58 protein-coding genes, 4 tRNA genes and 1 pseudogene are annotated in these 49833 nt (G+C 55.8%); 54 read left to right on the top strand and 9 right to left on the bottom strand.

Annotated features, from left to right (window positions below; translation table 11 throughout):
* Positions 1–213 precede the first annotated feature (213 nt).
* From birA to bfr, 50 genes are all read left to right on the top strand, one after another.
* A complete protein-coding gene (gene birA / locus GVL50_RS20825; RefSeq protein ID WP_159814929.1) occupies positions 214–1167 on the top strand; it encodes a bifunctional biotin--[acetyl-CoA-carboxylase] ligase/biotin operon repressor BirA in 954 nt (317 codons plus the stop codon).
* Entirely contained in the window at positions 1157–1906 is a 750-nt protein-coding gene (locus tag GVL50_RS20820; RefSeq protein ID WP_159814928.1) for a pantothenate kinase, read from the top strand. Before birA ends, GVL50_RS20820 begins: the two co-directional genes overlap by 11 nt.
* 7 nt (positions 1907–1913) lie before the next feature.
* The gene (locus GVL50_RS20815) at positions 1914–2351 is read left to right on the top strand and encodes a hypothetical protein (RefSeq protein ID WP_159814927.1); all 438 of its coding nucleotides are present in this window, start codon (positions 1914–1916) and stop codon (positions 2349–2351) included.
* Between the two features lie 143 nt (positions 2352–2494).
* Positions 2495–2579 (top strand) — tRNA-Tyr (locus tag GVL50_RS20810).
* 25 nt (positions 2580–2604) lie between these two features.
* Positions 2605–2678 (top strand) — tRNA-Gly (locus tag GVL50_RS20805).
* A gap of 26 nt (positions 2679–2704) precedes the next feature.
* Positions 2705–2780 (top strand) — tRNA-Thr (locus GVL50_RS20800).
* Positions 2781–2864: 84 nt separating this feature from the next.
* A complete protein-coding gene (gene tuf / locus GVL50_RS20795; protein ID WP_053124324.1) occupies positions 2865–4058 on the top strand; it encodes an elongation factor Tu in 1194 nt (397 codons plus the stop codon).
* Positions 4059–4111: 53 nt separating this feature from the next.
* Positions 4112–4187, top strand: a tRNA-Trp gene (locus GVL50_RS20790).
* 45 nt (positions 4188–4232) lie between these two features.
* Positions 4233–4601 (top strand): preprotein translocase subunit SecE, encoded by a 369-nt coding sequence (gene secE, locus GVL50_RS20785; RefSeq protein WP_008081915.1) that lies wholly within the window; start codon positions 4233–4235, stop codon positions 4599–4601.
* Between the two features lie 9 nt (positions 4602–4610).
* Positions 4611–5144 (top strand): transcription termination/antitermination protein NusG, encoded by a 534-nt coding sequence (nusG, locus tag GVL50_RS20780; RefSeq protein ID WP_007916492.1) that lies wholly within the window; start codon positions 4611–4613, stop codon positions 5142–5144.
* Between the two features lie 117 nt (positions 5145–5261).
* On the top strand, positions 5262–5693 hold the full coding sequence (rplK, locus tag GVL50_RS20775; protein WP_003228756.1) for a 50S ribosomal protein L11: 432 nt from the start codon (positions 5262–5264) through the stop codon (positions 5691–5693).
* Positions 5693–6388, top strand: coding sequence for a 50S ribosomal protein L1 (gene rplA / locus GVL50_RS20770; protein WP_053124322.1), 696 nt, complete (start codon positions 5693–5695; stop codon positions 6386–6388). Before rplK ends, rplA begins: the two co-directional genes overlap by 1 nt.
* Before the next feature lie 196 nt (positions 6389–6584).
* Positions 6585–7085 (top strand): 50S ribosomal protein L10, encoded by a 501-nt coding sequence (gene rplJ, locus GVL50_RS20765; RefSeq protein WP_053124320.1) that lies wholly within the window; start codon positions 6585–6587, stop codon positions 7083–7085.
* A gap of 79 nt (positions 7086–7164) precedes the next feature.
* Positions 7165–7530 carry a 50S ribosomal protein L7/L12 gene (rplL, locus tag GVL50_RS20760; protein ID WP_053124318.1) on the top strand — a complete coding sequence of 122 codons (366 nt, stop codon included), beginning with the start codon at positions 7165–7167 and terminating at the stop codon, positions 7528–7530.
* A gap of 221 nt (positions 7531–7751) precedes the next feature.
* Positions 7752–11825 carry a DNA-directed RNA polymerase subunit beta gene (rpoB, locus tag GVL50_RS20755; protein ID WP_008081909.1) on the top strand — a complete coding sequence of 1358 codons (4074 nt, stop codon included), beginning with the start codon at positions 7752–7754 and terminating at the stop codon, positions 11823–11825.
* A 64-nt stretch (positions 11826–11889) separates the two neighbouring features.
* Complete coding sequence (rpoC, locus tag GVL50_RS20750) at positions 11890–16089, top strand: DNA-directed RNA polymerase subunit beta' (RefSeq protein ID WP_053124316.1); 4200 nt, start codon at positions 11890–11892, stop codon at positions 16087–16089.
* Positions 16090–16305: 216 nt separating this feature from the next.
* On the top strand, positions 16306–16677 hold the full coding sequence (rpsL, locus tag GVL50_RS20745; protein WP_003186084.1) for a 30S ribosomal protein S12: 372 nt from the start codon (positions 16306–16308) through the stop codon (positions 16675–16677).
* A 107-nt stretch (positions 16678–16784) separates the two neighbouring features.
* Positions 16785–17258 (top strand): 30S ribosomal protein S7, encoded by a 474-nt coding sequence (gene rpsG / locus GVL50_RS20740; RefSeq protein ID WP_007916467.1) that lies wholly within the window; start codon positions 16785–16787, stop codon positions 17256–17258.
* A 30-nt stretch (positions 17259–17288) separates the two neighbouring features.
* Positions 17289–19394 (top strand): elongation factor G, encoded by a 2106-nt coding sequence (gene fusA / locus GVL50_RS20735; RefSeq protein WP_053124314.1) that lies wholly within the window; start codon positions 17289–17291, stop codon positions 19392–19394.
* A gap of 31 nt (positions 19395–19425) precedes the next feature.
* Positions 19426–20619, top strand: a complete 1194-nt coding sequence (gene tuf / locus GVL50_RS20730; protein ID WP_007918472.1) for an elongation factor Tu — start codon at positions 19426–19428, stop codon at positions 20617–20619.
* A gap of 159 nt (positions 20620–20778) precedes the next feature.
* Positions 20779–21090 (top strand): 30S ribosomal protein S10, encoded by a 312-nt coding sequence (gene rpsJ, locus GVL50_RS20725; RefSeq protein WP_003186070.1) that lies wholly within the window; start codon positions 20779–20781, stop codon positions 21088–21090.
* Between the two features lie 80 nt (positions 21091–21170).
* A complete protein-coding gene (rplC, locus tag GVL50_RS20720) occupies positions 21171–21806 on the top strand; it encodes a 50S ribosomal protein L3 (protein ID WP_003228738.1) in 636 nt (211 codons plus the stop codon).
* Between the two features lie 12 nt (positions 21807–21818).
* On the top strand, positions 21819–22421 hold the full coding sequence (gene rplD, locus GVL50_RS20715) for a 50S ribosomal protein L4 (protein WP_007918468.1): 603 nt from the start codon (positions 21819–21821) through the stop codon (positions 22419–22421).
* Complete coding sequence (rplW, locus tag GVL50_RS20710) at positions 22418–22717, top strand: 50S ribosomal protein L23 (protein ID WP_002555488.1); 300 nt, start codon at positions 22418–22420, stop codon at positions 22715–22717. Before rplD ends, rplW begins: the two co-directional genes overlap by 4 nt.
* Before the next feature lie 14 nt (positions 22718–22731).
* Positions 22732–23556, top strand: a complete 825-nt coding sequence (gene rplB, locus GVL50_RS20705) for a 50S ribosomal protein L2 (RefSeq protein WP_003228734.1) — start codon at positions 22732–22734, stop codon at positions 23554–23556.
* 16 nt (positions 23557–23572) lie between these two features.
* Positions 23573–23848 carry a 30S ribosomal protein S19 gene (gene rpsS, locus GVL50_RS20700; protein ID WP_003228731.1) on the top strand — a complete coding sequence of 92 codons (276 nt, stop codon included), beginning with the start codon at positions 23573–23575 and terminating at the stop codon, positions 23846–23848.
* A gap of 11 nt (positions 23849–23859) precedes the next feature.
* Complete coding sequence (rplV, locus tag GVL50_RS20695) at positions 23860–24192, top strand: 50S ribosomal protein L22 (RefSeq protein WP_003103908.1); 333 nt, start codon at positions 23860–23862, stop codon at positions 24190–24192.
* Between the two features lie 13 nt (positions 24193–24205).
* Positions 24206–24892 (top strand): 30S ribosomal protein S3, encoded by a 687-nt coding sequence (gene rpsC, locus GVL50_RS20690; RefSeq protein ID WP_003176422.1) that lies wholly within the window; start codon positions 24206–24208, stop codon positions 24890–24892.
* A 12-nt stretch (positions 24893–24904) separates the two neighbouring features.
* A complete protein-coding gene (gene rplP / locus GVL50_RS20685; RefSeq protein WP_007896757.1) occupies positions 24905–25318 on the top strand; it encodes a 50S ribosomal protein L16 in 414 nt (137 codons plus the stop codon).
* Positions 25318–25509: a 50S ribosomal protein L29 gene (gene rpmC / locus GVL50_RS20680; RefSeq protein ID WP_002555481.1), complete on the top strand. Its 192-nt coding sequence runs from the start codon at positions 25318–25320 to the stop codon at positions 25507–25509. Before rplP ends, rpmC begins: the two co-directional genes overlap by 1 nt.
* A 2-nt stretch (positions 25510–25511) precedes the next feature.
* Complete coding sequence (gene rpsQ, locus GVL50_RS20675) at positions 25512–25778, top strand: 30S ribosomal protein S17 (protein ID WP_003176419.1); 267 nt, start codon at positions 25512–25514, stop codon at positions 25776–25778.
* Positions 25779–25801: 23 nt separating this feature from the next.
* Complete coding sequence (gene rplN / locus GVL50_RS20670; RefSeq protein ID WP_002555479.1) at positions 25802–26170, top strand: 50S ribosomal protein L14; 369 nt, start codon at positions 25802–25804, stop codon at positions 26168–26170.
* A gap of 11 nt (positions 26171–26181) precedes the next feature.
* Positions 26182–26496, top strand: a complete 315-nt coding sequence (gene rplX / locus GVL50_RS20665) for a 50S ribosomal protein L24 (protein ID WP_008081905.1) — start codon at positions 26182–26184, stop codon at positions 26494–26496.
* A gap of 20 nt (positions 26497–26516) precedes the next feature.
* Positions 26517–27056, top strand: a complete 540-nt coding sequence (gene rplE / locus GVL50_RS20660; protein ID WP_003176415.1) for a 50S ribosomal protein L5 — start codon at positions 26517–26519, stop codon at positions 27054–27056.
* A gap of 13 nt (positions 27057–27069) precedes the next feature.
* Entirely contained in the window at positions 27070–27375 is a 306-nt protein-coding gene (rpsN, locus tag GVL50_RS20655; protein WP_003228726.1) for a 30S ribosomal protein S14, read from the top strand.
* 209 nt (positions 27376–27584) lie between these two features.
* Positions 27585–27977, top strand: a complete 393-nt coding sequence (rpsH, locus tag GVL50_RS20650) for a 30S ribosomal protein S8 (protein WP_007918458.1) — start codon at positions 27585–27587, stop codon at positions 27975–27977.
* Between the two features lie 12 nt (positions 27978–27989).
* Positions 27990–28523 (top strand): 50S ribosomal protein L6, encoded by a 534-nt coding sequence (gene rplF / locus GVL50_RS20645; RefSeq protein ID WP_003176412.1) that lies wholly within the window; start codon positions 27990–27992, stop codon positions 28521–28523.
* A gap of 10 nt (positions 28524–28533) precedes the next feature.
* Complete coding sequence (gene rplR / locus GVL50_RS20640) at positions 28534–28884, top strand: 50S ribosomal protein L18 (RefSeq protein WP_003186037.1); 351 nt, start codon at positions 28534–28536, stop codon at positions 28882–28884.
* Between the two features lie 3 nt (positions 28885–28887).
* A complete protein-coding gene (gene rpsE, locus GVL50_RS20635; RefSeq protein ID WP_007943782.1) occupies positions 28888–29388 on the top strand; it encodes a 30S ribosomal protein S5 in 501 nt (166 codons plus the stop codon).
* Between the two features lie 2 nt (positions 29389–29390).
* The gene (gene rpmD, locus GVL50_RS20630; protein WP_003176408.1) at positions 29391–29567 is read left to right on the top strand and encodes a 50S ribosomal protein L30; all 177 of its coding nucleotides are present in this window, start codon (positions 29391–29393) and stop codon (positions 29565–29567) included.
* Between the two features lie 3 nt (positions 29568–29570).
* Positions 29571–30008, top strand: coding sequence for a 50S ribosomal protein L15 (gene rplO, locus GVL50_RS20625; protein ID WP_042561340.1), 438 nt, complete (start codon positions 29571–29573; stop codon positions 30006–30008).
* The gene (gene secY, locus GVL50_RS20620; RefSeq protein WP_003228718.1) at positions 30009–31337 is read left to right on the top strand and encodes a preprotein translocase subunit SecY; all 1329 of its coding nucleotides are present in this window, start codon (positions 30009–30011) and stop codon (positions 31335–31337) included. It abuts the gene before it with no gap.
* Positions 31338–31365: 28 nt separating this feature from the next.
* On the top strand, positions 31366–31482 hold the full coding sequence (gene rpmJ / locus GVL50_RS20615) for a 50S ribosomal protein L36 (RefSeq protein WP_002555468.1): 117 nt from the start codon (positions 31366–31368) through the stop codon (positions 31480–31482).
* Positions 31483–31611: 129 nt separating this feature from the next.
* On the top strand, positions 31612–31968 hold the full coding sequence (gene rpsM, locus GVL50_RS20610) for a 30S ribosomal protein S13 (RefSeq protein ID WP_003186020.1): 357 nt from the start codon (positions 31612–31614) through the stop codon (positions 31966–31968).
* 30 nt (positions 31969–31998) lie between these two features.
* Complete coding sequence (gene rpsK, locus GVL50_RS20605) at positions 31999–32388, top strand: 30S ribosomal protein S11 (protein ID WP_002555466.1); 390 nt, start codon at positions 31999–32001, stop codon at positions 32386–32388.
* An 18-nt stretch (positions 32389–32406) separates the two neighbouring features.
* The gene (gene rpsD, locus GVL50_RS20600) at positions 32407–33027 is read left to right on the top strand and encodes a 30S ribosomal protein S4 (protein ID WP_003176404.1); all 621 of its coding nucleotides are present in this window, start codon (positions 32407–32409) and stop codon (positions 33025–33027) included.
* 22 nt (positions 33028–33049) lie between these two features.
* Entirely contained in the window at positions 33050–34051 is a 1002-nt protein-coding gene (gene rpoA / locus GVL50_RS20595) for a DNA-directed RNA polymerase subunit alpha (protein WP_003186012.1), read from the top strand.
* A gap of 42 nt (positions 34052–34093) precedes the next feature.
* Positions 34094–34480 (top strand): 50S ribosomal protein L17, encoded by a 387-nt coding sequence (gene rplQ, locus GVL50_RS20590; RefSeq protein WP_007918448.1) that lies wholly within the window; start codon positions 34094–34096, stop codon positions 34478–34480.
* Positions 34481–34721: 241 nt separating this feature from the next.
* Positions 34722–36176, top strand: a complete 1455-nt coding sequence (locus GVL50_RS20585; RefSeq protein ID WP_159814926.1) for a catalase — start codon at positions 34722–34724, stop codon at positions 36174–36176.
* A 149-nt stretch (positions 36177–36325) separates the two neighbouring features.
* Positions 36326–36793 (top strand): bacterioferritin, encoded by a 468-nt coding sequence (bfr, locus tag GVL50_RS20580; protein WP_053124309.1) that lies wholly within the window; start codon positions 36326–36328, stop codon positions 36791–36793.
* Positions 36794–36858: 65 nt separating this feature from the next.
* On the opposite strand, the gene uvrA is transcribed toward bfr, so the two are convergent.
* Entirely contained in the window at positions 36859–39693 is a 2835-nt protein-coding gene (gene uvrA / locus GVL50_RS20575; RefSeq protein ID WP_008081903.1) for an excinuclease ABC subunit UvrA, read from the bottom strand.
* A 191-nt stretch (positions 39694–39884) separates the two neighbouring features.
* On the opposite strand from uvrA, the gene GVL50_RS20570 reads away from it, so the two are divergent.
* The 3 genes from GVL50_RS20570 to GVL50_RS20560 all read left to right on the top strand — a co-directional run bounded on the left by GVL50_RS20570 (position 39885) and on the right by GVL50_RS20560 (position 43288).
* Complete coding sequence (locus tag GVL50_RS20570) at positions 39885–41282, top strand: MFS transporter (RefSeq protein WP_053124304.1); 1398 nt, start codon at positions 39885–39887, stop codon at positions 41280–41282.
* A gap of 9 nt (positions 41283–41291) precedes the next feature.
* Entirely contained in the window at positions 41292–41816 is a 525-nt protein-coding gene (locus GVL50_RS20565; RefSeq protein WP_008081898.1) for a single-stranded DNA-binding protein, read from the top strand.
* 266 nt (positions 41817–42082) lie between these two features.
* Positions 42083–43288 (top strand): acyltransferase, encoded by a 1206-nt coding sequence (locus GVL50_RS20560; protein WP_082341493.1) that lies wholly within the window; start codon positions 42083–42085, stop codon positions 43286–43288.
* A gap of 69 nt (positions 43289–43357) precedes the next feature.
* On the opposite strand, the gene GVL50_RS20555 is transcribed toward GVL50_RS20560, so the two are convergent.
* The 7 genes from GVL50_RS20555 to GVL50_RS20525 all read right to left on the bottom strand — a co-directional run bounded on the left by GVL50_RS20555 (position 43358) and on the right by GVL50_RS20525 (position 48580).
* Complete coding sequence (locus tag GVL50_RS20555; RefSeq protein ID WP_159814925.1) at positions 43358–44515, bottom strand: glutathionylspermidine synthase family protein; 1158 nt, start codon at positions 44513–44515, stop codon at positions 43358–43360.
* 2 nt (positions 44516–44517) lie between these two features.
* Positions 44518–45201, bottom strand: a complete 684-nt coding sequence (locus GVL50_RS20550) for a DUF1190 domain-containing protein (RefSeq protein ID WP_053124299.1) — start codon at positions 45199–45201, stop codon at positions 44518–44520.
* Positions 45202–45218: 17 nt separating this feature from the next.
* Positions 45219–45644, bottom strand: a complete 426-nt coding sequence (locus GVL50_RS20545; protein ID WP_053124298.1) for a DUF350 domain-containing protein — start codon at positions 45642–45644, stop codon at positions 45219–45221.
* A 15-nt stretch (positions 45645–45659) separates the two neighbouring features.
* Entirely contained in the window at positions 45660–46310 is a 651-nt protein-coding gene (locus GVL50_RS20540; protein WP_053124297.1) for a DUF2491 family protein, read from the bottom strand.
* A 176-nt stretch (positions 46311–46486) separates the two neighbouring features.
* Positions 46487–47185 (bottom strand): PspA/IM30 family protein, encoded by a 699-nt coding sequence (locus tag GVL50_RS20535; protein ID WP_159814924.1) that lies wholly within the window; start codon positions 47183–47185, stop codon positions 46487–46489.
* A 17-nt stretch (positions 47186–47202) separates the two neighbouring features.
* The gene (locus GVL50_RS20530) at positions 47203–47784 is read right to left on the bottom strand and encodes a YjfI family protein (RefSeq protein ID WP_246542012.1); all 582 of its coding nucleotides are present in this window, start codon (positions 47782–47784) and stop codon (positions 47203–47205) included.
* A 241-nt stretch (positions 47785–48025) separates the two neighbouring features.
* Positions 48026–48580, bottom strand: coding sequence for a cysteine hydrolase family protein (locus GVL50_RS20525; RefSeq protein ID WP_159814923.1), 555 nt, complete (start codon positions 48578–48580; stop codon positions 48026–48028).
* 100 nt (positions 48581–48680) lie between these two features.
* On the opposite strand from GVL50_RS20525, the gene GVL50_RS20520 reads away from it, so the two are divergent.
* Complete coding sequence (locus GVL50_RS20520) at positions 48681–49682, top strand: GlxA family transcriptional regulator (RefSeq protein ID WP_159814922.1); 1002 nt, start codon at positions 48681–48683, stop codon at positions 49680–49682.
* A 33-nt stretch (positions 49683–49715) separates the two neighbouring features.
* Here the strand turns inward: GVL50_RS20520 and GVL50_RS29130 are convergent.
* Positions 49716–49833 (bottom strand): annotated as a pseudogene (locus GVL50_RS29130) (IS110 family transposase); the annotation flags it as partial.

Here is a 49833-nt window from a genome sequence, read left to right as displayed (position 1 = left end):
CATCCCGAACTCAGCAGTGAAACGATGCATCGCCGATGGTAGTGTGGGGTTTCCCCATGTGAGAGTAGGTCATCGTCAAGATTAAATTCCGAAACCCCAATTGCGAAAGCAGTTGGGGTTTTGTTTTGCCCTCAGGAAATGCATGTGCTTGATTTCTATGCAACGGCCCGGGGCATAGCTATTATTCGGGCCTCATTGTGAGGCGAGACCTGCATGTTGACGTTGTTGAACCTTCTGAAGGATGGGCGATTCCATTCTGGTCAGGATCTGGGGGCGGCCCTGGGGATTAGTCGAAGTGCAGTATGGAAGCAGCTTCAGCATCTTGAGGCTGAACTCGGGCTGTCCATCCATAAAGTTCGCGGGCGCGGGTATCGATTGGCGACGCCTCTGATGTTGCTTGATCCTCTCAAAATAGCGGAAATGGCGCCAGACTGGCCGGTTGCAGTATTCGACTCCATTGACTCGACAAATGCCGAGGCATTGCGCGCGATCGGTCAGGGCCGATCGGCGCCTTTTCTCGTGCTTGCTGAACGGCAGGTGTCTGGGCGCGGACGGAGAGGGCGCAAGTGGGTGAGTCCATTTGCTGACAACCTTTATTACAGTCTCGTGCTGCGCATCGATGGCGGAATGCGGCAGTTGGAAGGTTTGAGCCTTGTCGTGGGTCTAGCTGTCATGCACACCTTGCGAAAAGTCGGTGTCGCCGGGGCGGGATTGAAGTGGCCGAACGATGTTCTGGTCGGTAATAAGAAGATCGCCGGTATCTTGCTTGAGCTCGTCGGGGATCCCGCGGACGTCTGTCACGTGGTCTTGGGCATAGGCATCAACGTTAATATGCAGGCCGCTGAGGAAGTCGATCAGCAATGGACATCCGTGCGACTCGAGTCTGGTCAGGTCTACGATCGCAACGCGTTAGCTGTTCAGTTGAGCGAGCAGTTGCAAGCATATATCCAGCGTCACCAGGATAGAGGCTTCTCGGCTCTACAAGCTGAGTGGCAGGACGGTCATTTGTGGCAGGGGCGATCTGTTTCATTGATCGCCGGCACTAACCAGATCGATGGTGTTGTGCTCGGAATTGATAATCAAGGTGCGCTGCGATTGCAGGTGGATGGTGTGGAAAAACTCTTTAGTGGTGGTGAGCTCAGCTTGAGGTTGCGTGATGATTCTTGAGCTCGATTGCGGCAATAGCTTCATAAAGTGGCGTGTATTGGACGCCGCGGCTGCGTCTCTCTTTTCTGAGGGGGTGGTCGACTCCGACGCGGCGTTGATCGAAAGTCTGCGCTCACTTGGCAAAATATCTTTACGTAAATGCCGTTTGGTCAGTGTCAGAACCGCTGAGGAAACCGAAGCGCTCATTAAGCTGCTTGAGCAAGCGTTCGGTGTTTCTGCGGTGTGCGCTCAGCCCGCTCGGGAAATGTCCGGAGTCAAAAACGGCTACGAAGACTATGAGCGGTTGGGGCTTGATCGGTGGCTTGCCATGCTTGGTGGGTATCACCTGGCGTCGGGTGCCTGCCTGGTGCTGGATTTTGGTACGGCAGTTACCGCCGATTTCATCTCGGCAGATGGAGAGCACTTGGGTGGCTTTATCTGTCCGGGCATGCCGTTGATGCGTAATCAGTTGCGAACCCATACACGGAAGATTCGTTATGGAGATGTTGCGGCGGAGCGTGCCTTGACGAGCCTGGCTCCTGGGCGAACCACGGTTGAGGCTGTAGAGCGGGGCTGTTCTTTGATGCTTAAAGGATTTGTACTCACTCAGTTAGATATCGCGCGTGAGTATTGGGGGGAGAGTTTTACAGTGTTTGTCACTGGCGGTGATGCTGACTTGGTTGCCAGTGTTGCTCCTGGTGCTCGTCTCGTCCCGGATTTGGTTTTCGTAGGGTTGGCGATGGCCTGTCCTTTGTCCTGAGGTTCGTATGCGTTGGTTGTTCCTGCTGCTCCTTGTTCTCAATGTGTTCTATTACGTCTGGCACCAGCAGGAAGCTCCTTTGCGTGCCAAGGATGTCACGCCTCTCAGTTTATATAAGGGGTCGCAGCAGGATATTCGGTTGCTAAGTGAGAGCGGCGGCGCCTCCCGCGAGAAATCCGAAACTGCCCAGGGCGAAAAAAAATGCCTTTATGTGGGTGGTTTTGCAGTTCAGGATCCGGCCCTGGCCCTTGAGCGGCGCCTTGAGGAAATGAAGGTTCGCTCGCAACCCTTGCAGAAAAACGTCCCGGAGAGTGGTTATTGGCTACGGATCGCGCCTGAGGGCGAGCGTTTGCTGGGTGATTTGCAGCTGCAGAACCTTTCCAAGGAATTCAATGAGTTAAAACATAAAATAATGCTGTGCGAGGGGGTTGCACCTACTGAATAGTTTGCATAGAATGGCGCCCGCTCCACAGCGAAGACCTGAAAAGGTCGCAGCAGTAGAGTGATGTCAATGCAGCTAACCTCAGGTTTTTAAATGAGAAAATGCTTGACAGGGGTTTGGCATAGTATAGAATGCCGGCCTGATTAGGAGGGGTTCCCGAGCGGCCAAAGGGATCAGACTGTAAATCTGACGTCTACGACTTCGAAGGTTCGAATCCTTCTCCCTCCACCAGATTTAAGCGTGAGCTGCAAGCTCCGCGGGTATAGTTTAGTGGTAGAACCTCAGCCTTCCAAGCTGATGATGCGGGTTCGATTCCCGCTACCCGCTCCAAGTTTGCAGGTTGTGCAAAGTGTTTTGCTCTTGTAGCTCAGTTGGTAGAGCACACCCTTGGTAAGGGTGAGGTCAGCGGTTCAAATCCGCTCAAGAGCTCCATATAACAAGGCAGATATGAAAATATCTGCCTTTGTTTTAATGGCTAATGTAGTTTGCTCAATTCTTCTGTTAAGGGTGATATCGATGGCTAAGGAAAAATTTGATCGTTCCCTGCCGCACGTCAACGTTGGGACCATTGGTCACGTTGACCACGGTAAAACCACGCTGACTGCTGCTCTGACTCGCGTTTGCTCCGAAGTGTTCGGTTCGGCAATCGTTGATTTCGACAAGATCGACAGCGCCCCAGAAGAAAAAGCGCGCGGTATCACCATCAACACTGCGCACGTTGAGTACAACTCGAAGATCCGTCACTACGCTCACGTTGACTGCCCAGGTCACGCTGACTATGTGAAGAACATGATCACCGGTGCTGCTCAGATGGATGGCGCTATTCTGGTTTGCTCGGCCGCTGATGGTCCGATGCCACAAACCCGTGAGCACATCCTGCTGTCCCGTCAGGTAGGCGTTCCGTACATCGTGGTTTTCCTGAACAAGGCTGACCTGGTAGACGACGCTGAGCTGCTGGAACTGGTTGAGATGGAAGTTCGCGACCTGCTGTCGACTTACGACTTCCCGGGTGATGACACTCCAATCATCATCGGTTCGGCCCGTATGGCGCTGGAAGGCAAAGACGACAACGAGATGGGCACCACTGCCGTCAAGAAACTGGTTGAAACTCTGGACAGCTACATCCCAGAGCCAGTTCGCGTGACTGACAAGCCGTTCCTGATGCCAATCGAAGACGTATTCTCGATCTCTGGTCGCGGTACTGTTGTGACTGGTCGTATCGAGCGCGGTATCGTTCGCGTTCAGGATCCGCTGGAAATCGTTGGTCTGCGTGACACCACCGTGACTACTTGCACCGGTGTTGAAATGTTCCGCAAGCTGCTCGACGAAGGTCGTGCTGGCGAGAACTGCGGCGTTCTGCTGCGTGGCACCAAGCGTGACGACGTTGAGCGTGGTCAGGTTCTGGTTAAGCCGGGTTCGGTTAAGCCGCACACCAAGTTCACTGCAGAAGTATACGTTCTGAGCAAGGAAGAAGGCGGCCGTCATACTCCGTTCTTCAAAGGCTACCGTCCACAGTTCTACTTCCGTACGACTGACGTGACTGGTAACTGCGAGCTGCCAGAAGGCGTTGAAATGGTAATGCCAGGTGACAACATTCAGATGACTGTTACCCTGATCAAAACCATCGCGATGGAAGACGGTCTGCGTTTCGCTATCCGTGAAGGCGGTCGTACCGTCGGCGCTGGTGTCGTAGCCAAAATCATCGAGTAAACAGTTGTAATGTCTTTTTCGGGCCGGCATAATGGTCGGCCTGATTTTGTTTTAGGTCAGTAGCTCAATTGGCAGAGCGACGGTCTCCAAAACCGTAGGTTGGGGGTTCGATTCCCTCCTGACCTGCCAGATTCACTCGGTGTGTCTGGCTTTCTTTTCACAGGATCTTCATAGATGACTCCTAAGGCTGAAGCTCAAGGCTCTCGCTTCGATCTGCTCAAGTGGCTTGTAGTAGTCGCTTTGGTGGTTGTTGGCGTTGTTGGCAATCAGTATTACTCTGCTTCGCCGATCCTGTACCGCGTGCTGGCATTGCTTGCTCTCGCTGCTGTAGCTGCCTTTGTAGGCTTGCAGACAGCCAAGGGCAAGTCTTTCTTTGTACTGGTTAAGGAAGCTCGCACCGAGATTCGTAAAGTCGTATGGCCAACTCGCCAAGAAACCACGCAGACCACGTTGATCGTAGTGGCTGTTGTTCTGGTTATGGCGTTGCTGTTGTGGGGGCTTGATTCCCTGCTCGGCTGGCTTGTTTCCTTGATTGTCGGCTAAGGGTGTCCCGTGGCTAAGCGTTGGTACGTTGTGCATGCTTACTCGGGTTACGAGAAGCATGTCATGCGCTCTTTGGTAGAGCGTGTAAAGCTGGCTGGCATGGAAGATGGCTTCGGCGAAATTCTGGTTCCCACTGAAGAAGTGGTTGAAATGCGTAATGGCCAGAAACGCAAAAGCGAGCGCAAGTTCTTCCCAGGTTATGTGCTGGTTCAGATGGACATGAATGAGGGTACTTGGCACTTGGTCAAGGATACTCCTCGGGTGATGGGTTTCATCGGCGGTACCGCTGACAAGCCTGCACCAATCACCGATAAAGAGGCAGAAGCAATTCTGCGTCGTGTTGCTGATGGTAGCGACAAGCCTAAGCCGAAGACTCTCTTCGAGCCGGGCGAAACGGTGCGAGTCAACGACGGTCCATTCGCTGATTTCAATGGCGTTGTTGAAGAAGTTAACTACGAAAAGAGCCGGATCCAAGTGGCAGTGCTCATTTTCGGTCGCTCTACTCCGGTAGAGTTGGAGTTCAGTCAGGTCGAAAAGGTCTAACTGAAAAAGCATCCCAACCCCGCAGCCTTAGGCTGTGGGGTTTTGTCGTCACTGGGATAAACGCGCAAGTAACCGGGGAGCCTTTCGAGGCGTTCGAACCCGTAATTGGAGTGCCTCATGGCCAAGAAGATTACCGCTTACATCAAGCTGCAAGTGAAGGCCGCTCAGGCTAACCCAAGCCCACCTGTTGGTCCAGCTCTGGGTCAGCACGGCGTGAACATCATGGAGTTCTGCAAGGCTTTCAACGCCCGTACTCAGGGTCTTGAAGCTGGTCTGCCGACTCCAGTGATCATCACTGTCTACAGCGACCGTAGCTTCACTTTCGAAACCAAGTCCACCCCTGCTTCGGTTCTGCTGAAGAAAGCGGCTGGTCTGACTAGCGGTTCCGCTCGTCCGAACACCGTCAAGGTTGGCACCGTTACCCGTGCTCAGCTGGAAGAAATCGCGAAAACCAAAAACGCGGATCTGACTGCAGCTGATATGGATGCGGCCGTGCGTACCATCGCCGGTTCCGCTCGTAGCATGGGCCTTAACGTGGAGGGTGTGTAATGGCTAAGCTGACCAAGCGCCAAAAGGCTATCGCCGGCAAAATCGAAGCAGGCAAAAGCTACAGCTTTGTAGATGCTGCTGCCCTGCTGGCTGAGCTGTCGACTGTCAAGTTCAGCGAGTCGTTCGACATTGCTGTAAACCTGGGTGTAGACCCGCGTAAATCCGACCAGGTTGTTCGTAGCGCTACTGTGCTGCCACACGGCACTGGCAAGACCGTTCGCGTTGCTGTGTTCACCCAAGGCCCAGCTGCTGAAGCCGCTCTGGCTGCCGGCGCTGATCGCGTAGGTATGGACGACCTGGCTGCCGAAATGAAAGGCGGCGACCTGAACTATGACGTAGTGATCGCATCCCCGGATGCAATGCGCGTTGTAGGTCAACTGGGTCAGATCCTCGGCCCACGTGGTCTGATGCCTAACCCTAAGGTTGGTACCGTAACTCCAGACGTAGCGACTGCTGTTAAAAACGCTAAAGCTGGTCAGGTTCGTTATCGCACCGACAAAAACGGCATTATCCACACCTCCGTTGGCAAGATGGGCTTCGACGCCGTCAAGCTGAAGGAAAACGTTGAAGCCCTGATCGCTGATCTGAAGCGTATCAAGCCAGCTTCCTCGAAAGGTATTTACGTTAAGCGCGTTACCCTGAGCACCACTATGGGCCCAGGTCTGGTTATCGACCAGAGCTCGCTGGACGCTTAAGAAAAAAGTTGGCGTGCTTTGCACGTCAATTGAAAGATTGGGGTCCCTGCCTGGCGGGGGCTATCCAAGACCGTAGGCGACGCAAGTCTTAATACACAAGCCTACGCAGATGGTGCTCCCGGTTCCTTACCGAATCAGACACCAAAACGACATTCGGTTTCGATCGAATGAAACGGTAACAAGCAGGAGTTAACCCGTGGCAATTTATCTCGAAGACAAGAAGGCCATCGTCGCTGAAGTCAACGAGGCTGCCAAAGTCGCTCTGTCCGCTGTCGTGGTTGATGCACGTGGCGTAACAGTAGGCGCAATGACCGGACTCCGTAAAGAGGCTCGTGAAGCTGGCGTTTACGTACGTGTTGTACGTAACACCCTGCTCAAGCGCGCTGTTGCTGACACTGAATACAGTGTTCTCAACGACGTGTTCACCGGCCCGACCTTGATCGCATTCTCCAACGAACACCCGGGCGCTGCTGCTCGTCTGTTCAAAGAGTTCGCTAAAGGTCAGGACAAGTTCGAGATCAAGGCAGCTGCGTTCGAGGGCAAGTTCCTCGCAGCTAATCAGATCGACGTACTGGCAAGCCTGCCGACCCGTGACGAAGCAATTTCCCAGCTGATGAGCGTGATTCAAGGCGCTACCAGCAAATTGGCTCGTACTCTGGCGGCACTTCGCGACCAGAAAGAAGCTGCTGCAGCCTAAGGCTGAGCGTTTCCTTTTATCGCGTATTTTTGTTTATTTCGATGGCCTCCAGGCTATCCCCCAATTCAGGAAATAAGTCATGTCTCTGACTAACGAACAAATCATCGACGCAATCGGCGAAAAATCGGTTCTGGAAATCGTTGAGCTGATCAAAGCAATGGAAGAGAAGTTCGGCGTATCCGCTGCCGCTGCTTCTGCTGGTCCAGCTGCTGCCGCCGCTGTTGTTGAAGAGCAAACCGAGTTCAACGTAATCCTGAAAGGCGCTGGCGAGAAGAAAGTCAACGTGATCAAGGCTGTACGTGAACTGACCGGTCTGGGTCTGAAAGAAGCCAAGGAGAAGGTTGACACCGCTCCTCAGGTTATCGCTGAAGGCGTTTCGAAAGAAGCTGCTGAAGACGCGAAGAAGAAGCTGGAAGAAGCAGGCGCTGAAGTCGAAGTTAAGTAACTTTCGACTTTGCACCTCCAGCCCGAGCGTCAAGCGACAGGCTGATGGCTGGTGGCTCTTGCCACCGGCCTTTTTCCGTTATTGGCAGCCGACTGGGTCGGTGCTGATAAAGGCGCTGTAACCATCCGATGCGGTGGCGCAAACCATGGGGTTTGCACGATTTTCTGGCTGCTCCCGTCGGGAGGGGCCAAACAAGCAGGTGACCAAGCTGGGGAACGCTGATGGCTTACTCATATACTGAGAAAAAACGTATCCGCAAGGACTTTAGCAAGTTGCCGGACGTCATGGATGTGCCTTACCTCCTGGCCATCCAGCTGGATTCGTATCGTGAATTCTTGCAAGCGGGAGCGACTAAAGATCAGTTCCGCGACGTGGGCCTGCATGCGGCCTTCAAATCCGTTTTCCCGATCATCAGCTACTCCGGCAATGCTGCGCTGGAGTACGTCGGTTATCGCCTGGGCGAACCGGCATTTGATGTCAAAGAATGCGTATTGCGCGGTGTAACTTTCGCCGTACCTTTGCGGGTAAAAGTGCGCCTGATCATTTTCGACAAAGAATCGTCGAACAAAGCGATCAAGGACATCAAAGAGCAAGAAGTCTACATGGGTGAAATCCCCCTGATGACTGAGAACGGTACCTTCGTAATCAACGGTACCGAGCGTGTAATCGTTTCCCAGCTGCACCGTTCCCCGGGCGTGTTCTTCGACCACGACCGCGGCAAGACGCATAGCTCCGGCAAACTGCTGTACTCCGCGCGCATCATTCCTTACCGCGGTTCGTGGCTGGACTTCGAGTTCGACCCGAAAGACTGCGTGTTCGTGCGTATCGACCGTCGTCGCAAGCTGCCGGCATCGGTGCTGCTGCGCGCGCTCGGCTATACCACTGAAGAAGTGCTGGACGCTTTCTACACCACCAACGTTTTCCACCTGAGCGGCGAAACCCTCAGCCTGGAACTGATTGCTTCGCGTCTGCGTGGTGAAATTGCGGTTCTGGACATTCAGGACGAGAAGGGCAAGGTCATTGTTGAAGCGGGCCGCCGTATTACCGCGCGCCACATCAACCAGATCGAAAAAGCCGGCATCAAGACCCTGGAAGTACCTCTGGACTATGTCCTGGGCCGTACTACCGCCAAGGTCATCGTGCACCCGGCTACCGGCGAAATCCTGGCAGAGTGCAACACCGAGCTGAACACCGAAGTCCTGGCAAAAATTGCCAAGTCCGGCGTTGTTCGCATCGAAACTCTGTACACCAACGACATCGACTGCGGTCCGTTCGTTTCTGACACGCTGAAAATCGACTCCACCAGCAACCAATTGGAAGCGCTGGTCGAGATCTATCGCATGATGCGTCCAGGCGAGCCGCCAACCAAAGACGCTGCCGAAACCCTGTTCAACAACCTGTTCTTCAGCCCTGAGCGCTATGACCTGTCTGCGGTCGGCCGGATGAAGTTCAACCGTCGTATCGGTCGTACCGAGATCGAAGGTTCGGGCGTGCTGTGCAAGGAAGACATCGTCGCGGTACTGAAGACTCTGGTCGACATCCGTAACGGTAAAGGCATCGTCGATGACATCGACCACCTGGGTAACCGTCGTGTTCGCTGCGTAGGCGAAATGGCCGAGAACCAGTTCCGCGTTGGCCTGGTACGTGTAGAGCGTGCGGTCAAAGAGCGTCTGTCGATGGCTGAAAGCGAAGGCCTGATGCCGCAAGATCTGATCAACGCCAAGCCAGTGGCTGCGGCGGTGAAAGAGTTCTTCGGTTCCAGCCAGCTCTCGCAGTTCATGGACCAGAACAACCCGCTGTCCGAGATCACCCACAAGCGTCGTGTCTCTGCACTCGGCCCTGGCGGTCTGACTCGTGAGCGCGCAGGCTTTGAAGTCCGTGACGTACACCCGACTCACTACGGTCGTGTATGCCCGATTGAAACGCCGGAAGGTCCGAACATCGGTCTGATCAACTCCCTGGCTGCGTACGCTCGCACCAACCAGTACGGCTTCCTGGAAAGCCCGTACCGTGTGGTGAAAGAGGGTGTTGTCACCGACGAGATCGTGTTCCTGTCCGCTATTGAAGAAGCCGATCATGTGATCGCGCAGGCTTCGGCGACCATGAACGACCAGAAAGTCCTGATCGACGAACTGGTAGCCGTACGTCACCTGAACGAATTCACCGTTAAGGCGCCTGAAGAAGTCACCTTGATGGACGTTTCGCCGAAGCAGGTAGTTTCGGTTGCAGCGTCGCTGATTCCGTTCCTCGAGCACGACGACGCCAACCGTGCGTTGATGGGTTCGAACATGCAGCGTCAAGCTGTACCAACCCTGCGCGCTGACAAGCCGCTGGTAGGTACTGGCATGGAGCGTAACGTAGCCCGTGACTCCGGCGTTTGCGTCGTGGCTCGTCGTGGCGGCGTGATCGATTCCGTCGACGCCAGCCGTATCGTGGTTCGTGTTGCTGATGACGAAGTTGAAACCGGCGAAGCTGGTGTCGACATCTACAACCTGACCAAATACACCCGCTCGAACCAGAACACCTGCATCAACCAGCGTCCGCTGGTGCGTAAGGGTGATCGCGTTCAGCGTAGCGACATCATGGCCGACGGCCCGTCCACCGACATGGGTGAACTGGCGCTGGGTCAGAACATGCGCATCGCGTTCATGGCATGGAACGGCTTCAACTTCGAAGACTCCATCTGCCTGTCCGAACGTGTTGTTCAAGAAGACCGTTTCACCACGATCCACATTCAGGAACTGACCTGTGTGGCCCGTGACACCAAGCTTGGGCCTGAAGAGATCACTGCGGACATCCCTAACGTGGGTGAAGCTGCACTGAACAAACTGGACGAAGCCGGTATCGTTTACGTAGGTGCTGAAGTTGGCGCAGGCGACATCCTGGTCGGTAAGGTCACTCCGAAAGGCGAGACTCAGCTGACTCCGGAAGAAAAACTGCTGCGTGCAATCTTCGGTGAAAAAGCCAGCGACGTTAAAGACACTTCCCTGCGTGTACCTACTGGTACCAAAGGTACTGTCATCGACGTACAGGTCTTCACCCGCGACGGCGTTGAGCGTGATGCTCGTGCACTGTCGATCGAGAAGACTCAGCTCGACGAGATCCGCAAGGATCTGAACGAAGAGTTCCGTATCGTTGAAGGCGCGACCTTCGAACGTCTGCGTTCCGCTCTGGTAGGCCACAAGGCTGAAGGCGGCGCAGGTCTGAAGAAAGGTCAGGACATCACCGACGAAGTACTCGACGGTCTTGAGCATGGTCAGTGGTTCAAACTGCGCATGGCTGAAGATGCTCTGAACGAGCAGCTCGAGAAGGCTCAGGCCTATATCGTTGATCGCCGCCGTCTGTTGGACGACAAGTTCGAAGACAAGAAGCGCAAACTGCAGCAGGGCGATGACCTGGCTCCAGGCGTGCTGAAAATCGTCAAGGTTTACCTGGCAATCCGTCGTCGCATCCAGCCGGGCGACAAGATGGCCGGTCGTCACGGTAACAAAGGTGTGGTCTCCGTGATCATGCCGGTTGAAGACATGCCGCACGATGCCAATGGCACCCCGGTCGACGTCGTCCTCAATCCGCTGGGCGTACCTTCGCGTATGAACGTTGGTCAGATCCTTGAAACCCACCTGGGCCTCGCGGCCAAAGGTCTGGGCGAGAAGATCAACCGGATGATCGAAGAGCAGCGTAAAGTCGCTGAACTGCGTACCTTCCTCGACGAGATCTACAACCAGATCGGCGGTCGTAACGAAGATCTGGACAGCTTCTCCGATCAGGAAATCCTGGATCTGGCGAAGAACCTGCGTGGCGGCGTTCCAATGGCCACTCCAGTGTTCGACGGCGCCAAGGAAAGCGAAATCAAGGCCATGCTGAAACTGGCAGACCTGCCGGAAAGCGGCCAGATGCAGCTGACTGACGGCCGTACCGGCAACAAGTTCGAGCGTCCAGTTACCGTTGGCTACATGTACATGCTGAAGCTGAACCACTTGGTAGACGACAAGATGCACGCGCGTTCTACCGGTTCGTACAGCCTGGTTACCCAGCAGCCGCTGGGTGGTAAGGCGCAGTTCGGTGGTCAGCGTTTCGGGGAGATGGAGGTCTGGGCACTGGAAGCATACGGTGCTGCTTACACTCTGCAAGAAATGCTCACAGTGAAGTCGGACGATGTGAACGGCCGTACCAAGATGTACAAAAACATCGTGGATGGCGATCACCGTATGGAGCCGGGCATGCCCGAGTCCTTCAACGTGTTGATCAAGGAAATTCGTTCCCTCGGCATCGATATCGATCTGGAAACCGAATAACACGTGACGCGAATCGAGAGCGGGGCAGGATTGCCCGCTCTCTGCTCCGCCAGGAGGAAAGGCCTTGAAAGACCTACTGAATTTGCTGAAAAACCAGGGTCAAGTCGAAGAGTTCGACGCCATCCGTATCGGATTGGCCTCGCCTGAGATGATCCGCTCATGGTCGTTCGGTGAAGTTAAAAAGCCGGAAACCATCAACTACCGTACGTTCAAACCTGAGCGTGACGGCCTGTTCTGCGCCAAGATCTTTGGCCCGGTAAAGGATTACGAGTGCCTGTGCGGTAAGTACAAGCGCTTGAAGCACCGTGGTGTGATCTGCGAGAAGTGCGGCGTTGAAGTTGCACTGGCCAAGGTTCGTCGTGAGCGCATGGCGCACATCGAACTGGCTTCGCCGGTTGCCCACATCTGGTTCCTGAAATCGCTGCCGTCCCGTATCGGCTTGCTGATGGACATGACCCTGCGTGATATCGAACGCGTTCTCTACTTCGAGAGCTATGTCGTTATCGATCCAGGCATGACCACCCTTGAAAAGGGTCAGCTGCTGAACGACGAGCAGTACTTCGAAGCGCTGGAAGAGTTCGGTGACGACTTCGACGCCCGTATGGGTGCTGAAGCTGTCCGTGAACTGCTGCACGCTATCGACCTGGAGCACGAGATTGGCCGTCTGCGCGAAGAAATTCCGCAAACCAACTCCGAAACCAAGATCAAGAAGCTGTCCAAGCGTCTGAAGCTGATGGAAGCCTTCCAGGGTTCCGGCAACCTGCCAGAGTGGATGGTGCTGACCGTTCTGCCGGTTCTGCCGCCAGATCTGCGTCCACTGGTCCCGCTGGATGGCGGTCGTTTCGCGACTTCCGACCTCAACGATCTTTATCGTCGAGTGATCAACCGTAACAACCGTTTGAAGCGCCTGCTGGATCTGTCCGCTCCGGACATCATCGTGCGCAACGAAAAGCGTATGTTGCAGGAAGCTGTCGATGCGCTGCTCGACAACGGCCGTCGTGGCCGCGCTATCACTGGTTCGAACAAGCGTCCTCTGAAATCCCTGGCTGACATGATCAAGGGTAAGCAAGGTCGTTTCCGTCAGAACTTGCTCGGTAAGCGTGTTGACTACTCTGGTCGTTCGGTAATTACCGTAGGTCCGACCCTGCGTCTGCACCAGTGCGGTCTGCCGAAGAAGATGGCTCTCGAGCTGTTCAAACCGTTCATTTTCGGCAAGCTGGAAATGCGTGGTCTCGCGACCACCATCAAAGCGGCCAAGAAAATGGTCGAGCGCGAACTGCCAGAGGTTTGGGACGTTCTCGCTGAAGTGATTCGCGAACACCCGGTTCTTCTCAACCGTGCACCGACCCTTCACCGTCTGGGTATCCAGGCGTTTGAACCGGTACTGATCGAAGGTAAGGCTATCCAGTTGCACCCTCTGGTCTGTGCCGCGTACAACGCCGACTTCGACGGCGACCAAATGGCCGTGCACGTACCGCTGACACTGGAAGCTCAGTTGGAAGCGCGTGCGTTGATGATGTCGACCAACAACATTCTGTCGCCAGCCAACGGTGAGCCAATCATCGTTCCGTCGCAGGACGTTGTATTGGGTCTGTACTACATGACTCGTGAAGCGATCAACGCCAAGGGCGAAGGTCGTGTATTCGCGGATCTGCAGGAAGTTGACCGTGTGTTCCGTGCCGGCGAAGCCGCACTGCACGCCAAAGTTAAAGTACGTATTAACGAAACCGTTAATGATCGTGACGGTGGCAGCGTCAAGAACACCCGTATCGTCGACACTACCGTTGGCCGTGCGCTGTTGTTCCAGGTTGTTCCGCCAGGTCTGTCGTACGACGTCGTCAACCTGCCAATGAAGAAAAAGGCGATCTCCAAGCTGATCAACCAGTGCTACCGCGTGGTTGGTTTGAAAGAGACCGTGATCTTCGCTGACCAGTTGATGTACACCGGTTTCGCTTACTCGACCATCTCCGGCGTTTCCATCGGTGTTAACGACTTCGTTATCCCGGACGAGAAAGCCCGCATCATCGGTGCCGCTACCGACGAAGTGAAAGAGATCGAGAGCCAGTACGCCTCCGGCCTGGTAACCCAGGGCGAGAAGTACAACAAAGTGATCGACCTTTGGTCGAAAGCGAACGACGAAGTTTCCAAGGCAATGATGGCCAACCTCTCGAAAGAGAAGGTTATCGACCGTCACGGCGTTGAAGTCGATCAAGAGTCTTTCAACTCGATGTACATGATGGCTGACTCGGGTGCGCGGGGTTCCGCAGCACAGATTCGTCAGCTGGCCGGTATGCGTGGTCTGATGGCCAAGCCGGACGGTTCCATCATTGAGACGCCGATTACTGCGAACTTCCGTGAAGGTTTGAGCGTACTTCAGTACTTCATCTCCACTCACGGTGCTCGTAAAGGTCTGGCGGATACCGCGTTGAAAACTGCGAACTCCGGTTACCTGACTCGTCGTCTGGTAGACGTGGCGCAGGATCTGGTTGTAACCGAGATCGATTGCGGCACCGAACACGGTCTGCTGATGACTCCGCACATTGAAGGCGGTGACGTTGTAGAGCCGTTGGGTGAGCGCGTATTGGGTCGTGTTATTGCCCGTGACGTATTCAAGCCTGGTACCGAAGAAGTCATCGTTCCTGCCGGCACGCTGGTAGACGAGAAGTGGGTCGAGTTCATCGAACTCAACAGCATCGACGAAGTGATCGTTCGCTCGCCGATCAGCTGCGAAACCCGCTACGGCATCTGCGCCAAGTGCTACGGCCGCGATCTGGCCCGTGGTCACCAGGTGAACATCGGTGAAGCGGTCGGCGTTATCGCTGCCCAGTCCATCGGTGAGCCGGGTACCCAGCTGACCATGCGTACGTTCCACATCGGTGGTGCGGCGAGCCGGACCTCTGCAGCTGACAGCGTTCAGGTGAAGAATGGCGGTACCGTCCGCCTGCACAACCTGAAACACGTTGAGCGAGTAGATGGTTGCCTGGTAGCTGTGTCCCGTTCCGGTGAGTTGGCAATTGCTGACGAATTCGGTCGCGAACGCGAGCGTTACAAGCTGCCGTACGGTGCTGTGATTTCGGTTAAAGAAGGTGACAAGGTCGACGCTGGCGCAATCGTGGCCAAGTGGGATCCGCACACTCACCCGATCGTTACCGAAATGAAAGGTACCGTGACCTACGTGGGCATGGAAGAAGGCATCACGATCAAGCGTCAGACTGACGAATTGACCGGTATGACCAACATTGAAGTACTCGACGCGAAAGATCGTCCAGCTGCCGGTAAAGACATCCGTCCTGCCGTTAAGATGGTCGATGACAACGGCAAGGATCTGTTGCTGCCAGGCACTGACGTTATCGCTCAGTACTTCCTGCCAGCCAACGCCCTGGTCGGTGTAGCGGATGGTGCGAAGATCGCGATCGGTGATGTTATCGCGCGTATCCCGCAAGAAACTTCGAAGACCCGTGACATCACCGGTGGTCTGCCGCGTGTTGCCGACTTGTTCGAAGCTCGTCGTCCGAAAGAAGCGTCGATTCTGGCTGAAGTCAGCGGCACCATCGCGTTCGGTAAAGAGACCAAAGGCAAGCGCCGTCTGGTCATTACCCCGAACGACGGTAGTGATCCGTATGAAGAGCTGATTCCGAAGTGGCGTCACCTGAACGTCTTCGAAGGCGAACAGGTAAACCGCGGCGAAGTTATCTCCGACGGTCCAAGCGATCCGCACGACATCCTGCGTCTGCTGGGTGTGAGCGCGCTTGCGAAGTACATCGTTAACGAGATCCAGGACGTTTACCGTCTGCAAGGCGTGAAGATCAACGATAAGCACATCGAGACCATCTTGCGTCAGATGCTGCGTAAAGTTGAGATCGCTGAATCCGGCGATTCGAGTTTCATCAAGGGCGACCAGATGGAACTGACTCACGTACTGGTAGAGAACGAGCGTCTGGGCGCGGAAGACAAGTTTGTCTCCAAGTTCACTCGCGTTCTGCTGGGTATCACCAAGGCGTCGTTGTCCACCGAATCGTTCATCTCGGCGGCTTCCTTCCAGGAAACCACCCGTGTACTGACCGAAGCGGCAGTCACCGGCAAGCGCGATTACCTGCGCGGCCTGAAAGAAAACGTAGTCGTGGGTCGTCTGATCCCGGCCGGTACTGGCCTGGCATATCACAGCGAGCGCAAGCGTCGTCGTGAAGCAGACAAGCCGTTGCGCGTAAGCGCCAGTGAAGTGGAAGCTGCACTGACCGAAGCGCTGAACTCGAGCGGTAACTGAGTTCTGCGATAAATGAGAGTAGGGCCCTGATCGCCCCGTTCGTCGAATCGAGACATTTTGTCGAGGTTCGAGGGGCGGGGAGGCCGGGGCCTTGCCTTGACTGGGGACAAGATCCTCTTTAGACTCTTGATCCCCTAAATTTGGCGGGAATTCGTTCCTGCCATTTTGCTTTTCTTGCAAGACAATAGCGTCGCAAGACAACAGTGGAGCTAGTAGATGGCAACTATCAACCAGCTGGTACGTCAGCCGCGTAAGCGTATCGTCGAGAAATCCGACGTACCTGCGCTGCAGAACTGCCCGCAACGTCGTGGCGTGTGCACCCGTGTGTACACCACCACGCCGAAAAAACCTAACTCGGCACTGCGTAAAGTATGCCGTGTGCGCCTGACCAACGGTTTCGAAGTTTCTTCGTACATCGGTGGTGAAGGTCACAACCTGCAAGAGCACAGCGTGGTGCTGATCCGCGGCGGTCGTGTAAAAGACTTGCCAGGTGTTCGTTACCACACCGTTCGCGGTTCTTTGGATACTTCCGGCGTTAAAGGTCGTAACCAGGGTCGTTCGAAGTACGGTACCAAGCGTCCGAAGTAATCGGCCGTTTTGCAGATTTTCATTTTATTGAGTCGATAAGAGTAAGGTCGGGCACGCATCCATTGGATCTGTCCCGAGCTAACCTGAAGACCGCTTGAGGGCTTATCATGCCAAGACGTCGCGTAGCAGCAAAGCGTGAGATTCTGGACGATCCGAAATACGGAAGCCAGATCCTCGCCAAATTCATGAACCACGTTATGGAAAGCGGCAAGAAAGCCGTTGCCGAGCGTATCGTTTATGGTGCCCTGGAAACCGTTGCGACCCGTAAGGCTGGCACCGATCCCCTGGAACTCTTCGAAAAAGCACTCGACGCCATCGCTCCGCTGGTCGAAGTGAAGTCGCGCCGCGTTGGTGGTGCTACTTACCAGGTTCCGGTCGAGGTTCGTCCTTCCCGTCGTAACGCTCTGGCAATGCGCTGGTTGGTAGACTTCGCCCGTAAGCGTGGCGAGAAGTCTATGGCTCTGCGTTTGGCTGGCGAGCTGCTGGATGCTGCTGAAGGTAAAGGTGCTGCTGTTAAGAAGCGTGAAGACGTGCACCGTATGGCTGAAGCCAACAAAGCTTTCTCGCACTACCGCTTCTAATTTTAGCTTCACTAATTTTGCGAGGGCTTTATGGCTCGTACTACTCCGATTAGTCGCTACCGTAACATCGGTATCGTCGCTCACGTGGATGCTGGTAAAACCACCACCACCGAGCGCGTCCTTTTTTACACCGGCAAAAGTCACAAAATGGGCGAGGTGCATGATGGCGCCGCGACCACAGACTGGATGGTGCAGGAGCAGGAGCGTGGTATTACCATTACTTCTGCTGCCATCACCGCCTTCTGGAAAGGTTCCGAGAAGCAGTACAAAGACGAGCACCGCTTCAACGTAATCGATACCCCGGGCCACGTAGACTTCACCATTGAAGTTGAACGATCCCTGCGCGTACTCGACGGCGCTGTCGTTGTGTTCTGCGGTACTTCGGGTGTTGAGCCTCAGTCGGAAACCGTATGGCGTCAAGCCAACAAATACGGCGTTCCACGTCTTGTTTACGTAAACAAGATGGACCGTGCTGGTGCCAACTTCCTGCGCGTGATCGGTCAGATCAAGCAGCGTCTGGGTCACACTCCGGTGCCGATCCAGTTGGCTATCGGTTCCGAAGACAACTTCCAGGGTCAGATCGATCTGTTGACCATGGAAGCTGTTTACTGGAACGACGCTGACAAGGGCATGGTTCCTGTTCGCAAGCCTATTCCTGCAGAGCTGCAAGAATTGGCTGACGAGTGGCGCAACAACATGGTTGAGGCTGCTGCCGAAGCCAGCGAAGAGCTGATGAACAAGTACCTCGAAGGTGAAGAACTCACCAACGTGGAAATCAAGGCCGCTCTGCGTCAGCGTACTATCGCTGGTGAGATCGTCTTGGCTGTTTGCGGTTCCTCGTTCAAGAACAAGGGCGTTCCCCTGGTTCTCGATGCTGTGATCGACTACCTGCCGGCACCAGTGGATATTCCTGCCATCAAGGGTACTGATCCTGATGACGAGACTATCGAGCTGGAGCGTCATGCAGACGACGCAGAACCGTTCTCCGCTCTGGCATTTAAAATTGCCACTGACCCATTCGTGGGTACCTTGACCTTCGTCCGCGTTTACTCGGGCGTGTTGAACTCCGGCGACGGCGTGATCAACTCGGTTAAAGGCAAGAAAGAGCGCGTGGGTCGTATGGTGCAAATGCACGCAAACGCCCGTGAAGAGATCAAGGAAGTACGCGCTGGCGACATCGCGGCCCTGATCGGCATGAAGGACGTCACCACTGGTGAAACCCTCTGCAACGCTGACAAGCCAATCATCCTGGTTCGCATGGACTTCCCGGAGCCGGTTATTTCGGTTGCCGTAGAGCCTAAGACCAAGGATGACCAGGAAAAAATGGGTATCGCTCTGGGCAAACTTGCTCAGGAAGACCCGTCTTTCCGCGTTAAAACTGATGAAGAGACTGGTCAAACGATCATCTCCGGCATGGGCGAGCTGCACCTGGACATCCTGGTTGACCGGATGCGCCGTGAGTTCAACGTCGAAGCCAACATCGGCAAGCCTCAGGTTTCGTATCGTGAGCGCATCACGAAGAACTGTGAAATCGAAGGCAAGTTCGTTCGTCAATCCGGCGGTCGTGGTCAGTTCGGCCACTGCTGGATCCGTTTTGCTCCTGCTGACGAAGGTCAGGAAGGTCTGCAATTCGTGAACGAAGTTGTAGGTGGTGTGGTTCCTAAGGAATACATCCCGGCTATCCAGAAGGGTATCGAAGAGCAGATGAAGAACGGCGTTGTTGCCGGCTATCCGCTGATCGGCCTGAAGGCTACCGTGTTCGATGGTTCTTACCACGACGTCGACTCCAACGAGATGGCGTTTAAAGTGGCTGCCTCCATGGCGACCAAGCAACTGGCCCAGAAGGGCGGTGGTGAGTTGCTTGAGCCGATCATGGCTGTAGAGGTTGTTACGCCTGAAGACTATATGGGTGATGTGATGGGCGACCTTAACCGTCGTCGCGGCATGATCCAGGGTATGGAAGACACAGTGTCCGGCAAGGTTATCCGTGCCGAGGTTCCACTGGGTGAGATGTTCGGTTATGCGACCGACGTTCGTTCCATGTCCCAGGGTCGCGCAAGCTACTCTATGGAATTCAAAAAATACGATACGGCTCCGTCGCACATCGTCGAATCCGTAACCAAAAAACAAGGCTGATTCAGCCCCTTTAGGCTAGGAGTTAATTGTCGTGGCTAAAGAAAAATTTGATCGTTCCCTACCGCACGTCAACGTTGGCACCATCGGTCACGTTGACCACGGTAAAACCACTCTGACTGCTGCTCTGACTCGCGTTTGCTCCGAGGTTTTCGGTTCCGCAATCGTTGACTTCGACAAGATCGACAGCGCACCAGAAGAGAAAGCTCGCGGTATCACCATCAACACCGCACACGTTGAGTACAACTCGAAGATCCGTCACTACGCTCACGTTGACTGCCCAGGTCACGCTGACTATGTGAAGAACATGATCACCGGTGCTGCTCAAATGGACGGCGCTATTCTGGTTTGCTCGGCCGCTGATGGTCCGATGCCACAAACCCGTGAGCACATCCTGCTGTCCCGTCAGGTAGGCGTTCCGTACATCGTGGTTTTCCTGAACAAGGCTGACCTGGTAGACGACGCTGAGCTGCTGGAACTGGTTGAGATGGAAGTTCGCGACCTGCTGTCCACCTACGACTTCCCGGGCGATGACACTCCAATCATCATCGGTTCGGCTCGTATGGCTCTGGAAGGCAAAGACGACAACGAGATGGGCACCACTGCCGTCAAGAAACTGGTTGAGACTCTGGACAGCTACATCCCAGAACCAGTTCGTGTGACTGACAAGCCGTTCCTGATGCCAATCGAAGACGTATTCTCGATCTCCGGTCGCGGTACTGTTGTAACTGGTCGTATCGAGCGCGGTATCGTTCGCGTTCAAGATCCGCTGGAAATCGTTGGTCTGCGTGACACCACCGTTACTACTTGCACCGGTGTTGAAATGTTCCGCAAGCTGCTCGACGAAGGTCGTGCTGGCGAGAACTGCGGCGTTCTGCTGCGTGGCACCAAGCGTGACGACGTTGAACGTGGTCAGGTTCTGGTTAAGCCGGGTTCGGTTAAGCCGCACACCACTTTCACCGCAGAAGTTTACGTTCTGAGCAAAGAAGAAGGCGGTCGTCACACTCCGTTCTTCAAAGGCTACCGTCCACAGTTCTACTTCCGTACTACTGACGTGACTGGTAACTGCGAGCTGCCAGAAGGCGTTGAAATGGTAATGCCAGGTGACAACATTCAGATGACTGTTACCCTGATCAAAACCATCGCAATGGAAGACGGTCTGCGTTTCGCTATCCGTGAAGGCGGTCGTACCGTCGGCGCTGGCGTTGTAGCCAAAATCATCGCGTAATTCTCTTTTATAGAGATTGCTTGATGCTTTGAAAAAGCCCCCGCTCAGCGGGGGCTTTTTTTATTGGGTTGACACCTATATGGGGCGTCTATAGAATTGCGCCTCCTTTTAACGGGCGTATTGCGCTCGGTGGGAATAGCAGCCGGAGTCTGAAATCCAATGCAAAATCAGCAAATCCGTATCAGGTTGAAGGCTTTCGACCATCGCCTGATCGACCAATCAACCCAGGAAATCGTGGAAACCGCGAAACGTACTGGTGCTCAAGTGCGTGGTCCAATTCCACTGCCTACCCGTAAAGAGCGGTTCACCGTTCTGGTTTCTCCGCACGTCAACAAAGACGCGCGCGACCAGTACGAAATCCGCACTCATAAGCGCGTTCTGGACATCGTCCAGCCAACGGATAAAACCGTTGATGCTCTTATGAAGCTTGATCTTGCGGCCGGTGTGGAAGTGCAGATCAGCCTCGGCTAAGACTCGGTCTTAGTCGTGTAACGCTCTGAAATGGGCGGCCATAGCGGGTGAAAGCCCCGTACACTCATGAGGTTTACAACATGACTATTGGTGTAGTCGGTCGTAAATGCGGTATGACCCGTATTTTCACCGAAGAAGGTGTCTCCATTCCGGTCACGGTCATTGAGATCGAACCGAATCGCGTCACCCAGTTCAAAACTGAAGAGACCGATGGCTATCGTGCAGTGCAAGTCACTGTCGGCGAGCGTCGTGCTTCGCGTGTAACAGCAGCTCAGGCTGGCCACTTCGCTAAGGCGAACGTTGCCGCTGGTCGCACCACCATGGAATTCCGTCTTGAAGAAGGCGAGTACCAGGCTGGCGATCTGATCAACGCTGAAATCTTCGCCGCTGGTCAACTGGTTGATGTAACCGGTCAGTCCAAGGGTAAAGGCTTCCAGGGTACGATCAAGCGTTGGAATTTCCGCGGGCAAGATAACACCCACGGTAACTCCGTATCCCACCGCGTCCCAGGCTCTATCGGCCAGTGCCAGACTCCTGGTCGTGTATTCAAGGGCAAAAAAATGTCCGGTCATATGGGCGCTGAGCGCGTGACCGTGCAGTCCCTGGAAGTAGTGCGCGTGGACGCTGAACGCAATCTGTTGTTGGTCAAGGGTGCTGTTCCTGGCGCTACTGGCGGCAACCTGGTTGTACGTCCAGCAGCCAAGGCTCGCGGTTAAGGGGAAGCTGACATGCAATTAAATGTAAATGACGCTCAAGCGATCGAAGTTTCCGAACTGACATTTGGCGGCGAATTCAACGAGACGCTGGTTCACCAAGCAGTCGTGGCCTACATGGCCGGCGGCCGTCAAGGTACCAAGCAGCAAAAGACCCGTTCCGACGTTCGTGGTGGCGGTAAGCGCCCATGGCGTCAGAAAGGTACTGGCCGTGCTCGTGCCGGTACTATCCGTAGCCCAATCTGGCGTGGCGGCGGTACCACTTTTGCAGCACGTCCACAGGATCACTCCCAGAAGCTGAACAAGAAGATGTATCGCGCAGCAATGCGTTCCATCCTTGCTGAGCTGGTGCGTACTGATCGTCTGGTCGTGGTTCAGGATTTCGCTGTTGAAACTCCGAAAACCAAAGATCTGCTGGGCAAGCTGAACAACATGAGCCTGACCGACGTTTTGATCGTGTCGGACGCTGTTGATCAGAACCTGTACCTGGCTGCTCGTAACCTGCCGCACGTAGATGTACGTGACGTTCAAGGTTCCGATCCAGTTAGTCTGATCGCATACGACAAGGTGTTGATCACCGTGTCGGCCGTGAAGAAATTCGAGGAGCTGCTGGGATGAACCAGGAACGCGTATTTAAAGTTCTGCTTGGCCCGCACGTTTCCGAGAAGGCTACGGTTCTGGCAGACAAGAAAGGCCAGTTCGTTTTCAAGGTTGCTACTGACGCAACCAAGCTGGAAATCAAGAAGGCCGTCGAAAGCCTGTTCAGCGTGAAAGTTGAGCGTGTTACTACCCTGAACGTTCTGGGTAAGAGCAAGCGCACAGCTCGCGGTCTGGGCAAGCGTAATGACTGGAAGAAGGCAGTTATCTCCCTTCAGCCAGGCCAAGATCTCGATTTCAGCAGCAGTGCTGAGTAAGGAAGGGGTGCATCATGGCAATCGTTAAATGCAAACCGACTTCCCCTGGCCGCCGTTTTGTGGTCAAGGTGGTCAACCAGGAGCTGCATAAAGGCGCTCCTCACGCACCGCTGCTCGAGAAAAAATCGAAGACTGGTGGTCGTAACAACAATGGCCGTATTACCACGCGTCACATCGGTGGTGGTCATAAGCAGCATTATCGTATGGTCGATTTCCGTCGCAACGACAAAGATGGCATCGTCGCCACTGTCGAGCGTATCGAATACGATCCAAACCGTACTGCTCACATCGCACTGCTCTGCTACGCAGACGGCGAGCGTCGCTACATCATCGCCCCTAAAGGCGTGAGTGCTGGCGACCAGCTGATCGCAGGCGCTCTGGCTCCAATCAAGCCAGGTAACGCTCTGCAACTGCGCAACATTCCAGTGGGTTCTACCGTACACGGCATCGAACTGAAGCCAGGTAAAGGCGCACAGATCGCTCGTTCCGCTGGCGCTTCGGCTCAGCTGATCGCTCGTGAAGGTGTGTACGTGACCCTGCGTCTGCGTTCCGGTGAAATGCGTAAAGTCCTGGCTGAATGCCGTGCGACCCTGGGCGAAGTCTCGAACTCCGAGCACAGCCTGCGTTCGCTGGGTAAAGCTGGTGCCAAACGCTGGCGTGGCGTTCGCCCAACCGTTCGTGGTGTTGCCATGAACCCGGTTGACCACCCACATGGTGGTGGTGAAGGTCGTACCTCTGGTGGTCGTCATCCGGTATCGCCATGGGGCTTCCCGACTAAGGGCGCGAAGACTCGTGGTAATAAGCGTACCGACAAAATGATCGTCCGTCGTCGCAAGTAAATAGAGGGATACGACAGTGCCACGTTCTCTGAAAAAAGGTCCTTTTATTGATCTTCACCTACTGAAGAAGATCGAAGTGGCGGCGGAAAAGAACGATCGCAAACCAATTAAGACTTGGTCGCGTCGTTCGATGATCCTGCCACAGATGGTCGGTTTGACCATCGCCGTACATAACGGTCGTCAGCACGTCCCAGTTCTCGTGAACGAAGACATGGTCGGCCATAAACTGGGCGAGTTCGCCGGTACCCGCACTTATCGTGGGCACGTGGCTGACAAGAAAGCCAAGCGTTAAGGGGTTAGGAAATGGAAGTAGCCGCTAAGTTGTCGGGCGCTCGAATCTCCGCCCAGAAAGCCCGCTTGGTCGCCGACCAGATCCGCGGGAAGAAGGTGGGCGAAGCGCTCAACTTGTTGGCTTTCAGCAGTAAGAAAGCCGCCGAGATCATGAAGAAAGTGCTGGAGTCGGCCGTAGCCAACGCCGAGCATAACGAAGGCGCAGACGTTGATGACCTGAAGGTCAGCACTGTTTTCGTCAACGAAGGGCGTTCGCTGAAGCGCATCATGCCACGTGCCAAAGGCCGTGCTGATCGCATCGTCAAGCGGTCTTGCCATATCACTGTCAAGGTTGCTGACAAGTAACGGAGTCGAAGAGATGGGTCAGAAAGTACATCCCATTGGCATTCGCCTGGGAATCGTCAAGGAGCACACCTCCGTCTGGTACGCAGACGGTCGGACTTATGCGGACTACTTGTTCGCAGATCTGAAAGTGCGTGAGTATCTCCAAGACAAACTAAAAAGCGCGTCCGTAAGCCGTATCGATATCCATCGTCCGGCCCAAACTGCACGTATCACCATCCACACCGCTCGTCCAGGTATCGTTATCGGGAAGAAAGGTGAAGATGTTGAGAAACTGCGTCAGGACCTGACCAAGCAAATGGGTGTGCCTGTGCACATCAATATCGAAGAGATCCGCAAGCCGGAACTCGACGGTATGCTGGTTGCGCAGAGCGTAGCTCAGCAGCTGGAGCGTCGTGTAATGTTCCGTCGCGCTATGAAGCGCGCAGTACAGAACGCCATGCGCATTGGTGCCAAAGGCATCAAAATCCAAGTGAGCGGTCGTCTCGGCGGTGCTGAAATCGCACGTACTGAATGGTATCGCGAAGGTCGTGTGCCATTGCACACCCTGCGTGCCGACATCGACTATGCCAACTACGAAGCTCACACCACTTATGGTGTGATCGGTGTAAAGGTTTGGATCTTCAAAGGCGAAGTAATTGGTGGTCGCCAAGAAGAGCTGAAACCACAAGCACCAGCGCCTCGTAAAAAAGCTGCTAAGTAAGGGGTACGCCAAATGTTGCAACCTAAGCGTACGAAGTTCCGCAAGCAGATGACAGGCCACAACCGTGGTCTGGCTCAGCGCGGTAGCAAAGTCAGCTTCGGCGAGTTCGCGCTGAAGTCTGTAGCTCGTGGTCGTCTCACCGCTCGTCAGATCGAGTCAGCGCGTCGTGCACTGACCCGTCACGTTAAACGTGGCGGCAAGATCTGGATCCGTGTATTCCCGGACAAGCCTATTTCCAAAAAGCCCCTCGAAGTTCGTATGGGTAAAGGTAAGGGTAGTGTGGAGTACTGGGTTGCCCAGATTCAGCCAGGTAAAGTCCTGTATGAAATCGAGGGTGTTTCTGAAGAGCTGGCGCGTGAGGCTTTTGCCCTGGCTGCTGCAAAGCTGCCGCTCGCCACCGCCTTTGTTAAACGGACGGTGATGTGATGAAAGCGAATGAACTTCGTGAAAAATCCGCACAGCAGCTGAATGAGCAACTGCTCGGCTTGCTGCGCGACCAGTTCAATCTGCGTATGCAGAAAGCAACTGGCCAGTTGGGGCAGTCGCATCTGCTCTCGCAAGTTAAGCGTGACATCGCTCGCGTGAAGACTGTGCTCAACCAGCAGGCAGGTAAGTAATCATGGCTGAAGCCGAAAAAACTGTCCGTACGCTGACTGGCCGTGTTGTCAGCGACAAGATGGACAAAACCATCACCGTACTGATCGAGCGTCGCGTTAAGCACCCGATCTACGGTAAATACGTTAAGCGTTCGACTAAGCTGCACGCGCACGACGAAACCAATCAGTGCCACATCGGCGACAAAGTCACTATTCGTGAAACTCGTCCTTTGGCCAAGACCAAGTCTTGGGCGCTGGTTGATGTTCTCGAACGCGCTGTGGAAGTCTAAGGACTAGGGGTCGGAGAAATTATATGATTCAGACTCAATCCATGCTCGATGTGGCCGATAACAGCGGCGCTCGCCGTGTTATGTGCATCAAGGTGCTGGGTGGCTCCCATCGTCGTTACGCTGGTATCGGTGACATCATCAAAGTTACCGTGAAGGAAGCAATTCCTCGCGGTAAAGTGAAAAAAGGCCAAGTGATGACTGCTGTTGTAGTCCGCACTCGTCACGGCGTACGTCGTGCTGATGGCTCCATTATCCGCTTTGATGGCAACGCTGCTGTTCTTCTGAACAACAAGCAAGAGCCGATCGGCACCCGTATCTTTGGGCCAGTGACCCGTGAACTTCGTACTGAGAAGTTCATGAAGATCGTCTCGCTCGCCCCAGAAGTGCTGTAAGGAGATCCGACATGCAAAAGATTCGTCGTGACGACGAGATCATCGTGATCGCCGGCAAAGACAAAGGTAAGCGCGGTAAGGTGCTTAAGGTTCTCGCTAATAACCGTCTGGTTATCAGCGGTCTGAACCTGGTTAAGCGTCATACCAAGCCTAACCCGATGTCGGGCGTGCAAGGCGGTATCGTCGAAAAAGAAGCTCCACTGGATGCTTCTAACGTCGCCATTTTCAACGGCGAAACCAACAAGGCTGACCGCGTTGGTTTCAAAGTAGAAGACGGCAAGAAAATTCGTGTCTTCAAGTCGACCCAAAAAGCGGTTGATGCTTGAACACTGCTAGGTAGAAGACCATGGCACGACTAAAAGAGATTTACTGGAAGGAAATCGCACCGAAGCTTAAGGAAGAACTTAAGCTTTCGAACGTGATGGAAGTTCCACGCGTTACAAAGATCACCCTGAACATGGGTCTGGGCGAAGCTGTTGGTGACAAGAAAGTCATCGAGCATGCTGTTGCTGACCTGGAAAAGATCACCGGCCAAAAAGTCGTTGTGACCTACGCTCGTAAATCCATCGCTGGCTTTAAAGTCCGTGAAGGATGGCCGATCGGCGTCAAAGTGACTCTGCGCCGTGAGCGTATGTACGAGTTCCTGGATCGTCTGCTGTCGATCTCCCTGCCTCGGGTTCGCGACTTCCGCGGCCTGAATGCCAAGTCCTTCGATGGTCGTGGTAACTACAGCATGGGCGTGAAAGAGCAGATCATTTTCCCGGAAATCGACTACGACAAGATCGATGCTCTCCGCGGTCTGGACATTACCCTGACCACCACTGCCAAGAACGATGATGAAGGCCGCGCTCTGCTGCGTGCTTTCAAATTCCCGTTCCGCAACTGATTGGAGTAGGAAAATGGCCAAGAAGAGCATGAAAAACCGTGAGCTGAAGCGTCAGCTCACTGTTGCCAAGTACGCCACCAAGCGTGCAGCGCTGAAAGCTATCATCGTTGATCTGAACGCAAGTCCAGAAGCGCGTTGGGAAGCTACCGTAGCTCTGCAGAAGCAACCACGTGACGCAAGCGCTTCGCGCATGCGTAACCGTTGCCGCCTGACTGGTCGTCCGCACGGCGTTTACCGCAAGTTCGGCCTTGGCCGTAACAAGCTGCGTGAAGCTGCAATGCGTGGTGACGTACCAGGTCTGGTTAAAGCCAGCTGGTAATTGCTGTCAAAGTCTCGATGTTCAGGTTCGCAAGAACCTGACCATCGGTGGCCTTGAATCTGAATCAAGCCCCTTTTGGGGCTTGATTCATTTCTGGGGTGTGTCTAGAATGACCGGCTCGCCTGAGCCCGTGTTTTTCATGCCCGGAAGTTCTCGGCGACAAGTAGTAGCCGCAAGGCTAATTTTTCTGTATTAGGAGCGTCTAGCCCATGAGTATGCAGGACCCGTTAGCGGACATGCTAACTCGAATCCGTAATGCCCAGATGGCTGAAAAGTCTGTCGTAAGCATGCCGTCTTCCACGTTGAAGGTGGCTGTAGCAAAAGTCCTGAAGGACGAAGGTTACATCGCGGATTTTCAGATCACCACCGACGCTAAGCCGTCGTTGTCCATCGAGCTGAAGTACTTCGAAGGCCGTCCGGTTATCGAAGAAGTGAAGCGCGTTAGTCGTCCAGGCCTGCGTCAGTACAAGTCCGTTGAAGATCTGCCGAAAGTTCGTGGCGGTCTTGGCGTGTCTATCGTCTCCACCAACAAAGGTGTGATGACGGATCGTGCTGCGCGCGCTGCCGGTGTCGGCGGCGAAGTTCTTTGCACTGTGTTCTAAGGGGGGATAAGCATGTCTCGCGTCGCTAAGAACCCCGTTAAGCTGCCAGCCGGTGTCGAAGTAAAATTCGCAGGCCAACAGCTTTCGGTGAAGGGTGCCAAGGGCACTCTCGAACTGAACATCCATTCGTCCGTTGAGATTGTTGAAGAAGCTGGTGAGCTGCGTTTCGCTGCTCGCAATGGCGATCAACAAACTCGCGCAATGGCCGGTACCACGCGTGCGTTGGTAAACAACATGGTCCAAGGCGTAAGCCAAGGCTTCGAGCGTAAGCTCCAGCTGGTCGGTGTTGGTTACAAAGCGCAAGCAAAAGGCACGGTTCTGAACCTTGCCCTTGGCTTCTCGCACCCAGTGGATTACGAACTGCCGGAAGGCATCACCGCTGAGACTCCTAGCCAGACCGATATCCTGATCAAGGGCATCGATAAGCAGCTGGTAGGTCAAGTGGCCGCTGAGATCCGCGACTTCCGTCCACCAGAGCCGTACAAAGGCAAAGGTGTGCGCTACGCGGACGAAGTCGTCCGTCGTAAAGAAGCCAAGAAGAAGTAGGGCATAGCAAATGACCGACAAAAAAGTTACTCGACTGCGTCGCGCTCGCAAAGCACGCCTGAAAATGCACGAACTAGAAGTCGTGCGTCTCTGCGTGTTCCGCTCGTCGCAGCACATCTACGCCCAGGTCATCTCGGCCGACGGCAACAAAGTCCTGGCATCTGCCTCGACTTTGGATAAAGAACTGCGTGATGGCGCCACTGGCAACATCGACGCGGCCACAAAGGTTGGCCAGCTGGTCGCTACGCGTGCTAAGGCCGCTGGCGTCTCGCAAGTGGCTTTCGACCGCTCTGGCTTCAAGTACCACGGCCGCGTTAAAGCGCTGGCTGATGCTGCTCGTGAAGCTGGGCTGGAGTTCTAAGTTATGTCAAATAACGACCAAAAGCGCGACGAAGGCTACATTGAGAAGCTGGTTCAAGTTAACCGCGTAGCCAAAACCGTTAAAGGCGGCCGTATCTTCACTTTCACCGCGTTGACCGTGGTTGGTGATGGTAAAGGGCGTGTTGGCTTCGGCCGTGGCAAGTCACGTGAAGTGCCTGCTGCGATCCAGAAGGCAATGGAAGCTGCTCGCCGCAACATGATCCAAGTTGACCTGAACGGCACCACTCTGCAGTACGCAATGAAGTCCGGTCACGGCGCTTCGAAGGTGTACATGCAGCCTGCTTCTGAAGGTACCGGTATCATCGCTGGCGGCGCTATGCGTGCTGTCCTCGAAGTTGCTGGCGTTCAGAACGTTCTGGCCAAGTGCTACGGCTCGACTAACCCGGTAAACGTGGTTCACGCCACTTTCAAAGGTTTGAAAGCTATGCAATCTCCTGAATCCATTGCCGCCAAGCGTGGCAAAAGCGTCAAGGAGATCTTCTGATCATGGCTACCGTTAAAGTAACGCTGATCAAAAGCATGACCGGCCGCATCCCTAACCACAAACTGTGCGTTAAGGGTCTGGGTCTGCGTCGCATCGGTCACACTGTAGAAGTCCAGGATACTCCCGAGAATCGCGGGATGATCAACAAGGCTTACTACATGCTGCGTGTCGAGGGTTAATCGATGAAACTCAATGATCTGAGTCCAGCGCCGGGTTCCCGTCGCGAAAAGCATCGTCCGGGCCGTGGTATCGGTAGCGGTTTGGGTAAGACTGGTGGCCGCGGCCACAAAGGTCAAACCTCCCGCTCCGGTGGCACTATTGCTCCAGGCTTTGAAGGCGGTCAACAGCCGCTGCATCGTCGTCTGCCGAAGTTCGGTTTCGTTTCCCTGAAGGCCATGGATCGCGCAGAAGTGCGTTTGTCCGAGCTGGCTAAAGTGGAAGGCGACATCGTTACCGTGCAGTCCCTGAAAGATGCCAACGTGATCAACGTCAACGTACAGCGTGTGAAAATCATGCTGTCCGGTGAAGTGACTCGCGCTGTCACTATCGGCAAGGGAATCGGCGCCACCAAAGGTGCGCGTTCGGCTATCGAAGCAGCTGGCGGCAAGTTCGAGGAATAAATGGCTAAGCAAGGTGCTCTCTCTGCGCTCGGCAAAGGCGGTATGTCTGAACTCTGGGCTCGTCTGCGTTTTCTGTTCCTGGCGATTATCGTCTACCGAATAGGCGCACACATCCCGGTTCCAGGTATTAACCCGGACCGACTCGCAGACCTGTTTCGACAGAATGAGGGGACCATTCTTAGCTTGTTCAACATGTTCTCCGGCGGCGCGCTGGAGCGGATGAGCATCTTTGCACTGGGGATCATGCCGTACATTTCGGCATCGATCATCATGCAACTGATGACCGCCGTCAGCCCGCAGCTGGAGCAGTTGAAGAAGGAAGGTGAAGCTGGCCGTCGCAAGATCAGCCAGTACACCCGCTACGGCACCGTCGTCCTCGCTCTTGTTCAGGCTATTGGCATGTCCATAGGTCTGGCGGGGCAGGGCGTTGCGTTCACTGGTGACTTTGGCTTCCATTTCGTCGCGGTATCCACGTTTGTGGCTGGTGCGATGTTCATGATGTGGCTGGGTGAGCAGATTACTGAGCGCGGTGTAGGTAACGGTATCTCGATGTTGATTTTTTCGGGTATCGTCGCCGGTCTTCCGAGAGCAATCGGGCAGTCTTTCGAGTCTGCACGTCAGGGTGATATCAACATCTTCGCCCTGGTTGCCATCGGTTTGCTGGCAGTAGCGATTATCGGTTTCGTGGTGTTCATTGAGCGTGGTCAGCGTCGTATTGCTGTTCACTACGCCAAGCGTCAGCAGGGCCGCAAGGTTTTTGCTGCGCAGACAAGCCACTTGCCGCTGAAAGTGAACATGGCTGGTGTTATTCCAGCTATTTTCGCGAGCAGCATTTTGCTGTTTCCGGCTTCGTTGGGTGCCTGGTTTGGTCAGTCTGAAGGTATGGGCTGGTTGCAGGACATCTCGCAGTCGATCGCTCCTGGTCAGCCGTTGAATATTCTGCTGTTTAGTGCAGGGATTATTTTCTTCTGCTTCTTCTATACGGCGTTGATGTTCAATCCGAAAGACGTAGCGGAAAACCTGAAGAAGTCCGGTGCCTTTATTCCGGGCATCCGTCCAGGTGAGCAGTCTGCGCGCTACATTGATGGCGTTCTGACTCGCTTGACCATGTTCGGTGCTCTTTACATGACGGCCGTGTGCCTGCTTCCCCAGTTCCTGGTGGTCGCAGCAAACGTACCGTTCTACCTTGGCGGGACCTCGTTGCTGATCGTGGTCGTGGTTGTGATGGACTTCATGTCCCAAGTACAATCGCACCTCGTTTCGCACCAGTACGAATCCCTGATGAAGAAAGCCAACCTGAAGGGCTACGGCAGCGGCATGTTGCGCTGAGTACCCCATAAGGTTCGAGGAGTTGGTGATGAAAGTTCGTGCATCGGTGAAAAAGCTGTGCCGTAACTGCAAGATTATTCGCCGCGAAGGTGTTGTTCGAGTAATTTGCAGCGCGGAACCGCGTCACAAACAGCGCCAAGGCTGAGTGTGATCCGCTTGAAGCCCGGCAGCTAGTGCGCTGCCGGGTTGATTATTTGTTATTACAGCGATATTATCTCGCGCCCTATTTCTTGGCTTCCGGGGCGTAGGTAGCTGTCAATTGGAGTCCCACTGAATGGCCCGTATTGCAGGCGTTAACATTCCAGATAACAAGCACACTGTTATCTCGCTGACCTACATCTATGGTGTTGGTCGCACTACTGCGCAGAAAATTTGCGCAGTGACTGGGGTAAACCCAGCCGCAAAGATCAAAGATCTGAGCGATGAGCAGATTGAGCAATTGCGTGGCGAAGTGGCGAAGTTCACCACTGAAGGTGACCTGCGTCGCGAAATCAACATGAAAATCAAGCGTTTGATGGACCTCGGTTGCTACCGTGGTCTGCGTCATCGTCGTGGTCTTCCAGTACGCGGTCAGCGTACCAAGACTAACGCGCGTACCCGTAAAGGTCCGCGTAAGCCGATCCGCAAGTAATCGCCCACGCGAATCGACAGGAAATTAATCATGGCAAAACCTGCTGCTCGTCCTCGTAAAAAAGTTAAAAAGACAGTGGTTGATGGCATCGCCCACATCCATGCTTCTTTTAACAACACAATCGTGACCATCACCGACCGTCAAGGTAACGCGCTTTCTTGGGCTACCTCCGGTGGTTCGGGTTTCCGCGGTTCCCGCAAGTCCACCCCGTTTGCTGCTCAAGTAGCTGCTGAACGTGCTGGTCAAGCTGCGCTGGAATATGGCCTGAAAAACCTCGACGTTAACGTCAAAGGTCCAGGTCCAGGTCGTGAGTCTGCTGTCCGTGCATTGAACGGCTGTGGCTATAAGATCGCCAGCATCACCGACGTGACGCCAATCCCGCACAACGGGTGCCGTCCGCCGAAGAAGCGCCGCGTGTAATCCAGGAGATTGTAAAGAATGGCTCGTTACATTGGTCCAAAATGCAAACTCGCTCGTCGCGAAGGCACCGATCTCTTCCTGAAGAGCGGCGTGCGCGCGATCGAATCGAAGTGCAACATTGAAGCAGCACCTGGTATCCACGGCCAACGCCGCGGTCGCCAGTCCGATTACGGCACCCAACTGCGTGAAAAGCAGAAGGTCCGTCGTATCTACGGCGTTCTCGAGCGTCAATTCAGCGGCTACTACAAAGAAGCTGCTGGCAAGAAAGGTGCAACCGGTGAAAACCTGCTGCAACTGCTCGAATGCCGTCTGGACAACGTTGTATACCGTATGGGCTTTGGTTCGACTCGTGCCGAATCCCGTCAGCTGGTATCGCACAAGTCGATCAGCGTTAACGGTCAGACCGTAAACGTTCCGTCGTATCAGGTTCGTGCTGGTGACGTGGTTGCAGTTCGCGAAAAAGCAAAAAACCAACTTCGCATTGTCCAAGCTCTCGATCTGTGTGCCCAACGTGGCCGCGTAGAATGGGTAGAAGTAGACACTGAGAAGAAGTCGGGCGTTTTCAAGAACGTTCCTGCTCGCAGTGATCTGTCCGCCGACATCAACGAAAGCCTGATTGTCGAGCTCTACTCCAAGTAAGGGCTAGAAAATAGGTGCATCCATGCAGATTTCGGTAAATGAGTTCCTGACACCCCGCCATATTGATGTGCAGGTTGTCAGTCCAACCCGCGCCAAGATCACTCTCGAGCCTCTCGAGCGTGGTTTTGGCCACACCCTGGGCAACGCGCTGCGACGCATCCTGTTGTCCTCAATGCCCGGCTGCGCAGTAGTCGAGGCCGAGATTGACGGTGTACTCCACGAGTACAGCGCCATCGAAGGTGTACAGGAAGACGTAATTGAAATCCTGTTGAACCTTAAAGGTCTGGCTATCAAGCTGCACGGTCGTGACGAAGTTACGCTGACCTTGTCGAAGAAGGGTTCGGGGGTGGTTACCGCTGCCGATATTCAGCTGGATCATGATGTCGAGATCGTTAATCCCGATCACGTAATCGCTAACCTGGCGTCTAACGGCGCCCTGAACATGAAGCTCACCGTAGCTCGTGGTCGTGGTTATGAACCAGCAGACTCGCGTCAGAGCGATGAAGACGAAAGCCGCAGCATCGGTCGCTTGCAGCTTGACTCTTCGTTCAGCCCGGTTCGCCGTATCGCATACGTGGTGGAAAACGCCCGTGTCGAGCAGCGTACTAACCTGGACAAGCTGGTTATTGATCTGGAAACCAACGGTACTCTGGATCCTGAAGAGGCTATTCGCCGCGCTGCAACCATCCTGCAACAGCAGTTGGCTGCGTTCGTCGACCTCAAAGGTGACAGTGAGCCAGTGGTTGTCGAGCAGGAAGACGAGATCGATCCGATCCTGCTTCGCCCGGTTGACGATCTGGAACTGACTGTACGTTCGGCTAACTGCCTTAAGGCGGAAAACATCTACTACATCGGTGACCTGATTCAGCGTACCGAAGTAGAGCTGTTGAAGACTCCGAACCTGGGCAAGAAATCCTTGACTGAAATCAAGGACGTTCTGGCCTCCCGCGGTCTGTCCCTCGGCATGCGCCTCGACAACTGGCCGCCTGCAAGTCTTAAGAAGGACGACAAGGCGACTGCCTGATCGTCGTAATCACCGAACGTAGTGTTTGGTAAGGAATGAACCATGCGTCATCGTAAAAGTGGTCGTCACCTGAGCCGCACCAGCTCGCACCGCAAGGCCATGTTCCAAAACATGGCGGTGTCGCTGTTCGAGCACGAGCTGATCAAAACTACACTGCCGAAAGCCAAAGAACTGCGTCGCGTTGCTGAGCCGCTGATCACTCTGGCCAAGACAGACAGCCTGGCTAACCGCCGTCTGGCATTCGACCGTACTCGTTCGAAAGCCATCGTTGGTAAGCTCTTCAACGACCTGGGCAAGCGTTACGCTACCCGTGAGGGTGGCTACCTGCGCATCCTCAAGTGCGGTTTCCGCACTGGCGACAACGCGCCTATGGCGTACGTCGAGTTGGTTGATCGTGCTACTGCTGGCGAAGCTGTATCCGCCGAGTAAGACGTCAGTCTGAAACAAAGAACCGGGCCTAGTGCCCGGTTTTTTGTGTCTGCATGAAAAATGCGCTGTTCGTACAAGCTTCTGACATAGGTCAGCTGTCACCATGGGCCGGGAATCATAATTAGTAATTATCTATCGATGTGCACGAGTTAATGAATTTGTGGCTCTCACGTCGATGATCAATACTTCCCACCAAGCCGATTAGCCGGCAGTTCCAAGACTGACAGAGGAAGAAGACCGTATGAGCCAGATCAAAACGCTTACGACCGCCAGTGGCGCACCTGTCGCTGATAACCAGAATTCTCGCTCCGCCGGCCCACGTGGCCCGCTGCTTCTCGACGATTTCCACCTGCTCGAGAAACTTGCTCACTTCAATCGTGAAAACATTCCTGAACGTCGTGTCCACGCTAAAGGCTCGGGCGCTTACGGCACGTTCACTGTCACTCGTGATATCACCGAGTACACCAGCGCCAAACTGTTTGAATCTGTAGGCAAACAAACCCCGACGTTCCTGCGTTTCTCTACCGTGGGTGGCGAACGTGGTTCGGCCGACACCGAGCGAGATCCACGTGGCTTCGCGCTGAAGTTCTATACCGAGGAAGGCAACTGGGACATCGTTGGCAACAACACCCCGGTGTTCTTCATCCGTGATCCTCTGAAATTCCCGGACTTCATTCACACGCAAAAGCGGCTGCCGCAAAGCAATCTGAAGAGCGCGCAGATGATGTGGGACTTCTGGTCGCATTCGCCTGAGGCGCTGCACCAGGTGACCATTCTGTTCTCCGATCGCGGCATTCCTGACGGCTACCGCCACATGCACGGCTTCGGCAGCCACACTTACAGCCTCATCAGCGCGCAAGGCGAGCGTCACTGGGTGAAGTGGCACTACAAGACAAAACAAGGCATCAAGAATCTGGCACCTGCGGATGCTGCCCGTATTGCCGGCACAGATCCGGATTACGCCCAGCGCGATCTGTTCGAAGCGATCGAGCGTGGTGATTTCCCGAAATGGCGCGTGTGCATTCAGATCATGACCGAGGCGCAAGCGGCGGCGCATTACGAGAACCCGTTCGACGTGACCAAAACCTGGTCGCAGAAAGAATTCCCGCTGATCGAAGTGGGCGAGCTGGAACTGAATCGCAACCCGCAGAACTACTTCGCTGAAGTTGAACAAGCCGCGTTCGGCCCAAGCAATATGGTGCCAGGTGTCGGTCTGTCGCCGGATCGCATGCTGCAAGGTCGCGTCTTCGCTTACGCCGATGCGCATCGCTACCGCGTAGGCACCAATCACCAGCAACTGCCGGTGAACGCGCCACGCAGCCCGGTGAATACTTACCAGCGCGACGGTTCGATGGCGTTCGGCAGCAATGGCGGCGCAGCACCGAATTACGAGCCGAACAGCTACATCGAATCGCCGAAACAAGCTCCGCATTACGCCGAGCCTGCGCTGGCCCTGAACGGTGCGGCTGACCGTTACGATCACCGCGAAGACACCGATTACTACAGCCACGCCGGTGCGCTGTTCCGGTTGATGAGCGACGATCAAAGAGCACTGCTGGTCAGCAACATCGCCGGTGCACTGAGTGGTGTTTCGAGCGATGTCGTTGATCGCCAGTTGCAGCATTTCTACAAAGCCGATCCGGCGTATGGAGAAGCAATCGCAAAGCTGCTCAACGTACAGCTTAACGAAGTCTAAACGAGAAGCAGAACCGCCCTCATTTGGGCGGTTTTTGCGTTATTTAGGCTGCTTTTCTCAGAATATCTTCGCTTTTATTGCGCTAAAAGGGTGACCTTCCGGTCAGGTTGGTTCAAACTACAGCCTTTCAAGTAGGGAGATGTAGGGCGATGCAAGGCCACCCAGACGTAATCGATTACCTCAACACGTTGCTGACCGGCGAACTGGCCGCGCGTGATCAATATTTCGTTCATTCGCGGATGTATGAGGACTGGGGGTTCACCAAGCTCTACGAGCGAATCAATCACGAGATGGAAGAAGAAGCGGGTCACGCTGATGCGTTGATGCGCCGCATTCTGATGCTCGAAGGCACACCGCGCATGCGTCCGGATGATCTGGATGTCGGCAGTACTGTGCCGGAGATGCTCGAAGCGGATCTGCGCCTTGAGTACAAAGTTCGTGCAGCGCTGTGCAAAGGCATTGAGCTGTGCGAGCAGCACAAAGACTACGTCAGCCGCGAGATCCTGCGGGTGCAGTTGAACGACACCGAAGAAGATCACACCTACTGGCTGGAAAAGCAGTTGGGCCTGATCAAACTGATCGGTCTCGAGAACTACCTGCAATCGCACACCTCCTGATCGCAGTAGGTACAAAAAAGCCCCTGTCACTGTTGAAGTGACAGGGGCTTTTTCATGCCCGGCGTTTAAGCCCGATCGCGGATCAGCAACGGTTTGAGGTAATGGCCAGTGTGAGATTGTTTCATCTCGGCCACTTGCTCCGGCGTACCCACGGCGATGATCTGCCCACCCTTGGAACCACCCTCCGGCCCGAGATCGACCAGCCAGTCGGCCGTCTTGATCACGTCGAGGTTGTGCTCGATCACCACCACGGTGTTGCCGTGATCGCGCAGGCGATGCAGCACGTCGAGCAATTGCTGGATATCCGCGAAGTGCAGGCCTGTGGTCGGCTCGTCGAGGATGTACAGAGTTTTGCCTGTGTCACGCTTCGACAGCTCGCGGGACAGCTTGACGCGCTGCGCTTCACCGCCAGACAACGTGGTCGCCGACTGCCCGAGCTTGATGTACGACAGGCCGACATCCATTAACGTTTGCAGCTTGCGCGCCAGCGCTGGCACCGCATCGAAGAACACCCGCGCTTCCTCGATGGTCATTTCGAGGGTTTCGTGGATATTCTTGCCCTTGTATTTGATCTCAAGGGTTTCGCGGTTGTAGCGCTTGCTCTTGCACACGTCGCACGGCACATAGATGTCCGGCAAGAAGTGCATTTCGACCTTGATCAGACCGTCGCCCTGGCACGCCTCGCAGCGACCGCCCTTGACGTTGAACGAGAAACGCCCCGGGCCATAACCACGGGAGCGCGACTCGGGCACGCCGGCAAACAGTTCGCGTATTGGCGTGAACAGCCCGGTGTACGTCGCCGGGTTGGAGCGCGGCGTACGACCGATCGGGCTTTGGTCGATGTCGACAACTTTATCGAGATGTTCCAGGCCCTTGATGCTGTCATGCGCGGCGGCTTCCAGCGTCGTCGCGCCGTTAAGTGCGGTGGCGCTCAGCGGAAACAGCGTGTTGTTGATCAGCGTCGATTTGCCCGAGCCGGACACGCCAGTCACGCAGGTCAGCAGGCCGATCGGGATTTCCAGATCGACATTGCGCAAGTTGTTACCGCGCGCGCCCTTGAGCGACAGGGTCAGCTTCTTGTTGCGTGGCGTACGTTTGGCCGGCACTTCAATCTTCACCCGGCCCGACAGGTATTTACCGGTCAGGGAATCCGGGTGCGCCATGACCTCGGCCGGTGTACCTTCGGCAACAATCTGCCCGCCGTGCACACCGGCGCCCGGGCCAATATCCACGACATAGTCGGCCAGACGAATCGCATCTTCGTCGTGCTCAACCACGATCACCGTGTTGCCGATGTCACGCAGATGTTTGAGCGTGCCGAGCAGGCGATCGTTGTCACGTTGGTGCAGACCAATCGACGGTTCATCGAGGATGTACAAAACACCGACGAGGCCGGCACCGATCTGGCTGGCCAGACGAATACGCTGTGCTTCGCCGCCGGACAGGGTGTCGGCGCTGCGATCCAGCGACAGATAGTCCAGACCGACGTTAACGAGGAACTGCAGACGCTCGCGGATTTCCTTGAGAATCTTGTCAGCGATCTCGCCGCGACGCCCGGTCATCTTCAGTTCGCCGAAGTACACGCAGGCATCGCCGATCGGCAGATTCGTCACCGCTGGCAATGTCTTCTCGCCGACCCACACATGGCGTGCTTCACGCCGTAGACGCGTGCCACGGCAGTCCGGGCAGGACTGGGTGCTGAGGAACTTGGCCAACTCTTCGCGCACGCTCGCCGATTCGGTCTCGCGGTAGCGACGTTCCAGATTCGGCACGATGCCTTCGAACGGGTGTGAACGTTTGACGATATCGCCACGGTCGTTCAAATATTTGAAGTCGACGTTCTGCGAGCCGCTGCCATGCAGGATTTGTTTCTGCTGCTCGGCGGTCAGTTCGTTGAACGGTTTTTCCAGGCTGAACTTGTAGTGCGACGCCAGCGAACCCAGCATCTGGAAGTAATAGACGTTGCGCCGATCCCAGCCGCGTATCGCGCCCTCGGCCAGGGTCAGCTCGCCGTTGACCAGTCGCTTGATGTCGAAGAACTGCTTCACCCCCAGACCATCGCACGTCGGGCAGGCGCCGGCCGGGTTGTTGAAGGAGAACAGCTTCGGTTCCAGCTCGCTGATCGCGTGGCCGCAGATCGGGCAGGCGAAGCGTGCGGAGAAAATCATCTCTTCGCCCGGCTCGTCGTCCATCGGCGCAACCAGTGCGATGCCGTCTGCCAGTTTCAGCGCGGTTTCGAACGATTCGGCCAGACGCTGTTGCAGATCGGCGCGCACTTTAAAGCGGTCGACGATCACGTCAATTGAATGCTTCTTCTGTTTATCCAGTTTCGGCAGCTCGTCGAGCTCACAAATACGCCCGTTGACGCGCGCGCGGACGAAACCTTGCGCCCGCAGCTCTTCGAAAACTGAAAGGTGTTCGCCTTTACGTTCGCGGATCACCGGCGCCAGCAGCATCAGTTTGCTGCCTTCGGGCTGCGCCAGCACCAGGTCGACCATCTGGCTGACGGTCTGCGCTTCCAGCGGAATATCGTGATCCGGGCAGCGCGGCGTACCCACGCGTGCATAGAGCAGACGCAGGTAGTCGTAGATTTCGGTGATGGTGCCGACCGTGGATCGCGGGTTGTGCGAGGTCGATTTCTGTTCGATGGAAATCGCCGGCGACAGGCCTTCAATGGTGTCGACGTCGGGTTTTTCCATCATCGACAGGAACTGGCGGGCATAGGCCGACAGCGATTCGACATAGCGGCGCTGACCTTCGGCGTACAGTGTGTCGAAAGCCAGGGACGACTTGCCGGATCCGGACAGGCCGGTGATGACGATCAGTTTGTCCCGTGGCAGGGTCAGGTCGATGTTCTTCAGGTTGTGGGTACGGGCCCCACGTATCAGGATCTTGTCCAAAGTGGCCTCGCTCGGCGGGCGTCGAAAGCGTAAGAGTATACGGGCAAATACTGGATGGATGCACACTATCAAGCGTAGCGTTGTTTGCCCTGAATGAAGAGTGTTTCATCTGTACGCGTCAAAGCGTCGCGATCTACCCCGTCTTTCGATGGGACTGGTAGAATCGCCGCCGGTTCACACGAGGTTTATCCATGCACGATCCCCACAGCGAACGCATGAGTGGCAGCGAGACCCGCGCAGCGAGCGGTCTGGCCCTGGTGTTCGCCTTCCGTATGCTTGGCATGTTCATGGTGTTGCCGGTACTGGCAACCTACGGCATGGATTTGGCGGGAGCGACCCCGGCCCTGATCGGGTTGGCCATCGGCGCTTACGGCCTGACCCAGGCGATTTTTCAGATCCCGTTCGGGGTCATTTCCGACCGCATTGGCCGCCGTCCGGTTATTTACCTCGGGCTGATCGTCTTCGCCCTCGGCAGCGTGCTGGCCTCTCAAGCCGATTCGATCTGGGGCGTGATCGCCGGGCGAATCCTGCAAGGCGCCGGGGCGATTTCCGCAGCGGTCATGGCATTGTTGTCTGACCTGACGCGCGAGCAGCACCGTACCAAAGCGATGGCCATGATCGGCATGACGATTGGTCTGTCGTTCGCCGTGGCCATGGTCGTCGGGCCATTGCTGACCCGTGCGTTTGGCTTGTCCGGACTGTTTCTCGCCACCGGTGGCATGGCGCTGGTGGGCATCGTCATCGTCATGTTCATGGTGCCGAAATCGACCGGGCCGCTGACTCACCGCGAATCCGGTGTGGCGCGTCAGGCGTTGATGCCGACGCTCAAACATCCTGATCTGCTGCGCCTCGATCTGGGCATCTTTGTGTTACATGCCATGTTGATGTCGAGCTTCGTCGCGCTGCCTCTGGCACTGGTCGAAAAAGCCGGTTTGCCCAAGGAACAGCACTGGTGGGTCTACCTCACCGCGTTGCTGGTTTCGTTCTTCGCCATGATCCCGTTCATCATCTATGGCGAGAAGAAACGCAAAATGAAACGAGTTTTGCTCGGCGCCGTGACGACGCTGATGCTGACTGAGCTATTCTTCTGGCAGTTCGGTGACAGCTTGCGGGCTCTGGTGATCGGCACGGTGGTGTTTTTCACCGCGTTCAATCTGCTGGAGGCTTCATTGCCGTCGCTGATCAGCAAGGTTTCACCGGCGGGCGGGAAGGGCACGGCCATGGGCGTGTATTCCACCAGCCAGTTCCTTGGTTCGGCACTTGGCGGGATACTCGGCGGCTGGTTGTTTCAGCATGGCGGTCTGTCGGTTGTGTTCCTTGGATGTGCCGGGCTGGCTGCACTTTGGCTGGCCTTTGCTGTTACCATGCGCGAACCTCCCTACGTGACGAGCCTGCGCTTGCCGTTGTCGCCCGAGGCGATCCGCGAAGCGGGTCTGGTCGAGCGCCTCAAGGCCCTCGTAGGGGTAACCGATGCAGTGATAGTTGCTGATGAAGCGGCTGTTTACATCAAACTGGACAAAGAATTAGTGGATCGCGACACCCTCGAACGCCTGGTGAACAACCCGGCCGGGGCTGCTTGCGACGCCTAGGAGAACGTTATGGCCCGTGGGGTTAACAAAGTCATATTGGTCGGCACTTGCGGCCAGGATCCCGAAGTTCGCTACCTGCCTAACGGTAACGCCGTGACCAACCTGAGTCTGGCAACCAGCGAACAGTGGACCGACAAGCAAACCGGTCAGAAGGTCGAAAAGACCGAGTGGCACCGTGTTTCGATGTTCGGCAAAGTCGCCGAAATCGCCGGCGAATACCTGCGCAAGGGTTCGCAGGTTTACATCGAAGGCAAGCTGCAGACCCGTGAGTGGGAAAAAGACGGTATCAAGCGTTACACCACCGAAATCGTGGTCGACATGCAAGGCACCATGCAACTGCTCGGCGGCCGTCCACAACAGGGCGACCAGCAAGGCGGTGGCAACAACTATCAGCAGTCCGCTCCGGCTCCACGCCAGCAGGCGCCGCGTCCGCAGCAGTCGGCTCCGCAACAGCGTTCGGCCCCGGCTCCTCAGCAGGCCGCACCGCAACCGGCTCCGGATTTCGACAGCTTTGATGACGATATCCCGTTCTGATTTGCCCGCTGAATCACCTTTGATTTAGCCTCGAAGCCCCCGCATTGCGGGGGTTTTGTCGTTCTGGACGGGCCAAAGATGTCGTCTCGTTCAACTCATGACCGATGAGTCGTTTGGTCTGGTTACGGAAAGTTTCGCACTGAGTCTTGAAGGCTGCCGCCAGTCGCACCATGATCCGTACCTGCGACTGGATATTCAGGCGCCTTTTTGCAAAAGCAGGATCCCGGGGAGCTGGGCTGCGTCCATCACAAAAACAAGAGAAAACGATGAGCAGTAGCAAGAACAAGGAAATCGAGTATCTGCGCGGCGTGGCCATCCTGATGACGGTGTTGGCCCATAGTTCGTTGTTGTTGCCATTCCATAGCGACTTCATGCAGAAAGTGTTCAATGTGTTTTCCCCGTGGTCAGGGGTGGATCTTTTTTTCTGTATTTCCGGTTACGTGGTCAGCAAAGCGTACCTCGATTATTTTGATAAAAATCGTGAGCAGGGCCGATTCGGCCTCGCGGCCACCTCGTTCTGGATCCGTCGGGCCTACCGTCTGCTGCCCACCGCGTGGCTGTGGGTATTGATTCCGCTGGCGTTCTCGATCTTCTTCAACCAGTCGAATGCGTTCCAGTCGTGGTTCGATAATTTGCGCAGCTTCACGGCCGTCGCGACCTTCACCGGCAATCTGGCGAACCAGTACGGTGTGCTGCTGGGGCCGAACTCGGTGTACTGGAGCCTGGCGCTGGAGGAGCAGTTTTACTTCATCTTCCCGCTGTTTCTGCTGCTGATCACATCCACTCGTTGGCGAGTAATCGCCCTGCTCGCACTGATTGCCGTGCAGTTCCCGTTCAATCGTTATGCCTTCGGCGGGCCAACGGCGGCCATGCTCTTCTCGTTCCGTCTGGATGCGATGATGTGGGGCATTCTTCTGTGCCTGTTCACGCGCACCTCACTGTACAAAGACATTGAGCCAGTGGCGCTGGGCGCCAGCCTGATCAAACGGTTCGGGTTGACGCTGTTCCTGCTGTACATGCTCGGGGCCATTGCCGGGCAACTGATCGCCATGCCCATCGCGGTGGGGCTGATCGCATTGAATGCATTGGTTCTGGTCTGGCTCTCCAGTTATCAAAAAGGCTATGTCTACTGCCCGGCGTTCTTGAGTGGAATTGCCCAATGGCTAGGCTCGCGTTCTTACGCTTTGTACGTCATACACATGTTCGCCTACCACTTGAGTACCGAAATCTGGAGTCGAGTGGCCAGCGACAGAGGTGTCGAACTGGGGCCTGAGTTCACCGTGGAAATGTTGCTCACCTCGTTTGCGATCATGTTGGTCTGCAGCGAGTTGAACTACCGTTTTGTCGAGACTCCGCTGCGTCGACGCGGCGCGGAAATCGCACGGCGCAGAATGGCTGGTGTGAGCACGTCGGAAACCGCCAGGGACAAACTCCCGGCAGATCGTCCGGTACGCTCGACAGAGCTGTCTTGACCGAGGGCGAAAAAAAACCGTAGAGCTCACGCGCTACGGTTTTTTTATGGCTGAAAAGTGGCGTATGGCTCAATCGAGAATCAGGTGCGGCAGGAAGCGGCTCGAGTCTTTGGTGATCAGGCTGTTGTCTTCGCGCACGCCAATGCCTGCGGCTTGATCGCCTATCACCCACGAACCAATCAGCGTGTAGCTGTCGCCAAACTTCGGCAGTGGCGCAAATTCCTGCAGGATAAACGGCGCATCGGTGTAGGGCCCGTCTTCTTTGACGATCAGACCTTCAGCCGTCTGCAACTCAATGTTCGCGCCTTCACGGGAAAAGTACGGCTTGCGCACCCAACCCTTGGGCACCGCACTGGCCGGGTTTGGATCAAGGTGCGCCGCGAGCAAGTTCGGATGACCCTTGTGCAGTTCCCACAATAAAGGGAGCGCGCCTTTGTTCGACAGAATCGCCTTCCACGCCGGTTCAAAAAACTGCGTATCGCACTCGGCAATCGCCGCCCCGAAAGGTTCGTGGAAGATGAACTCCCAGGCGTGCAGCTTGAACAGGTGCGGGATCCAGCGATCCTGCAGATCGACAAAGCGACCTTCAGCCGTCAGGCCAATGTCTTCAATGTCGATGTGCCGCGATTCGATGCCGACTTTTTCTGCGATCAGCCGCAAGTAATCGGTGGTGCCCTTGTCTTCGACCGAGTCTCTCATCGAAGAGAAATAGAACGGCCGCGTCAGCTTCATTTCGGCAAAGGCTTGATGCAGTTTGGTGTCGATGCTGTTGAACTGGTCGGCATTCGCCGGCAGCGTGCCGCGCTCGATGCATTGCTCCAGCCAGCCCCACTGAAACGCCGCTGCCTCGTACAGGCTGGTCGGCGTGTCGTAGTTGAGCTCCAGCAGTTTCGCCGGGCCGTTGCCGCTGTAGGAAAAGTCCATGCGCCCGTACAGATGCGGATGACCTTCGCGCCAAGAAGTGCGGATCATGTCGTAGTACGGCGCAGGGATGCTCAGACGATCCAGCAACTCTTCGCTGTTGACCACGCGGTCGACCAGATCAATGCACATCTCGTGCAGCTCGGTGGTCGGATCCTCAAGATCGTTTTCGATCTGCGCGAGCGTGAACTGGTAGTACGCGCTTTCGTCCCAGTAGGGCTCGTCGTCGATGGTGTGAAACATAAAGCCGAGGCTTTCGGCGGTCTGTTTCCAGTCCGGGCGCTCGGCGCAGAGGATTTTCTTCATCGTCAGCTGCTCGAACGACCGGAACTGCTGCCCCAGCCACCCCAACCGCTGCGAGCACTCGACTGGCTACCGAAGCCGCCGCGCGAGGTCGACGAGGCAACGTTGACCGGTTTGCTTTTGCTGCTTTCGTAATCCGTCTGGCTGCGCGTCGTCGTTTCGGCTCTGCGGTATTGCGTCGAAGTGTTGTAGGGCTGGCGCGTGTCGCGATCGCGGTACACCGTGCGATTGACGTTGTTGCTCATCGCGTTGCCGATCAGCCAACCGGTCAGCCAGCCACTGCCGCCGCCACTGGAGGTGTGCGAAGTGTTTTGCACATTCTGCGCGGCATCACCTGCCGGCATTTGCGCGCCGGCGATGGCGTCGAGGTTCTGCGCCGGTTCACCGTTCTGCGGCACTTTGAAGCCGCCGAGTTTCGGCACGAAGCGGCCATCGGAATTTTTCTGACACCAATCGGCGGCGAAGTCGGCGTCGCACTTGGCCTTGTCGTCGTACGCCGGGGCGATGCGCCGGTGTTCGGTCAGGGCAGCGACGTAGGCGTTGGAGCAGACATCGGCAGCCACTTCGGCATCGACGCACTGTTCCACGCTCTGGAAGTTACGCGGCTGCTCGACCGCCGCCGCTTCACCGGAGATGGCCATGGCCACCGACGCGGCGAGGGACAACTGCACATATTTACTGCGTTTCATCGAGGGCTTCCTGCCGGTCAGTTGGACGGGGTCATGCACGCGGCGTTAAGCATGCCGACGCTGATGGCGACCGCTGCCACGTAAATGCCCGAAGCGATTTCACCGTTGGCAATGCGCTGCGAGGTGCCCTTGAGCACCAGGCCGGTGGCGAGGAATGCCAGCAGTTGCACAACAGCGGCAATCACCGCCCACAGGACGAAGTCGAGGACGTTGACCGAGAAGGCGATCACGTTGCTGGCCGGGATCGCGAAACCGATGATCGCACCGGACAGCGCGATGGCGGCGGCGACGTTGCCGGAGCGAATCAACTCGAACTCTTTGTGCGGGGTGATGCGGGTGTAGACGAATTGGAACAGCATGAACAGCAGCACGGCGCCGATCAGGTAGACGACGAAACCGACCAGCGCGGTTTTGTTCAGGGAAACGGCCAGCACTTCCAGCATGAAAAACTTCCTTTTTTAGATGGGGCTCAGATCAGTCGTGTACAGCGAGATACCCAAAGAGGTGCTCAGGCTGACGGTGCCTTCTTCGTCCTGTTCGACGGAGAACAGCAGCAATTCGCGGCGATCGGTCAGGCCGGTTTCGCGCGCGTAAAGCATCGAGTGGTGTTCGATGGTGTAGGACTCGTCCGGGTTGATGACTTGTTCGGTCATCGGCACCAGTTCGGTCTGGCCCTGTTCGGTGCCCCATTCGCGGGTGTACTCGACGCCATCGTGGGTGTAGGTCGGCAGGCCGATCGCGCTGTTAGGGCCGGCCAGGCGCTGCAGTTCGGCGTCACTGTTGACGGTCACGTAACTGAGGTAGTTGAACAGCGTGACCGATTCGATCTGGTCGTCGCCGGTAACGTGGATCTGCAGCCAGAAATCCTCGTCGTTCATGTAATAGCGGTGCAGTTTGTTCGACTGGCCGAGGTCGACCCAACCGGCGCTCCAGATCGCTTGATCGAAGGGCACACGCACCGTGGTCGAACCGTCGAGCAACAGCGCCAGCGTCGTATCGAACCTGACAGCCTTGCCCTGGGCCATGCCGAGTGGGCCACTGGCAACGGTCGGTGTCGGCGCAGCGGTCTGCCAGTTGCTGGTGCCCAGCAAATCTTTAAACCATCCCATGGGTACGTTCCTTGAGGCGGGTGGAGGTGTTCGTCGGCGGAAAAAGCGTGGCTAGTGTACCGGGCCGGGATCCCATGTAGGAGCTGCCGAAGGCTGCGATCTTTTGATTTTGTTTTTAAAGACAAGATCAAAAGATCGCAGCCTTCGGCAGCTCCTACACAGGGCAGGTTGCGATGTTACTGAGCGGATTTCTGCTTCAGGCGCTCAAGAATCGCATTGGCGCTGCCGGCGTTCGGCGTGATGCCGGCTTCTTGCAGCTTGCGATCCAGGTCATTGCCGGCCGCGGCGTCTGCCAGTTCATCGGCAGCGCTCAGTTCGGCAGCGCGTTGTTGCTGCTTGGCTTGCAGGCGGTTCAGCGTACCCACTGCAGTTTCCAGTTTGCCGTTGGCGCCGCCGCTGGCGATGGATGCACTGACCTGAGCCTTTTGCACGCTGTCGCGGGCCTTGGCCATGTCGACTTGCTGGCGCAGGCTCTTGATGCGGGCTTCGGCCTTGTTGATGTCTTTGCGCATGTTTTCGGCGTAGACACCGAACTCGTCGCTCTGCTTTTTCTCGGCATCGAGGTCGTTGGTCAAGGTCGAAATCGCTTCGGCCACTTCCAGCGCCAGATCTTCACGGCCAGCGTTCAACGCCGACACAGCCTTGGCTTCGAGATCCTTGATCTTGGCGTCGTACTCGCTCACACGGTCGGCGGCCAGTTTGTGCTTGGCCATGATGGTGACCAGCTCGCGACGTGCGTTCGACAGGGCGGTGTCGGCATCGCGGATTTCCTGATCGAGGATGCGCAGGGCCTGTTGGTCGACGATCGATTCGCCGACTTCATTGGCGCCGCCGCGCAGCGCGGTGAACAACTTGCTCCAGATGGACTGAGTCATTGGATTTTCCCTGTTGATTACTTGAAGAAGTGTTCGAAGGCTTCGCTCGCGCGCTGCACGTTGTCGACCAGGGTTTTCACCTCGGTGACGACGTTGGTCAGGCTCGAGTCGGCGCTGAGGGCGCCAAACATGTTGTAAACGGTCTGTCCGTTGGGCATCGATTCGATACCGATCGACGACAGCGGGAACATTTCCCGGCTGCGCAACACGGCGTCATTGAAGGCGTGCACGTCGGTGATCGAATCGATATCGACCAGCACGGTGTCAACGATGATCTGTTGACCGGCGACGGCGATGTGAATCGGCAGACCGCCGAATTCGTTCATTTCCAGCTTGATGCTGGGTTCGGAGCTCTGGATCAGCGACAGCGTGATCTCGTGCGAAGCCACCTCGTCCAGGGCCTTGAGGGCGTTGAAGAGGCTATCGATATTCCAGTTGTTGCCTGCGCTCATGTAATTCTCCGACATGAAAGAGCCAGCCAGAATCGGTTGGCGTAGCTGTTGCTCCATTTGCTTGAGCAAGCTTCGGTTTTCGGGAAGCACCCAAGTTTCGTGTTTCACATAACCGGCAGCGGCCAGGCCCGCACGCATCTGCTTCATATAAAAGCTCGACGGTTTTTTTGCGGACGCCTTCGCGCGCTCTCCCTTGGGACTATCAGATTTCGCGGTGGGGGAACGGCTTTTCATGGCTATGACTCGGTTATGAACATCTCACGCGTGAGCCACACTACAACCAATCCAAAATGCCAGCAATGACTCACGCGTGAGTTTTTTATGACAGACGAAAAAAGGCCCGCAACGTGGCGGGCCCTCTGTTTATAGACTGTTTGCAAAGTGTTGCTTAGCGATCAGCCGACAGAAATTCGTCCGTCGAGATCACACTGGCGTAGGCAAAGCGCAGTGCCGACATGAACGCAGCGTGTACATGGGCGGCAGGCACGGTCAGGCCGTTGAATTCCAGATCGCGGCTGGCGCAGGCGTCGTGAATCACCGTCACGGTGTAGCCAAGATCCGCTGCCGCGCGAGTGATGCCATCGACGCACATGTGGCTCATGCTGCCGACCACCACCAGCTCCTTGATGCCTTGCTCATCGAGGATCGATTGCAGTTCAGTCTCGCGAAACGAATTGACGAAGTGTTTGAGCACGACCGGCTCGTCGGCGCGGTTGAGCACTTTCGGGTGCAGCTTGGCGCCGTCCGAACCCGGAGTGAAAAACGGCGCATCCGGCGAAGTGAATTCGTGGCGGATGTGCACAACCGAATCGCCCGCCTCACGGAACGCTGCAATCAGTCGCACGGCATTGTCGGCGGCGGCATCCGCGCCGACCAGCGGCCACTTGCCTTGGGGGAAGTAGTCGTTCTGGATATCGACTACGATGAGTGCTTGTTTGGCCATGGGTGTGTCCTCGAAGTGCTTGTTGGTGTGGTGCAAGTATTGGCGCTGGCCGATGATTCGAGGATTGGCCGCACCGACAATAGACAGGGGAAAACTGACAATGGGCGTTGAAAAAGCCGCCATCGCTGAACTCGGCGTGCTGATTTATCCCGGCGCGCAGATGGCAGCGGTGCATGGCTTGACCGATCTGTTCGGCGTGGCCAACCGCATTGCCGCTGAGCATCAGACCGCGCAATTGCCGGTGCTGCGGGTCAGTCATTGGCAGGTCGACGGTGATCAGCCGCCCGTGCGGGTTTACGACAGTCATCCGGGCGACGAAAGCGATTTGCTGGCGGTGCTGATTCCGCCGTCAATTGGCGGCTTCAGTTCGGCAAACATGCCACCCAGCCTTGCGCAGTGGTTGCGCGATCAACATGCCCGTGGCGCGACGCTCGGCGGTGTCTGCGTGGGTTCGCTGATGTTGGCGGAAAGCGGTTTGCTCGATGGCCGTAGCGCCACCACCCACTGGACGTCGGCGAAGGCGTTCGCCGAGCAATACCCGAAGATCAAATTGAAAGCCGATACGCCCATCGTCGATGACGGCGACCTGATTACTACCGCTGGATTGATGGCCTGGTCGGAGCTTGGCTTGCGCCTGGTCGACAGGCTGCTCGGGCCGAGCATCGCCACCGGTACCGCGCGTTTTCTGGTGATCGAACACAGCGACAGTGCCAGTGAGTGCGGGAGCAATTTTGCGCCGATTCTCAGTCATGGCGATGCGGCGATTCTCAAGGTTCAGCATTGGCTGCAAAGCACCGGCGCGACGGATGTTTCGCTGACCGCGATGGCCGAGCGTGCAGGGCTGGAGGAGCGCACGTTTCTGCGGCGGTTTCGCGCGGCGAGCGGGTTGAAGCCGACCGAGTATTGTCAGCATCTGCGGGTGGGCAAGGCGCGCGAGATGCTCGAGTTCACCAATGGCACGATCGATCACATTGCGTGGACAGTGGGGTATCAGGATCCGGGAGCGTTTCGGGCGATTTTCAGGAAGATCACCGGGCTGGCGCCGAGTGATTATCGGGCGCGGTTTGGTGTGACCCCGAACTTGAAGGCGACAAATTCCTAATGTGGGAGATTCTATGGTTGCGAACAACGTTTTTTAGGCAGTTTTGCTGACGTATGCTTTCTCGCTCTTCAGCAGCGCGTATGCAATACGCGCGAGTTTACGTGACAAAATCACCAGCGCTTCAGTGGTGGCCTTGCCCTTGTTTCGATGA

Origin of the sequence: Pseudomonas sp. 18058 (assembly GCF_902706155.1) — a bacterium.
Classification (GTDB): Bacteria; Pseudomonadota; Gammaproteobacteria; order Pseudomonadales; family Pseudomonadaceae; genus Aquipseudomonas; species Aquipseudomonas rustica.
The sequence above is the reverse complement of the archived record's forward strand: the minus strand, read 5'-3'. Positions and strand labels throughout refer to the sequence as shown.

Bases quoted from the DNA above. Each gene is read 5' to 3' on its own strand.
- birA (WP_159814929.1), top strand. From the start codon at position 214: ATGTTGACGTTGTTGAACCTTCTGAAGGATGGGCGATTCCATTCTGGT.
- GVL50_RS20820 (WP_159814928.1), top strand. From the start codon at position 1,157: ATGATTCTTGAGCTCGATTGCGGCAATAGCTTCATAAAGTGGCGTGTA.
- GVL50_RS20815 (WP_159814927.1), top strand. From the start codon at position 1,914: ATGCGTTGGTTGTTCCTGCTGCTCCTTGTTCTCAATGTGTTCTATTAC.
- tuf (WP_053124324.1), top strand. From the start codon at position 2,865: ATGGCTAAGGAAAAATTTGATCGTTCCCTGCCGCACGTCAACGTTGGG.
- secE (WP_008081915.1), top strand. From the start codon at position 4,233: ATGACTCCTAAGGCTGAAGCTCAAGGCTCTCGCTTCGATCTGCTCAAG.
- rplK (WP_003228756.1), top strand. From the start codon at position 5,262: ATGGCCAAGAAGATTACCGCTTACATCAAGCTGCAAGTGAAGGCCGCT.
- rplA (WP_053124322.1), top strand. From the start codon at position 5,693: ATGGCTAAGCTGACCAAGCGCCAAAAGGCTATCGCCGGCAAAATCGAA.
- rplL (WP_053124318.1), top strand. From the start codon at position 7,165: ATGTCTCTGACTAACGAACAAATCATCGACGCAATCGGCGAAAAATCG.
- rpoB (WP_008081909.1), top strand. From the start codon at position 7,752: ATGGCTTACTCATATACTGAGAAAAAACGTATCCGCAAGGACTTTAGC.
- rpsL (WP_003186084.1), top strand. From the start codon at position 16,306: ATGGCAACTATCAACCAGCTGGTACGTCAGCCGCGTAAGCGTATCGTC.
- rpsG (WP_007916467.1), top strand. From the start codon at position 16,785: ATGCCAAGACGTCGCGTAGCAGCAAAGCGTGAGATTCTGGACGATCCG.
- fusA (WP_053124314.1), top strand. From the start codon at position 17,289: ATGGCTCGTACTACTCCGATTAGTCGCTACCGTAACATCGGTATCGTC.
- rpsJ (WP_003186070.1), top strand. From the start codon at position 20,779: ATGCAAAATCAGCAAATCCGTATCAGGTTGAAGGCTTTCGACCATCGC.
- rplC (WP_003228738.1), top strand. From the start codon at position 21,171: ATGACTATTGGTGTAGTCGGTCGTAAATGCGGTATGACCCGTATTTTC.
- rplD (WP_007918468.1), top strand. From the start codon at position 21,819: ATGCAATTAAATGTAAATGACGCTCAAGCGATCGAAGTTTCCGAACTG.
- rplW (WP_002555488.1), top strand. From the start codon at position 22,418: ATGAACCAGGAACGCGTATTTAAAGTTCTGCTTGGCCCGCACGTTTCC.
- rplB (WP_003228734.1), top strand. From the start codon at position 22,732: ATGGCAATCGTTAAATGCAAACCGACTTCCCCTGGCCGCCGTTTTGTG.
- rplV (WP_003103908.1), top strand. From the start codon at position 23,860: ATGGAAGTAGCCGCTAAGTTGTCGGGCGCTCGAATCTCCGCCCAGAAA.
- rpsC (WP_003176422.1), top strand. From the start codon at position 24,206: ATGGGTCAGAAAGTACATCCCATTGGCATTCGCCTGGGAATCGTCAAG.
- rplP (WP_007896757.1), top strand. From the start codon at position 24,905: ATGTTGCAACCTAAGCGTACGAAGTTCCGCAAGCAGATGACAGGCCAC.
- rpmC (WP_002555481.1), top strand. From the start codon at position 25,318: ATGAAAGCGAATGAACTTCGTGAAAAATCCGCACAGCAGCTGAATGAG.
- rpsQ (WP_003176419.1), top strand. From the start codon at position 25,512: ATGGCTGAAGCCGAAAAAACTGTCCGTACGCTGACTGGCCGTGTTGTC.
- rplN (WP_002555479.1), top strand. From the start codon at position 25,802: ATGATTCAGACTCAATCCATGCTCGATGTGGCCGATAACAGCGGCGCT.
- rplX (WP_008081905.1), top strand. From the start codon at position 26,182: ATGCAAAAGATTCGTCGTGACGACGAGATCATCGTGATCGCCGGCAAA.
- rplE (WP_003176415.1), top strand. From the start codon at position 26,517: ATGGCACGACTAAAAGAGATTTACTGGAAGGAAATCGCACCGAAGCTT.
- rpsN (WP_003228726.1), top strand. From the start codon at position 27,070: ATGGCCAAGAAGAGCATGAAAAACCGTGAGCTGAAGCGTCAGCTCACT.
- rpsH (WP_007918458.1), top strand. From the start codon at position 27,585: ATGAGTATGCAGGACCCGTTAGCGGACATGCTAACTCGAATCCGTAAT.
- rplF (WP_003176412.1), top strand. From the start codon at position 27,990: ATGTCTCGCGTCGCTAAGAACCCCGTTAAGCTGCCAGCCGGTGTCGAA.
- rplR (WP_003186037.1), top strand. From the start codon at position 28,534: ATGACCGACAAAAAAGTTACTCGACTGCGTCGCGCTCGCAAAGCACGC.
- rpsE (WP_007943782.1), top strand. From the start codon at position 28,888: ATGTCAAATAACGACCAAAAGCGCGACGAAGGCTACATTGAGAAGCTG.
- rpmD (WP_003176408.1), top strand. From the start codon at position 29,391: ATGGCTACCGTTAAAGTAACGCTGATCAAAAGCATGACCGGCCGCATC.
- rplO (WP_042561340.1), top strand. From the start codon at position 29,571: ATGAAACTCAATGATCTGAGTCCAGCGCCGGGTTCCCGTCGCGAAAAG.
- secY (WP_003228718.1), top strand. From the start codon at position 30,009: ATGGCTAAGCAAGGTGCTCTCTCTGCGCTCGGCAAAGGCGGTATGTCT.
- rpmJ (WP_002555468.1), top strand. From the start codon at position 31,366: ATGAAAGTTCGTGCATCGGTGAAAAAGCTGTGCCGTAACTGCAAGATT.
- rpsM (WP_003186020.1), top strand. From the start codon at position 31,612: ATGGCCCGTATTGCAGGCGTTAACATTCCAGATAACAAGCACACTGTT.
- rpsK (WP_002555466.1), top strand. From the start codon at position 31,999: ATGGCAAAACCTGCTGCTCGTCCTCGTAAAAAAGTTAAAAAGACAGTG.
- rpsD (WP_003176404.1), top strand. From the start codon at position 32,407: ATGGCTCGTTACATTGGTCCAAAATGCAAACTCGCTCGTCGCGAAGGC.
- rpoA (WP_003186012.1), top strand. From the start codon at position 33,050: ATGCAGATTTCGGTAAATGAGTTCCTGACACCCCGCCATATTGATGTG.
- rplQ (WP_007918448.1), top strand. From the start codon at position 34,094: ATGCGTCATCGTAAAAGTGGTCGTCACCTGAGCCGCACCAGCTCGCAC.
- GVL50_RS20585 (WP_159814926.1), top strand. From the start codon at position 34,722: ATGAGCCAGATCAAAACGCTTACGACCGCCAGTGGCGCACCTGTCGCT.
- bfr (WP_053124309.1), top strand. From the start codon at position 36,326: ATGCAAGGCCACCCAGACGTAATCGATTACCTCAACACGTTGCTGACC.
- GVL50_RS20570 (WP_053124304.1), top strand. From the start codon at position 39,885: ATGCACGATCCCCACAGCGAACGCATGAGTGGCAGCGAGACCCGCGCA.
- GVL50_RS20565 (WP_008081898.1), top strand. From the start codon at position 41,292: ATGGCCCGTGGGGTTAACAAAGTCATATTGGTCGGCACTTGCGGCCAG.
- GVL50_RS20560 (WP_082341493.1), top strand. From the start codon at position 42,083: ATGAGCAGTAGCAAGAACAAGGAAATCGAGTATCTGCGCGGCGTGGCC.
- GVL50_RS20555 (WP_159814925.1), bottom strand. From the start codon at position 44,515: ATGAAGAAAATCCTCTGCGCCGAGCGCCCGGACTGGAAACAGACCGCC.
- GVL50_RS20550 (WP_053124299.1), bottom strand. From the start codon at position 45,201: ATGAAACGCAGTAAATATGTGCAGTTGTCCCTCGCCGCGTCGGTGGCC.
- GVL50_RS20545 (WP_053124298.1), bottom strand. From the start codon at position 45,644: ATGCTGGAAGTGCTGGCCGTTTCCCTGAACAAAACCGCGCTGGTCGGT.
- GVL50_RS20540 (WP_053124297.1), bottom strand. From the start codon at position 46,310: ATGGGATGGTTTAAAGATTTGCTGGGCACCAGCAACTGGCAGACCGCT.
- GVL50_RS20535 (WP_159814924.1), bottom strand. From the start codon at position 47,185: ATGACTCAGTCCATCTGGAGCAAGTTGTTCACCGCGCTGCGCGGCGGC.
- GVL50_RS20530 (WP_246542012.1), bottom strand. From the start codon at position 47,784: ATGAAGCAGATGCGTGCGGGCCTGGCCGCTGCCGGTTATGTGAAACAC.
- GVL50_RS20525 (WP_159814923.1), bottom strand. From the start codon at position 48,580: ATGGCCAAACAAGCACTCATCGTAGTCGATATCCAGAACGACTACTTC.
- GVL50_RS20520 (WP_159814922.1), top strand. From the start codon at position 48,681: ATGGGCGTTGAAAAAGCCGCCATCGCTGAACTCGGCGTGCTGATTTAT.